Source organism: Secundilactobacillus similis DSM 23365 = JCM 2765, assembly GCF_001311075.1.
GTDB classification, from domain to species: domain Bacteria; phylum Bacillota; class Bacilli; order Lactobacillales; family Lactobacillaceae; genus Secundilactobacillus; species Secundilactobacillus similis.
The window spans coordinates 1-42,030 of record NZ_BBAD01000021.1 but is presented as its reverse complement, the minus strand read 5'-3'; the positions used below and the strand labels follow the sequence as shown (position 1 = coordinate 42,030).

General features: G+C 48.6%; 33 protein-coding genes and 9 pseudogenes. 17 read left to right on the top strand and 25 right to left on the bottom strand.

All coding sequences use genetic code 11. From position 1 onward, the window contains the following. Positions 1-296: 296 nt before the first annotated feature. From JCM2765_RS06755 to JCM2765_RS06720, 8 genes and pseudogenes are all read right to left on the bottom strand, one after another. On the bottom strand, positions 297-1,145 hold the full coding sequence (locus JCM2765_RS06755) for a methyltransferase domain-containing protein (RefSeq protein WP_054735283.1): 849 nt from the start codon (positions 1,143-1,145) through the stop codon (positions 297-299). Between the two features lie 40 nt (positions 1,146-1,185). After that, positions 1,186-1,500: a transporter permease gene (locus tag JCM2765_RS18065; protein WP_225352021.1), complete on the bottom strand. Its 315-nt coding sequence runs from the start codon at positions 1,498-1,500 to the stop codon at positions 1,186-1,188. Next, a complete protein-coding gene (locus JCM2765_RS06750; RefSeq protein ID WP_225352020.1) occupies positions 1,488-2,321 on the bottom strand; it encodes an SLC13 family permease in 834 nt (277 codons plus the stop codon). Before JCM2765_RS06750 ends, JCM2765_RS18065 begins: the two co-directional genes overlap by 13 nt. Then, positions 2,308-3,497 (bottom strand): annotated as a pseudogene (locus tag JCM2765_RS06745) (MFS transporter). The gene JCM2765_RS06750 and the pseudogene JCM2765_RS06745 overlap by 14 nt, the downstream one beginning before the upstream one ends. Positions 3,498-4,272: 775 nt before the next feature. Further along, positions 4,273-5,004, bottom strand: a complete 732-nt coding sequence (gene budA, locus JCM2765_RS06735) for an acetolactate decarboxylase (protein ID WP_054735277.1) — start codon at positions 5,002-5,004, stop codon at positions 4,273-4,275. A gap of 175 nt (positions 5,005-5,179) precedes the next feature. Further along, positions 5,180-6,109, bottom strand: coding sequence for an L-lactate dehydrogenase (locus JCM2765_RS06730; protein ID WP_054735274.1), 930 nt, complete (start codon positions 6,107-6,109; stop codon positions 5,180-5,182). A 103-nt stretch (positions 6,110-6,212) separates the two neighbouring features. After that, positions 6,213-6,596 (bottom strand): hypothetical protein, encoded by a 384-nt coding sequence (locus tag JCM2765_RS06725; protein ID WP_054735270.1) that lies wholly within the window; start codon positions 6,594-6,596, stop codon positions 6,213-6,215. A 54-nt stretch (positions 6,597-6,650) separates the two neighbouring features. Continuing rightward, positions 6,651-7,589: a quinone oxidoreductase family protein gene (locus JCM2765_RS06720; protein WP_054735267.1), complete on the bottom strand. Its 939-nt coding sequence runs from the start codon at positions 7,587-7,589 to the stop codon at positions 6,651-6,653. A gap of 174 nt (positions 7,590-7,763) precedes the next feature. Between JCM2765_RS06720 and JCM2765_RS06715 the strand changes: the two genes are divergently transcribed. Further along, complete coding sequence (locus JCM2765_RS06715) at positions 7,764-8,249, top strand: MarR family transcriptional regulator (RefSeq protein WP_054735264.1); 486 nt, start codon at positions 7,764-7,766, stop codon at positions 8,247-8,249. A 111-nt stretch (positions 8,250-8,360) separates the two neighbouring features. On the opposite strand, the gene htpX is transcribed toward JCM2765_RS06715, so the two are convergent. The 3 genes and pseudogenes from htpX to JCM2765_RS06700 form a co-directional block, all read right to left on the bottom strand. Then, on the bottom strand, positions 8,361-9,260 hold the full coding sequence (gene htpX / locus JCM2765_RS06710; RefSeq protein ID WP_054735261.1) for a zinc metalloprotease HtpX: 900 nt from the start codon (positions 9,258-9,260) through the stop codon (positions 8,361-8,363). 16 nt (positions 9,261-9,276) lie between these two features. Further along, a pseudogene (locus JCM2765_RS06705) lies at positions 9,277-9,839 on the bottom strand (LemA family protein). Between the two features lie 405 nt (positions 9,840-10,244). After that, positions 10,245-11,368, bottom strand: a pseudogene (locus tag JCM2765_RS06700) (aminotransferase class I/II-fold pyridoxal phosphate-dependent enzyme). A 533-nt stretch (positions 11,369-11,901) separates the two neighbouring features. Here JCM2765_RS06700 and JCM2765_RS06695 point away from each other — a divergent pair. The 3 genes and pseudogenes from JCM2765_RS06695 to JCM2765_RS06685 all read left to right on the top strand — a co-directional run bounded on the left by JCM2765_RS06695 (position 11,902) and on the right by JCM2765_RS06685 (position 13,516). After that, a complete protein-coding gene (locus JCM2765_RS06695; protein WP_054735257.1) occupies positions 11,902-12,126 on the top strand; it encodes a DUF2829 domain-containing protein in 225 nt (74 codons plus the stop codon). Then, positions 12,126-12,881, top strand: coding sequence for a 3-oxoacyl-ACP reductase (locus tag JCM2765_RS06690; protein ID WP_054735253.1), 756 nt, complete (start codon positions 12,126-12,128; stop codon positions 12,879-12,881). Before JCM2765_RS06695 ends, JCM2765_RS06690 begins: the two co-directional genes overlap by 1 nt. A gap of 138 nt (positions 12,882-13,019) precedes the next feature. Further along, a pseudogene (locus JCM2765_RS06685) lies at positions 13,020-13,516 on the top strand (QueT transporter family protein). Between the two features lie 274 nt (positions 13,517-13,790). On the opposite strand, the gene JCM2765_RS17105 reads toward JCM2765_RS06685, so the two are convergent. From JCM2765_RS17105 to JCM2765_RS17095, 3 genes are read right to left on the bottom strand one after another with little or no spacing between them, the layout of a single operon-like run. Further along, positions 13,791-14,258, bottom strand: coding sequence for a YdcF family protein (locus tag JCM2765_RS17105; protein WP_156301706.1), 468 nt, complete (start codon positions 14,256-14,258; stop codon positions 13,791-13,793). Continuing rightward, positions 14,255-14,689: a YdcF family protein gene (locus JCM2765_RS17100; protein WP_156301705.1), complete on the bottom strand. Its 435-nt coding sequence runs from the start codon at positions 14,687-14,689 to the stop codon at positions 14,255-14,257. Before JCM2765_RS17100 ends, JCM2765_RS17105 begins: the two co-directional genes overlap by 4 nt. 23 nt (positions 14,690-14,712) lie before the next feature. Further along, positions 14,713-14,901: a hypothetical protein gene (locus JCM2765_RS17095; RefSeq protein ID WP_156301704.1), complete on the bottom strand. Its 189-nt coding sequence runs from the start codon at positions 14,899-14,901 to the stop codon at positions 14,713-14,715. A gap of 192 nt (positions 14,902-15,093) precedes the next feature. Here JCM2765_RS17095 and JCM2765_RS06675 point away from each other — a divergent pair, with 192 nt between their 5' ends. Both JCM2765_RS06675 and JCM2765_RS06670 read left to right on the top strand, forming a co-directional pair. Beyond that, positions 15,094-15,354, top strand: coding sequence for a hypothetical protein (locus tag JCM2765_RS06675; RefSeq protein WP_054735250.1), 261 nt, complete (start codon positions 15,094-15,096; stop codon positions 15,352-15,354). Continuing rightward, positions 15,347-15,766 (top strand): GTP pyrophosphokinase, encoded by a 420-nt coding sequence (locus JCM2765_RS06670; RefSeq protein ID WP_082405025.1) that lies wholly within the window; start codon positions 15,347-15,349, stop codon positions 15,764-15,766. Before JCM2765_RS06675 ends, JCM2765_RS06670 begins: the two co-directional genes overlap by 8 nt. Positions 15,767-16,314: 548 nt before the next feature. On the opposite strand, the pseudogene JCM2765_RS06665 reads toward JCM2765_RS06670, so the two are convergent. Beyond that, a pseudogene (locus JCM2765_RS06665) lies at positions 16,315-17,942 on the bottom strand (FAD-dependent oxidoreductase). A 385-nt stretch (positions 17,943-18,327) separates the two neighbouring features. Between JCM2765_RS06665 and JCM2765_RS06660 the strand changes: the two are divergent. Further along, the gene (locus JCM2765_RS06660; protein ID WP_054735243.1) at positions 18,328-19,443 is read left to right on the top strand and encodes an MFS transporter; all 1,116 of its coding nucleotides are present in this window, start codon (positions 18,328-18,330) and stop codon (positions 19,441-19,443) included. Between the two features lie 963 nt (positions 19,444-20,406). On the opposite strand, the pseudogene JCM2765_RS06655 reads toward JCM2765_RS06660, so the two are convergent. Then, positions 20,407-22,520, bottom strand: a pseudogene (locus JCM2765_RS06655) (AAA family ATPase). A gap of 354 nt (positions 22,521-22,874) precedes the next feature. On the opposite strand from JCM2765_RS06655, the gene JCM2765_RS06650 reads away from it, so the two are divergent. The 7 genes from JCM2765_RS06650 (at position 22,875) to JCM2765_RS19020 (ending at position 30,145) form a co-directional block, all read left to right on the top strand. Beyond that, positions 22,875-23,855: an aldo/keto reductase gene (locus JCM2765_RS06650; RefSeq protein ID WP_054735240.1), complete on the top strand. Its 981-nt coding sequence runs from the start codon at positions 22,875-22,877 to the stop codon at positions 23,853-23,855. A gap of 545 nt (positions 23,856-24,400) precedes the next feature. Further along, positions 24,401-24,940 carry a hypothetical protein gene (locus JCM2765_RS06645; RefSeq protein ID WP_054735237.1) on the top strand — a complete coding sequence of 180 codons (540 nt, stop codon included), beginning with the start codon at positions 24,401-24,403 and terminating at the stop codon, positions 24,938-24,940. Between the two features lie 602 nt (positions 24,941-25,542). Beyond that, positions 25,543-26,469, top strand: a complete 927-nt coding sequence (locus JCM2765_RS06640; protein ID WP_054735234.1) for a KxYKxGKxW signal peptide domain-containing protein — start codon at positions 25,543-25,545, stop codon at positions 26,467-26,469. 2 nt (positions 26,470-26,471) lie between these two features. Next, positions 26,472-27,818 (top strand): mucin-binding protein, encoded by a 1,347-nt coding sequence (locus JCM2765_RS18060; RefSeq protein WP_156301703.1) that lies wholly within the window; start codon positions 26,472-26,474, stop codon positions 27,816-27,818. Beyond that, positions 27,779-29,395 carry a mucin-binding protein gene (locus JCM2765_RS19025; protein ID WP_369404047.1) on the top strand — a complete coding sequence of 539 codons (1,617 nt, stop codon included), beginning with the start codon at positions 27,779-27,781 and terminating at the stop codon, positions 29,393-29,395. The genes JCM2765_RS18060 and JCM2765_RS19025 overlap by 40 nt, the downstream gene beginning before the upstream one ends. Then, positions 29,361-29,984, top strand: coding sequence for a hypothetical protein (locus tag JCM2765_RS06630; RefSeq protein WP_054735228.1), 624 nt, complete (start codon positions 29,361-29,363; stop codon positions 29,982-29,984). Before JCM2765_RS19025 ends, JCM2765_RS06630 begins: the two co-directional genes overlap by 35 nt. Further along, positions 29,981-30,145, top strand: a complete 165-nt coding sequence (locus JCM2765_RS19020; RefSeq protein WP_162231399.1) for an LPXTG cell wall anchor domain-containing protein — start codon at positions 29,981-29,983, stop codon at positions 30,143-30,145. Before JCM2765_RS06630 ends, JCM2765_RS19020 begins: the two co-directional genes overlap by 4 nt. Positions 30,146-30,250: 105 nt before the next feature. On the opposite strand, the gene mmuM is transcribed toward JCM2765_RS19020, so the two are convergent. Then, positions 30,251-31,174, bottom strand: coding sequence for a homocysteine S-methyltransferase (mmuM, locus tag JCM2765_RS06625; RefSeq protein ID WP_054735225.1), 924 nt, complete (start codon positions 31,172-31,174; stop codon positions 30,251-30,253). Between the two features lie 155 nt (positions 31,175-31,329). Here mmuM and JCM2765_RS06620 point away from each other — a divergent pair, with 155 nt between their 5' ends. Next, a complete protein-coding gene (locus JCM2765_RS06620; RefSeq protein ID WP_054735222.1) occupies positions 31,330-32,709 on the top strand; it encodes an amino acid permease in 1,380 nt (459 codons plus the stop codon). Positions 32,710-32,780: 71 nt separating this feature from the next. Here JCM2765_RS06620 and JCM2765_RS19255 read toward each other — a convergent pair whose 3' ends face one another. The 4 genes and pseudogenes from JCM2765_RS19255 to JCM2765_RS06610 form a co-directional block, all read right to left on the bottom strand. Beyond that, entirely contained in the window at positions 32,781-33,173 is a 393-nt protein-coding gene (locus JCM2765_RS19255) for a hypothetical protein (RefSeq protein ID WP_191982963.1), read from the bottom strand. Further along, positions 33,167-33,463, bottom strand: a complete 297-nt coding sequence (locus JCM2765_RS19250; protein WP_439646162.1) for a PAS domain-containing protein — start codon at positions 33,461-33,463, stop codon at positions 33,167-33,169. The genes JCM2765_RS19255 and JCM2765_RS19250 overlap by 7 nt, the downstream gene beginning before the upstream one ends. Positions 33,464-33,835: 372 nt before the next feature. Beyond that, positions 33,836-34,161 (bottom strand): annotated as a pseudogene (locus JCM2765_RS19245) (NADPH-dependent FMN reductase); the annotation flags it as partial. A gap of 53 nt (positions 34,162-34,214) precedes the next feature. Then, a pseudogene (locus JCM2765_RS06610) lies at positions 34,215-34,843 on the bottom strand (NADPH-dependent FMN reductase). 521 nt (positions 34,844-35,364) lie between these two features. On the opposite strand from JCM2765_RS06610, the gene JCM2765_RS06600 reads away from it, so the two are divergent. Then, the gene (locus JCM2765_RS06600; protein ID WP_054735216.1) at positions 35,365-36,894 is read left to right on the top strand and encodes a hypothetical protein; all 1,530 of its coding nucleotides are present in this window, start codon (positions 35,365-35,367) and stop codon (positions 36,892-36,894) included. A gap of 408 nt (positions 36,895-37,302) precedes the next feature. Here the strand turns inward: JCM2765_RS06600 and epsC are convergent, their stop codons facing one another. The 4 genes and pseudogenes from epsC to JCM2765_RS06580 all read right to left on the bottom strand — a co-directional run bounded on the left by epsC (position 37,303) and on the right by JCM2765_RS06580 (position 41,106). After that, positions 37,303-37,854, bottom strand: a complete 552-nt coding sequence (gene epsC / locus JCM2765_RS06595) for a serine O-acetyltransferase EpsC (protein WP_054735213.1) — start codon at positions 37,852-37,854, stop codon at positions 37,303-37,305. Further along, positions 37,826-39,003: pseudogene (locus tag JCM2765_RS06590) on the bottom strand (trans-sulfuration enzyme family protein). Before JCM2765_RS06590 ends, epsC begins: the two are co-directional and overlap by 29 nt. A gap of 192 nt (positions 39,004-39,195) precedes the next feature. After that, a complete protein-coding gene (locus tag JCM2765_RS06585; RefSeq protein WP_054735210.1) occupies positions 39,196-40,107 on the bottom strand; it encodes a PLP-dependent cysteine synthase family protein in 912 nt (303 codons plus the stop codon). Positions 40,108-40,737: 630 nt separating this feature from the next. After that, a complete protein-coding gene (locus tag JCM2765_RS06580) occupies positions 40,738-41,106 on the bottom strand; it encodes a hypothetical protein (RefSeq protein ID WP_054735209.1) in 369 nt (122 codons plus the stop codon). A gap of 289 nt (positions 41,107-41,395) precedes the next feature. On the opposite strand from JCM2765_RS06580, the gene JCM2765_RS06575 reads away from it, so the two are divergent. Then, on the top strand, positions 41,396-42,030 hold a 635-nt coding region (locus JCM2765_RS06575; protein WP_156301700.1), incomplete at its 3' end, for a hypothetical protein.

Sequence of the window (42,030 nt, the reverse complement as noted above, 5' to 3'; positions counted from 1 at the left end):
GGGCCTGGCGGGTTTACCGGACTCGCCTTACATGCAGCTCTCAGTCTCGCGCAACACCATTCGGCGTGGTGGCCAGAAAACGCGTGGTTGACAAGTTCCTATAACTTCAGGAACCCTGGAAATAACAGCCAAAGTGGCGCCGAATTTTGTAGCCTGAAAGCGCCGGTTTTCATGCGGCTTTGGCGAGCGAAGCGACGACAAACAGCCTTCACCCCAAATCCACCCAACGCTTACGCTAGACACAAACGACAACAAAAAAAGCCTACCCAACAAGGTAGACTCACTAAAATTCTAAATTAAGAAGCCGTCACAACGCCAACCTCAAAGTCAGCCGTAATCGACGCCAACCCCTGTTCTAAAATCGCATCTTTTCGGTCAGCTGCCTGCCAAGTCAACGGCGTCATTTCAAACAACGCTTTAAACAGTGCTGGCGTTAAACTAAATTCGTAATGGACCGGGGTGAAGTCAATGTCGCCGTATTGGTCGATAAAATGCTGTTTAACGGGCGTATTATCGTAGGTTGCGTGTTCACCTTCCGGATAAACCAGCGCCCGTAATTCCTTCAAATATTGGCTATTCGGGATGACTTTAATCAACCGGCCACCCTTAGCCAGTACCCGGTCAAATTCATGGTAGTTAGCCGGCGATAAGATGTTAACGATCGTCTGAACCTGATGGTCCGCAAACGGTAACCGCGCCAAGTCGCCCACGGCAAACAGGGGTTGGTGTTCAGTGATTGCGCCAGAACCAGCCAAGTTGATGGCTGGCTTCGAGATATCAATGCCGACATAATCACCCGCAACGTGCTGGTTAGCCAGCCATTTAGTCGTCGTTCCTTCGCCGCAACCAGCATCCAGAATCAAACCGCCACCGTCAATGTGCCGCAACACTTCCTGCAGCATTGGCTCAAAGAACCCGGCCGTCAAAACTTGTTGCCGGTACCGCAGCATTTCATCCGAATATTCGGTCTTCACAGGGGCGTTAAGTAAGAACAACGTGCCCTTTTTGGAGACATCAAAGTTATGGTCGTTTTCGCACCGCAACGTGCCATCATCCGCCGTCAGTAAACGTCCCTGACACACCGGACACTGAAACTGAGTTAAGTGCCGGGTCAAAAACCGGCTCGCAAGTTCTGCTTTTTTCACAACGTTCCTCCATCATTTTGCTAATAGGGTCAGTGTACGCTTAACCCGCTAATTGAAGCAACCCCCAACCAACGAGGCCGAGGACCAACAACGCGCCAAAGTTCAAGACCGTGGCCACACGTAAATACCGTCCGGAAGGCTTCACCACCCGGTTTTGGTAGGCTTTATACGCCAGCAAGTTCGCCAATGAGGCCACTAAAGTCCCTAATCCACCAACGTTGACACCTAAAAACAGTGCGTGAACTTGACCGGTGAATTTCGCCAGTAAAATCGTGGCCGGCACGTTACTAATGAACTGGCTCAACCCGAGTGCACTAAGATACGTGGTCAAAGGCGTGTGCACTAACTGTTGCACCCCGCCAGCGATCCACGGCGCCCGACTGAGATTGCAACCGCAATAAAGAAGCCGATGAAGGTCAGCAACAGCCCGTAATCGATTTTAACGATCAGTCGCCAGTCAATCAGTACCAACAACCCAAGCGCTACTAGCCCCATCACCCAAAGCGGAATCAGTGAAAAGATCCCCAATAGGATGACAACGGTCGCAACCCCGGCAATGCTTACTAACCGACCATTGAGTTGCACTGGTACGGATTGCGGGCGCTCAATTTGGTGCTTCGGAATCAGCCAAGAAAGGCCCCACAAAAGAATCGCACTCGCCACACTGATTGGCCAGGACAACTGCAAGAAGTGTCCTAAACTCAAGTGGTAATGCGTGAGCAAAAATAGGTTCTGCGGATTGCCCATCGGTGTCAACAGGCTCCCAAGGTTGGCTGCCATCGCAATCAAAACGGTGGGCATCACCGCCGAGAAGCCCACCATCTCAGAAATCATCACCAATAATGGCACCAATGTGATAATCGCCACGTCATTTGTCAACAACATCGCGCTGAAAAACGCCAGTACCAACAATACCTGCACCAATTGTCGCTGATGCTTCACCGGCGCAATTAACCGCGCCGCTAACGCATCTAAAACGTGTAGCCGTTCAAATACCTGAACCACCGCCATTAACGCTGCTAAGGACGCAATCGTCTGCCAATTCACGTCACTGAGTCGCGGTCGGCTAATCAGCATCGTCACTAACGCAACCGCCAAGGCGACCCACATCATCACATCGTGCTGCAGTTGCCGTAAAAGTTCCTTGATCATCGGTAACCCCTTAGCTGATTGCATGTGCTTTGATCCGCACCGCAAACGTCATCAAATAGGATACGCCCAAGAACCCGGCCACGACAATGTAAGGATAGTGGGTATTCATATCCAGCAACGCGCCAGACATCAATGGGCCAATGACGTTCCCGACACTGGTCAACGACATGTTAAGCCCATTGATCAGCCTTGATTCTTGGCGCTTAATTTGGTCAACAACGTGGTAATCGCCGGCCGAAGTAAATCAAACGCCGTGAACGCAAACAGCGTAGCGATGATGACTTCAATCTTGCTGTGGGCAAAGATAATCCAAATCGTGCCCGCAAATGCTAACAGGAAACAGTAGCGAATCAGCCGCGTTTCCTTCAACCAGACCACGAGGCGATCGAACAGCATGACCTGGAAGAACAGCGAAATCAACCCGTTCAGCGTCAAGACTAACGCAATGTTGTCGATGCTGAAGTGGAACACTTCGTTGACGTACAGGCTGTAGATACTTTCAAACCCTTGTAACCCAAACGAAGACACAAGAATCAGCACAAACAGTAAGATGACGGGCTTGATCAACAGGTCACGCCAATCGCCCTTCATGCTGTTGATATCCCGCTGCATTTGCTCCACGTCGGTGTTGACCATGTCGATATCCGAATCTTTTGGTAACATCGCCAACAAGGCAATCGTGCTCAACAACCCGAGAACCCCAGCGACCCAGAACGGTGCCTTGTAGTCGATGCCGGCAAGAATTCCACCAACGCCGGGGCCAAGGATCAAGCCACCACTAAATGCCGCCGAGAGCCAGCCAATCACCTTCGCCCGTTGCCGCTTGGTCGTAATATCAGCCGCCAACGCCATCCCAGTGGGCGTCACCATAGCAGCCGAAATTCCGCCAATAATCCGTGAGATGTTGAACACCCACAGATAGTTCGTCACGGCAAAGACAAATTCCGACACCATGTAGAGCGCCAAGCCAATCGCTAAAATCGGTTTCCGCCCTACCTTATCCGAGATTCGCCCCACAATGGGAGAAGCCACGAACTGCGCCAACGCAAACAGCGACGTCATGATTCCCATATCCAGTGCGGATAAATGTAGTTCGGTCTTCAAGAACGGCATCACCGGAATGACGAGACCGATTCCCAGACAAACCAGGAACTCACTGAGAATTAAAATAAAAATGGCGCGTTTGACTTTGGCTGACATGAACGATTCCTCCCCTTGTTTGGTTGATTAATTTTTTGTTCGTAAATTGCGCATAAAGAATAGTATAACAGTTGTTTTTGGGGGAAGTCCAGTATAGAGAGTGGAGAAGGGCGGTTAGAGAGCAGTGTGTAAGGTGACTTCAGTAAAAGCGCCCCGGGCCTGGGCGTTTTTACTGAAGTCACCTTACATGCAGCTCTCTGCCCTTCGCAACTCGTTTCGGCGCGGAGGCCTGAAACCAGTAACGTAAGCAGGCTTCTTAATGTGCCCGATTATTGCCAATTAGAAGTTAACGTGGCATCGAAAATACGTAGCAGTGACGCACGTCGCCAATCCTGCCCGGCTAAGACACCATTTGAGTTTGATTCAAGAATAGTACCCCCCAACTATTCCCTACCAATTCCTATTTAAACGCGAAAATCGACCACTCGCAAGGTAGGTTGCGGGGGCCGATTTTCGGTTAGGTGTTTATTCAGTTGTTTGAGAAACCATTTTATTATTAATCTGATTTTCTTACGACGTTCATTACTATTTCAGTGACTTACCCGGCGACGCTCACTACTATTACCTTATTTTCGGCTCAGTTCAAACTTTTGCTTTCTCAAAGTCAGCTCAATTAAGCAGCTTGTCACCGTTATTTCGTTCTGGCCACCGCGCCGAAACGTGCGAAGCAAAGCAAAGAGTTGCATACAACGCACCCAAGCAATATTGCTAAAAACCAGCCAATATTGCTTGGGTGCCGTTGTACTCCACTCTTTAACCGCTTTGCTTCGCACTCTTATTTCTCCGCCGCCCTAATCGTCTCCGTAATCTGATCATCCGAAAAATCATGATCCATATACGGCTTATTCTTAGTCGGTAAGTGTTGTTCCAGCGTATCAAACACCTGTAACCCCACTGTCGCTTGATCGACGTGGAAGCTTAACACGTGGCCACCGAAATCGTGGTCGTCTGAGATGAAGTGGTGGTGGAAGCCGCCTACCGCTGCACCATCAAAAATTTCTGGTGAGTAGTAACTGACTAAGGTGCCGCGGACATCGTCCTTTTCGAACAACCCTTGATTCCGCGCCGTTTGGGCCAGCGTGTGGTAGGGTTCGACCGATTTTTCAACCGCCCGCGTCTTCACGTGGGTAAACGTCCCGGTGACTTCAATCGAGAAGAAGGTATTTTGCGCAGCCGCCTCCTGTAAAACCTGTTGTTCTAGCATAAATTGGTTGGTATCACTAACGTTCACTAGTTTTTTAAAGGCCGCTTGGTGGACCGTCACAAAGGGCATCGTAAAGTCGTCATCGACAACGGTCACTTTGCCGTCACTTGTCACTTGATAGGGTACGCCGTCCAAAATGATCAATTCACCATCAAGGCCTTCCCCGGTTCCAATGCCGGTATCACCGTGCTTCAACAGTTCGCCCATGGTAATGGTGCCGGCAAGTAACCCCGGTACGAGTAAGGCGAGCGTGCCATGTTGATAAAGCGTTGTTGGTGATAAGAGCGTTTTTGATGCTGTCATGAAATCATTTCCTTTCAGATAGAGTATGGTCAATTTGAGACTATGTACGGCGGAGTCAGCCCCCGTCACGGCGTCGCTATCGTTCAATAGTGAACATTCCCCATAGCGTACAAAAACCCTTCGTCAAACGTTGGCAAAATTCCCGCGTTCGGCAAAAGGCCTTTTCAAGTTTAATTTAGCTGTTTTGTTGGCTTTCAGCAAACTTTTGTTGAATAAAGTCCGCTGAAACCTGTAACTTCTTCAATTCTTCTTCGGTCAGATCGAGTTGGATCTGTTCTTGAATCCCATCTTGGCCAACGATTGCTGGGTAAGACAAGTAAGCATCGTATTCTTTGCGGTAGTTTGATACCGGCAATTCAGTTGCGGCACCGCTTAGGATCACGTTGATCAACCGAACCGCCGCTGAAGCAATCGCGTAGTTGGTATAATGTTTGCCATTAAAGACCGTGTAACCACCAGCCCGCGCCTCTTGATCAAGTGCTTCTAGGTCCAAACCTTTGTCAGTCGCAATCTCGGTGATTGGCCGACCCAACACGCGAACCGTGGACCAAGCCGTAAATTGAGAATTACCGTGCTCTCCCAAGTTATACCCGTTTACGGAGCGCGCGTCAATCTTTAATTCATTGGCAACCGCTCGTTTCATCCGGGCAGAGTCCAACAACGTCCCGGTTCCGATGACGTGATTCTTAGGTAAACCAGTGATTTTCTGGTAGATTGACGTGATGACATCCACTGGGTTCGTGATGACCACTAAGATGCCGTGGAACCCAGACGCTTTGATCTTACCCGCCACGTCCTGAGCTGCCTTGCTGGTAAATGGAAATTCCACGAAGCGGTCATTAGTCGTCGTTAATTGTAACGCAATGTTGCCGACTGATGACACCACTAAGTCTGCATCCTTCAACGCATCGTAGTCGTTCACCGTGATTGTCGTGTGGTGCGGGAGGTTTGGCATGGCATCTTGAAAATCAAGTGCATCCGCGTTCACCTTTTCTTCCCGCGTATCAATGAGAACTAACTCGTCCGCATAGCCGTCAACTACAACGTGGTGGGCAATCGCTGCCCCAACGTTTCCGATTCCGATAATGCCAATTTTTCGTGTCATGCCGCAACACTCCTTAAATTTTAATGTTCTCATCTTAATTTAGCATGTTCTCGCCGGGGTTTAAAGCCCTAGTTCACCAAAACCGCGTTGATTGCTGGATTTTTCATCTTTTGGGTAGGTTTGATTGTTGAAAATACACCACTAACCCCCAGATTCCCGGAACTGCGTAGAGCGGACTCCCTAAGAAGGCCAACACCAAGAACACGATTGGCATCGTGGCCGTGCGAACCGGCGTTAACCGCCAAGTCGCAACAAATGCTACAACTAACAACACCAGTTTCCAAACGTTCCAAAAACTTGCTAACACCATACTGAAGCCAACTGGCCAGTACGAATGACTGCCCATCATGCCCATGCCATAGTGCCGCATCCCCATCATCATGCCAGTATGCCACCAACTAGCACCTAAGAATCCCCAGAGAACGCCAAGTAACGCGATTCCCCAGATCACCCAAGCCACCGTTTGAAGCGTTGATTGCTGTTTCACGCGACCCCCTCCTATTCGGTTCTATTTTATCGCAGTTCGGGGGTGAAAACGAGATTATGGACGAAATACTAACCGGTTAGTCGTCGCCGTTGGCCAGTTTTCATGAACCGTCTTCAATGGCGCTGTCGTAACGGGCACCGCCAACGTGTCAGCTTCAATTAATTTCAATAATCCGGGAAATTGGCCTAACATTTCTGGCAACGCGAGTGAGCCTTGGCCACTCCCCAATACCGTCAACGCTGTACTTCTAAGCGCGGCACTCGGAAACGCCATCTCTGATCCAGCTAATGAACCAATTTCAACCCAGTCAAGTGGTTGTGCGTGGTTGTGACGTTGCGTCAAAATGCCCATCATCACTTGGCGAGTGACATCACCCCAGAGGTAGTCGAGTACCACATCCACGTCACTCACGGCTGCCAACTGCGACTTTAAATCAGCATCCGTCAAGTTGATTGTTTGGTCAGCAGCGCTTGCCTGTAATTCGGCAGCGTTGCGGCCAACCCCAATGACCGTTTTGGCACCAAAGTACTGACTAATCGTGACTGCCAACCGGCCAGCATTACCCGTGGCGCCCAACACCATCACTTTTTTATTCTTAATCTTCGCTTCACCCAACCGAACTTTGATGGCCATATACGATGACAACGCTGGGTTTGCGGTTGCGGCAACCACCGCAGGATCAACCGTATCCGCTAGCGGTAAAATTACTCGTTGATCAACCACGGTTTGGTCCGCTAATGCGCCATAAACTGGCCCAGTGGCACCAAAATAGACTAATTGACCCGCCTGAGTTCGACCAACGCCATCGATGCCGGGAATCAATGGCAGTTGGTGATTACTTGTGTAGTGGCTCCCATTCGCTTGAGATAACACCCGCTGATTAACACTAGCGGCAAGAACATCGATCAACACTTGGCCCTCTTTTGCGATTGGTGCGTCAAATTCTTGGTAAGTTGGCGCTTGGTTAAAATTCGTTACTACGGCTGCTTTCATAGTTAAAACTTCCTTTTTTAAATTATTTATTACTAGTAATGTATTTTAGAGTATACGATTAATTACTTGTAATGTAAATAGATTACTAGTAATATTTATGAATGAAGTTAACCCTTAGCAATTGCGCTACTATTTAGTTCTGTTAAAACATCATTCAAAAAAGGAGTCCTTTCCATGACCAACCTTCAAACCCTACGTCAGGTCATCCAATCCCTCGAAGCCCATCGTGGCGACTTTCACGACGTCCTCATGCAACGAATGCGACACGATTCTCGCCTGACACCAACCCAATTAGAACATCTTGGCCATCAACGCCTTAACCACTCTGAAATCGAGATTCTCAGCTTAGTTAACCAAACGCACGAACTCCCCTATAAAACGTTGACCAGCCAAGTCAACTTTTCACAGGGCATGCTGTCGCGATACGTTAAAAAGTTACTCACCGCTGAACTACTTGTCAAAGTACCTTTACCTAACAACAAAAAAGCCTACGACCTCGCCATCACCCCAACCGGAACGATTCTGGCCGAACTTCACGATGCGTTACACCGTGAAGAAGCAGCGGCTTACAATACCGTTTTAGCTCAATTTAGTGAGTCTGAACTAGAAACAACTGAGGCGGTATTACGGGCGATGGGACAGGTATCACTGAAAGCGTAGCTGCTTACCGGAATCGGTAGTTCAAGCAAAGCGTACCTCATAACCGAAACAACAGCATCACAGGCGCAACAAAAAAAGACGACCGCAAAAACTGGCAATCGCCTTTTCTCATTACATATGCTCAAGTCGATCAATCCGATCCGCCATTGGTGGATGGGTATCAAACAGGTGAGCAAAGCTGCGTTTCTTCTTAAACGGATCGGCAATGTAAAGCGCTGCGCTACTAGCATCGGGTGCCTTCATGGGGTCCGCAACCGAAATCTTCTCCAGCGCAGAGATCAACCCATGGGGATTCCGTGTCAGTTCAACCGCACCGGCATCCGCCAAATACTCACGGTTACGCGACAGTGCCAGTTGGGCAATCGTAGCGGCTAACGGTCCCAGAATCACCGCTAGGATCGAAATCACCAGCATGATGACCTGTAACCAGCCGCCACCCTCGTTATCGTTATCTCGTCGGCGACCGCCACCCCACCAGAAATAGTGGGTCACGAAGTTCACCATCATACTGATTGCGGCCGCTAACGCTAAGGCAATGGTTTGTAGTCGAATATCGTAGTTGCGGACGTGGGTCATTTCATGCGCCATCACACCTTCAAGTTCTTCACGGTTAAGCCGTTCGAGAATCCCACTAGTCGCCGCCACCGCAGCGTGTTCCGGGTTGTTCCCCGTCGCAAAGGCGTTGGGACTAGGATCGTCAATGATGAACACCCGCGGCATCGGGACCTTGGCCACCAACGCCATGTCTTCCACCACATGCCAGAGTTCCGGTGCCTGTTCCGCACTAGTGATCTCGTGACCGTGATTCATCTGCATGACCACGTTGGTGGAGTTACTGATCATAATGCCACAGTAAACCGCCGCAAATACCAGTGCCATAACTGCTCCGGCAACCAGACTATTCCAAAAAACGTAGCCAATGGCACTCCCAATCACCAGCAACAGTAACACGAACCCGACCATGACGTAGACCGTCCGCCGTTTATTTTGTGCAATTTGTTCGTATAGCACGCCGCATCATCCTCGCTTATTTATCAAAGGAAACCTTTGGGGCTGCCTTTTCTTCTTCAGGCACCTCAAGGTAATCGCTCAACTTGAAGTGGTGAATCGACGCCACGATGTTACTTGGGAACGATTGGATCTTCAGGTTAAAGCTGGCCACACTTGAGTTATACAGTTGCCGAGAGTAGGCAATCTTGTTTTCAGTGTTGGTCAGTTCTTCCATTAACTTGGTGTACTCACTATCCGCCTTTAAATCTGGATAAGCTTCGGCCACCGCAAAAATACTCTTCAAAGAAGCACTCAGTTGGTCGGACACTTCCATGGCCGCTTGGTGGTCACCGGCTGGCACATTGGCCATTTGATTCCGTAAGCCAACCACCTTTTCCAACGTACTTTGTTCGTAATGACTGTAGCCTTCACCGTTTCAATCAGGTTTGGGATCAAGTCGTTTCGCCGCTTGAGTTGCACGTCGATTTGGCTCCAAGATTCTTGAACGTAGGTCCGGCCCTTGATCAAGCCGTTGTACGCGCTAATGTAAGCAATCACCAAAATCGCAACGATTACGGCAACAATAATTCCTGCAATCACGTTAATTCCCCCGTTTCAATTGACGTTAAGTCGTCTCAATAAGTTCATTCTAACAGGAAACGTTAGCTAAGCCCACTAATTTAGGCGACTATTTAACCTAATTTAAGCTTGATTTCATATATGTTATCGAACGTTTCACCCTTGAATTTATCAACTTATCGTTGTATGCTAACCAGCGTATACATAATTTAAGGAGATGTTGGCGTGAACTTCGATCGCAAACTTCGACTGACCGCTATGGTAACCGGCGCTTTGATTGGCGCCTTCAGCTTACTATTTCAGTGATTATTATTCCGACCAGCCCATTAAGCAAAAATACCCGAGAATCCGGATTGGATTTTCAGGTATTTTTTATTTTGCATTAAAATTATTTGGTTAAATCCTGCAACAACTTGCCCAACGCGCTCACGGCCGTCCGGATATTCTCATCACTCGAGCGTAGCTGATCCGTAAGTAACGGTCATCGCCAAACGGCTTTCCTGGCATAATACCAACGTGATAGTCCGCCGCTAACCGATCCGCAAACTGTGTGCTGGTCTGGTGACAAGCTTCTGGAATCTTGGCGAAAATGTAGAAGGCCCCACCGGGTTCGACCATTTCAAAGCCGAGTTTAGTCACTCCTGCTTCAAGTAAGCACAGCGTTTTTGATAAATCGCTCGCATCTGGGCAGCATCATCTTGGCCGTGGGTCAGCGCTTCAACCGCCGCGTACTGGACGATTGAGGTCGGCGTGGTGACTTGGAATTGATGGGCTTTCGCAATTTCATCGATCACCCCAGTTGGCCCAAAAGCAAAGCCGATTCGCCAGCCGGTCATGGCGTGGGATTTAGATAACCCATTGATAATGATGGTTTGATCTGGAAGCCACGTTGACAGCGAATAGTGCTTCACACCGTAAGTTAACTCACCATAAATTTCATCGCTAATGATCCACAGCTCACGGTCTTTCAGAGTTGGCACTAGTGCCTTGAGTTGGTCTTCGGTATAAACGACCCCGGTAGGATTACATGGATCTGTAATCACAACCCCACGAACCGTCACATCTGGATGAGCTGCGATCGCCGTCTCAACTTGTTCAGAGGTTAACACAAACCCAGAATCACTGGTATCCACCATAATTGGTGTTAAGCCATTCACATTAGCCAGCGTCTTGTAAATTGGATAAGCGGGTCCGGGAATGATCACCCCGTCACCCGGGTTAAATAGCGTCTTGAAGGTGGCGGCTAATCCTTCCGTGGCACCAACCGTACAGAGAATCTGGTCCGCCGAATAGTTGTAACCGAACTTCTCACGGTAGTAAGTTGACGCCGCATCGCGAAGTTCTTGAATTCCCCAGTAGTAAGTATAGTGGGATTGGTTATCATTGATCGACTGAATCGCAGCCTGCTTAATGTGCTCTGGCACGTTGAAGTCGGGTTCACCTAACGTGAGCTTAACGATACCCGGGTACTGACTGATCTGATGGTCAAATTGGCGTAGGGCTGAAGGTTGAACATCGATAATTTCTGGATTGAGTTGTTTTAGATCCATGGCAGGTCCTCCGTTTGCTTGTTTATTTTTTCACTTTTTTAAAGTTGTATTTTCTTTCACTTAATTTTAATGATAGGCGCGTTGTTGGGAAAATACAACTGGGGTTAGGGAATTATTGGGGATTCTTTATGATTTGGTAGTGGGAGGTGGTTGAGCGTTCCGGAATTAAAATGGGATTGCCTTTGCCTCGTTTCTTTTGATTTCCTGCTGTTCACTGTCCTCGAGACTAAACGTGTTCCTAGAAACTGAAGTCTGCACCTAAGGGCAACTGACCAAAAAGCCCAAAGTTCAGGTTTTCTGGTCAGTTGCCCTTAGGCTCCGACTTTAACCCGTTTTTCTTCACACTCTCTGCTGTTCACTGTCCTCAAGCCGAAACGAGTTCCATGGGGCAAAGAGCTGCATGTAAGCTAACCTTGGTAAAATCCCAAGCCCGGGGATTTCACCAAGGTTAGCTTACACACCGCTCTTTAACCGCCCCATTCCACTCTCTCTTATGTTACACTAAACCAAACAACTCAAGGAGGTCATTCCACATGACATTTGAAGCAATTTTACCCCATATTAAAAACGGCGAACGCGCGGTTCGGACTGGTTGGGAAGGGACTGAGCTCTTTATCGAACTTCAGCCTGCTGGCACTTTTAACGGTGATGCCTTGAATCCTTACTTCCTGATTAAGACAGCTGACGAAGCTTACAGCGCTTGGTCACCTACTGACTGCGACATTTTGGCAACCGACTGGGAACTGGTGACCGATTAATGGCTGGTCAATTTGACGGTCAAACGGTTATCGTGACTGGGGCGGCCTCCGGCATCGGTGCAGCGCAAGCGCTTGGTTTTATTAAGGCTGGCGCTAACGTTATCGCAGTCGACCAAGACATGGTCGGACTTCAACAAACCGTCACAACGGCCGATAGCGAACGGCTCCATCCGTTGATTGGTGACGTTAGCCGACCACAAACGGCTGAACAAGCCGTTGCGTTGGCACTATCTGCCACTGACCGTCTCGACATCGTCTGCAATACCGCGGGCATTCTTGACGGGTACAGTCCCGCGATGGATACCAGCTTTGACCAGTGGCAACACATCTTAAACGTTGACCTCAACAGTCAGTTTCTGTTCGTCAAAGCCGCCCTCCCCACTTTTCTCGCCCAAAAGCACGGTGTCTTCGTCAACATGGCGTCGATTGCTGGTCTCGTTGCCGGTGGTGGTGGGATCGCCTACACGGCTGCTAAGCACGCTATCATTGGTTTGACGAAACAACTCGATATCGACTACGCTGCTGAAGGCATCCGGGCTAACTGCATTGCGCCCGGTGCCATCGACACGCCAATGAACGCCGCTGACTTCGCTGGTGACGGTCACATGGCTAAGTGGGTGGCTGATCAGACACCAGCTAAGCGGTGGGCTTCTGCTGAAGAAGTCGCCAACCTCACGTTATTTGTCGCTAGTGAGCAGGCCAGTTACATTCACGGCACCACGTTGCCAATTGATGGTGGCTGGTTAGCCCGATAGCTTAAACTGCATTTGGCATCAGTTTCCAAACGTGCTAAACTAGTGGCTGATGTTTTTCCAATTCGTTTCATCCCCGACACTTCAATCCTTTGGCCGGGGTATATCACTAACCACTATATTGGTTATAAAGGAGAAATTATGAAGAATTCTGCAAACACATCAAGTCTCTCAACTCAGAGTATCGCTAAAACCGCCGTGGTCGCTGCACTTTACATCGCGATCACCATCATTCTGGCCCCCATCAGTTTTGGGGTGGTCCAGATTCGGATTGCCGAGATGTTTAACTATCTGGCGCTCTATAACAAGCGGTATATCTGGGGCGTGACCTTGGTGTGTTTTTAGCTAATTTCACGTCACCAACCTGGACGCTGGACGTACCGATTGGCACCCTCTCAACGTTACTGGTCCTCATCCTAGTTCGCTGGGTCACGAAACGCATCCCGGATATGCGGGTCAAATTCCTAGTGACCGATATCATCGTCTCACTATCAATGTTCACCATCGCAGCCGAACTCCACTGGATCTCAAACCTGCCATTCTTCTGGAGCTGGCTGACGATTGGTTTGGGCGAGTTGTTGTCGATGTCGATTGGTGGGGTTTTGATTTATGCGTTGGGGAAGAGGATTAAGTTTTAGAGCGTGAGGAGAAGCGGTTAGAGCGCGGCGAAGGGAAAAAGTTCCGGAATGACTATTTCATAGTAACTAAATTCTGGAATAAATAAGCCCCATTAACGCCGAAACAAACGCCGCCTCAAAGCACGTCGCCATTAACCACTCTAAGATAGGAAAACCCTATCTTTAGCGTAGTTCCCCACCATCACTACCCAATTCAACCAAAACAAACAACCATCAAAAACGCCATGCGCTCTGACAACCTCTCAGAACCCATGACGTTTTTAAAATCTCAAAACTAAATCGAATCAATAAAATGCTGCAAACTCCGCACCACGCCAGCAATCCACTCCGGATGCGCCGACAAAACGCTCCAAAACAGCGAGAGCACAAAAATCAATCCCAGCATAATCGTATGAAGCCGCTTCTGCCGAATGACGATGGCGATGTACTCACGCACCACGGCATTTGGTAAGAAGAACCGCGCCGTCCGCGACCCAATTCCGGCCGCCTTTAAGCCCACCGTCTTAGCGAAAATTGCCGCTCTAAACGTGTGGTAGTTGTTGCTGACGAAGATCACTTTTGGCTTACTCAACTTGAAGCCGTCGATAATCTTCTTAGAAAATGACATATTCTCCAACGTCGTGCGGGATTCAGTCTCCGCAATCGCATCGTTGACGTCAACATCGTGAGCAATGGCGTAACGGCGCATCGCTTCGCCTTCAGGAATGGTTTCATCGCCACCCTGACCGCCAGAAAGAATCATTTGGGTGCTTTACCGGTCCGCTTTTTCTGGATTTGGTAAAAATGAATGCCCCGGTCAATTCGCTGGGCAAGCAGTGGCGTAACCTTATCGCCGTCCATTAAACCGGCACCCAAAACGATGATGAAATCTTTGTTGTGACGTGGCCAGTACAGTTGATAGAGCACTAAGACCGTCAAATAGTTATAGAACCAAAAGACCGCGTACGCGATGCACATCGCGGGAAACGAGATGAACAGCGTTGACCAGAATAGCGGTAAGTGGTTCTGAATCGCCTGCGCGATAAACGGCATGATGATAATGGCAACGCCTAAATACAGCGTCAGCATGTTTGCCAGCGAATGACTCTCTCGGCGCCAAACAATCGCCGCATTCCACAGTAGCAAAACCGATTGAAAGGCAAACAACATGCCGATACAAAATAGCAGAAACAAAAATAGAAAGCCAACTGGAAAAATCAGCCGTTGATGCCCGATACCAGAATCGTTGCGCCAACGTCAGCCCAAAAAGTATAGAAAAATAGGTTAAACCAGATCCCGTTACGCAACTTGGTGCGGTCCCGGAGATAACTCGCCAGAAAAATCAGCAAGAAAACGGCGGCCGCGACCCAGGTGAATTTTAGGATCGTTACGTATTGTGGTGCCAAATTAAAATTCCTCCCCTAAAAATTAGTCCGAAATCGGGTATTACCGCCCGCTCGGTAACTAACGCTGGCTTTATTATAGCGTATTGCGGGTTATCCGGGAACAAGCCTCACAGATAATTATCATGCGTGGCAAATGCTGGATGTCGTATAATAGGTGTAAGCTGTTAACCTGAAAAAAGAGGAATTTAAACCATGAATAATCAAGCCTTCTACGAGGACTTAGTCGACCAACGAACGATTTCTGATTCAATGAAATTAGCGGAAGCTTTCATGATTCGGTACCGAACCGCCATGGATTTCGTCATGGACAAGCTCAACTTTTTGAACCGGGAATTTAAACTGAAAAACGACTACGATTTAGTGGATAGTATGCAACACCGGATCAAACGCCAGATAGTATTTTGGAAAAAGTGGACCGGAAACACTTTCCAAAACGCGCGATACCATCTTTAATAAGCTTCACGATATCGCAGGCGTCCGCGTCATCACTCGATTTATCAGCGACGTTTATACGATTGAAGATATGTTGATGGCGCAACCCGATGTCACTGTGGTGCAACGTAAGGACTACATTGAGTACCCCAAGGAAAACGGGTATCGGAGCCTACATCTGATTGTGTCGGTGCCGATTTACCTGTCTAGCGGGACGGAAAACATTGACGTTGAGATTCAGATTCGAACCATCGCGATGAACTTTTGGGCATCCGTTGAACACGAACTGAACTATAAAAAAGACGTTGCCAATAAGACGCTACTACGCGAAAATCTGTCGCAAACGGCGGACGATGTATCGTTGCTGGACCGGAAGATGGATCGGCTGCGTGGGCGGATTTGGAAGAGTCAGAGTGAGAATTTGCGGGAGTAGGTTTGACCGTAATTTAAAAGGACACTGCGCTACACCGAGGTCGGTGATCGCGTAGTGTCCTTTTTGGTGATTTGGTTTTGTTGGCTGGTCAAGCACACTCTGGTAGTGTTCTTTCGTACTACCGAGTGCTTATGGCGACGTGCATTCCTACTACTTTGGTTTCGGCGCCGCTTGAACTTCAAGGTTCCGCAAGTCAACTCTATTAGGAAGTTTGTCAGCATTCGCACGTTCTGGCTACCACGCCGAAATGCGCTCCGCAAGGCAGAGAGTTGCATGTAAGGGCGGGCCAAGCAAACCTACCAAAACCGGTAGCGTTCTTTCGCACTACCGAGTGCTTGTGGCGACGTGCATTCCTACTACTTTGGTTTCGGCGCCACTTGAACTTCAAGGTTCCGCAAGTCAACTCTATTAGGAAGTTTGTCAGCATTCGCACGTTCTGGCTACCGCGCCGAAATGCGCTCCGCAAGGCAGAGAGTTGCACGTAAGCAACTTCCGCCCCAAGCCCCAAAAACCAGGGCTTATGGCGGAAGTCGCTTACGCTCCACTCTCTAACCGCCTTGCTCCGCGCTCTTAACCACCACAACCTGATACCCATTCCCCATCAAAATCGTCGTCGCATTATACGGCGCCAATCCTGGACGGTACAGGATGTAGACTGGGCGGTCCTTTGGGATGTCTGCTAAGCGGTCCCGTAATTCGCTTAATGGCACGTGCAAGTTGGCTCGCAACGTGCCGTAAGCTGGTTTGCCTGCTTCGCGGACGTCCAAGAAGATACCCGTTTCGCGTTCTTCTTGCGTTAAGTCGCTGTAATTAACCACTGTTTCGGTTTGGTTCAGCTTATTTAACGCCACGTAGCCAACGATATTCAACGCATCCCGACTGGCGGCGTATGGTGGCGAGTATGGGAATTCCATGCTTGGTAAATCGTGCACCGTTAAGCCACCCGTAATGGCCACTGACAGCTCGGCAGCCCGTTTATCCACGCCACTGTGGCCAACGAACTGACCGCCGTAAATCTTGCCGGTCGCCTTATCAAAAATCAGTTTGATGTTCAATCGTTGCGCATTTGGATAGAAGAAGGCGTGGTCAAACGGCGTGACGAATAACGTTTCGTAATCGGTGATCCCCGCTGCCTTCAGCGTCTGTTCCGTGTACCCCACGCAACTCGCCGTCAGATCAAAAATCTTCACGACACTGACGCCGATAAAGCCGTTATAGGTCAACGGTGCACCGGTCAAAATATCAGCTAATAAATGCCCTTGCCGGTTAGCCGGACTGGACAGCACGCTTGGTGTTGGTAAGCCGGTGATCAAACTGGTGGTTTCAATCACGTCACCAATCGCATAAATGTTCTCAACGCTAGTGGCCAAATGATCATCCACCACAACGTGCCCGTTAGCTGCCAGTTTAATGCCCGCACTTGCTGCCAGTTCGTTATTCGGCCGCACGCCGGTGACCACGATCAACATGTCGGTTGGCAAATGCTGACCATCAGCCAACACCACCGTGCGCCCTGATCCTGCACCATAGCAACTGATTGACCTAAAATCACCCGAATGTCATGTTGGGTCAACTCCGCTTGAATAAACGGTGTCAGCTCCGAATCATACGGCTGCATCACCTGCTGTGCTTGGTCGACCAACGTCACCGCTAAGCCAGCGTGCCGGAAGTTTTCAGCCAGTTCAACCCCGGCTGCTCCGGCGCCCAAGACCGTCACGTTTTGCGGCTGGTGAGCGTCCATGAAGGATTTGATATGATCCGCATCCGTCATACTGCGAATCATAAAGGCGTTATCGACCTCGTTAATACCCGTGATTGGCGGCAACACTGGCCGTGCACCGGTTGCTAAAACGAGCTTATCGTAGCCCTCTTCATACTGTTCGCCAGTTTTAAGTTCAGTTACCGTCAACACCTGCCGAACCGGATCAATTGCCGTGACTTCATTATTGACGCGCACATCGATATTATTTTTCTGCTTCAAAATCGCTGGTGTCCGTTCGATCAACGAGTCCCGGTCAGTGATCACGCCACCTAAATAGTACGGTAACGCACAACTGGCGTACGAAATGTGGTCGCCCCGTTCCAGCAACACGATCTCCGCCTTCTCGGTAATTCGCCGTAACCGCGTCGCAAGCGATGGTCCCCCGGCAACGCCGCCGATAATCACAACTTTCATGAAAAGTCCTCCTTTAAATGCAACCGTTTACTTAATGACTTAAGCATACCGATTTCGGCGAATCACCGCAAGAATAATCCTTCAAATGAGACGTGAAAATTATCGGCTTCAAAGGTAATTGGCGGCCTTGAAACCAATCAGCGCCACCAGCGCGACTTTCAATCAAACTACCCGCGTCATATCAATTAAACTCAGCAGTTTTTCAATTCCGTCATTCTTCCAATCAAAACTTGACGCTCTCCAAGAATTTCGCTAAAGTAAACTTATTAATCGGAGCGTCACTATGACGAGATAAGATGAAAATCGGACGGCGAACACGGCCAGACAAGATTAGCGATAATTTTGTCTGGCCGTTTTTAGGCCGCCTACTGAAAGGATCCTCACCATGTCTACTCAACGTTCATTTTGGACTAAAAACTTCACCCTCCTGTTTGGCAGTAACGCCCTGCTGTTTATGGTGTACAACATGCAAGTCCCCGTTCTCCCACTGTTTGGAAAATTCTTGGGATTGAGCGCCTCCCAAATTGGCCTGTTTGTCGGAACCATTATGTTTGCCGCAATGGTCGTTCGGTTGTTTTCAGGGAAATTATTGACAATTTTCAGTAAGAAAACGTTGCTTCTGGTTGGTGTGCTGCTCTACCTGTTCACGTCCATCGGCTACCCATTGCTCACGCCATTTGCCTTCTTGATTGCATTACGAATCCTCAACGGCGTCGGTCACGGCCTCGGCACCACCTACTTCGCCACCGCGGCAGCCGATGAACTGCCGATGAACCGACTTGGCGAAGGAATGGGCTACTTCGGTGTTAGCAGTATGCTAACGGCGTCTTTAGCACCTTTAATCGCCCTGCCCATCGCACAACACCTCGGCTACAACGCCTTCTTCATCACCTGCATCATTATTCTGGCCTTTCCCGTGTTAATGCTCTTTTTCATGACCCCAAAACCGGTAGCAACGACAAATACCGCTACTTCGCTACGGTCTAGCTTTGACATCGCCTTTCTGCCACAGTGCCTGCTGGTCTTCTGCCTCGGCGTTATCATGAACGGGGTTGCCGCGTATACCACGTTGTTTGCACAACAACGCCACGTCACAACGATTGCGTGGTTCTTCTTTGCCGCGGCCGTAGTCGGCGTTTTGATGCGCCCATTTGTCGGCAACCTGTTTGACCAACGCGGGCCGTTCATCATCATGATTCCTAGCGTTGTTTGCCTCATTGTTGGGCTGCTACTGATCATCAACGTTCACACCGGCTGGCAACTCATTTTAGCCGGCGTTTTCTACGGCGCAGCGGACGGCGCCATCTTCCCAACTGCCCAGTCTTGGTCCTTAAACGCGCCGGCATGGCTAAACGCGAATCTGCAACCGGCATGTTTCTCAACAGCTACGACTTCGGTATGGGCGCCGGCGCCTTCGTCCTTGGTAAGGTCATCGATTTGTCCAGTTACACGGCAATGTTTTGGGGATTGCTTGGGTTTACTGGACTTTATCTGCTATTGACGTTGTATTTTGCTTATCGAAAAGTTTAACTTACGTTTGTGTCCAGCGTAAGCATTCTGCTGTTTAGTTTGTGAAGTGCGGTGATTTGCGTAAGCTGTCGATTCCGGTAGCCGGTCAGGTTCCTGCTGTGGGGCCGGCCTGAGCCAAAGGGCGGTCTCAGTCCTCGAATTTCAGCCTCGCCAAAACCCATGCGAGTCTGAAATCGTCCCCGATAATTAGCGGTTGTTGAAAAATCGCCAACAACCACCAATTATCGCGACACAGCATACACCTGGCCGGCTACCTCCATCTCACATTGCGCAGTTCGGTACTATCGCAGAACATCAAGTGCTTGACTGTACGGTTGGCTACAGGATTGCAACGATCACCGTTGATTTGACGAACGCCTAAGTTGACGCAGTCTGAGTATCAACGTAACTACGTTAAATCCACGCAAATGTGACGCATACTTGGCGAATCTTCTACAGCACAATCGTCGATTCATTCCGACAACTGAGCATCGACCATAATCGTTTCTGCAGCTATTGAGTTACTGTCCAACGTTGCCGCCACGCGGTTTCGTCAACTTCAGAATATGACAATCAACTGTTCTGGTTGCCAACAGCGCACCATGTAGCGGGAGGCGGAGGCGCGCGGAGCTCAGCAGTGTCGGTATGACTTAGGCAGTCGTGCCCCGTGGGTTTCGGGGTGCGAGTGCCTTATGTCATACGCGAGACGGAGGAGATCCGGCATGGAAGTGGGCTTCTTCCATTCCTAGCTCCGGAGCGAGCCACTGCGTTCCAGCTCGCATAGCGCCGGAGCCTCCCGCGGCATCCTCCCACTATCCAAAACCAGCATCACTGAACTTCACAAACTAAAGATGCTTACGCTAGACACAAACATAAGACAAAAAAGCCACCGCACCCGAAGCAATCAGCTTCAGATACGATGGCTTTTCAAATTGAATTTAACACAACATCAAACTTAGGCTTCCGTGATGACAATCTTGTCGTCAACTAAATCAGCCTTTAACGCCTTAACGTCCAAGTGATCCAGATAGAAGTCGGTGACTTGGTCCCGGATTTCTTGTTCGATGACCCGACGAAGTGGACGAGCGCCCATGGCCTCATCGTAGCCGTCGGTCATGAGGTGGTCCTTAGCCGCATCGGTAACGGTCAAAGTAATGCCCTTCTTAGCCAGCGTCCTGTTCACGTCGTCTAACAGCAAGTCCACGATTTGACCAAGGTCTTCCTTGCTGAGGTGACTGAATTCAACGATGCCGTTGAACCGGTTCAAGAATTCAGGTCTGAAGTATGGACGGAGCCGATCGGATAAGGTTTGGTCCTTAGCATCGTCGCCAGTGAGGGCTTCGTTGCCGAAACCGGCGTTAGAAGTGGCGATAATGATGGTGTTCTTGAAGTTCACCACGTTGCCTTGCCCATCCGTCAGCCGACCATCATCCATAACCTGCAACAACAGGGTCAAGACTTGTGGATCGGCCTTTTCGATTTCATCCAGTAAGACGATCGAATATGGGTTCCGGCGAACTTGTTCAGTCAACGTGTTGCCGTTATCTTCGTAGCCCACGTAACCAGCGGTGGTCCCAATCAACTTGGAAACCGCGGTCCGGTCGCTGTATTCACTCATGTCTAACCGGATGATGGCGTCCTTGTTACCAAAGAGGTCAACGGCTAACTGCTTCGCCAATTCCGTCTTACCGACCCCGGTTGGGCCAACGAACAGGAAGCTGCCGATTGGCCGGTTGCCTTCATCAAAGCCAGCCCGGTTACGACGGATTGCCCGCGCAACCATGTCCACGGCTTCATCTTGGCCGATCACCTTAGCCTTCAAACGATCCGCGATGCCCTTCAACCGTTCGATATCGTTGGTGCCCATCTTAGAAACTGGGATGCCAGTCAACCGTTCAACGGCGGCTGCCACGTCATCTGGTGTGGCAACGATGGTGGTCGTCTTGGTGTCATCAGTCGCCTTCAACGCCTTGTTCAAGCGGTCAACTTCGGCCTTTGCTTTAGCGGCCTTCTCGTAGTCTTCCGCCTTCGCAGCACTTTCCTTTTCCGCTTCAGCCGTCTTCAATTGGGCCTTCAAACTAGCGGTATCGTTACTTGGCTGACCAGCAGCTAAGTGCGCCGCCGTCATGTCCAACAAGTCAATCGCCTTATCAGGTAAGGTCCGTTGTGGCAAATACTGAACGGAATAGTCCACGGCAGCGTGTAACACGTCATCTGGCAGTGAAACGTGGTGGTGATCCTCATACAACTTCTTGATACCTTGCAGAATCTTGAAGGTGTCTTCCGCAGTTGGTTCGTTGATCACAACATCGTTAAACCGACGTGCCAACGCAGTATCCTTCAAAATGGTGTTCCGGTATTCATCCTGCGTCGTTGCACCAATGACGGTAATGTCACCACGAGACAATGCTGGCTTGATGATATCGGCTAAGCCTTTGCCACCATCTTCGCCACCGGTTGAGCCGATGCCGAGAATTTGGTGGATTTCGTCAAAGAACAAGATGACGTTGCCTGCCGCCTTAACTTCCTTGACCAAGTTCTTAATGTTGTCTTCGAATGAACCCGTAACTGGGTGCCCGCTTCCAACGAAGACAAGTCGATTGAGTAAATTTCTTGGTTTTTAACACTGTCTGGGACCTTACCGGCAACGATTGCTTGAGCTAAACCTTCAACAACCGCGGTCTTCCCAACGCCGGCGTCCCCAACTAGAATCGGGTTATTCTTGATGCGACGACTTAAAATTTCAGCCGTTTCTTGAATCTCAGAGTCACGCCCGATTACTGGGTCCAACAGACCATCCCGAGCTTCTTGGGTCAAATTACGGCCCAATTTCTCCAGAATGCCGCCCTTCTTTACAGCGCGGTCACCCGCATCATTCACTTCAATTTCGTGTTCACGATCCGGTAACTTACCGGTAGCACGGTATTGTGCAAATTCATCGGGGGTCAATTCGTGACCATTGACCTCGTAACGGGCTGTACTGCCGTCACCGAGTTGTCGAGAGATCTGGTTGAACAGATCATCCATGTTGTTATTGAAAAATGGGTCGTTATTAAATAAGTTAGCCATTTCGATTCCTCCTCCATTGATTGGTGTCGCGCAAAGACACCGCCAAAACTGATTTGACGGTGCCTCGCTGATTGCTATTAAGTTGGATTAGTTTTCAGTCGAAGCGGCTAGTCTTATATATTGAACTTTCGTCCGATATAGTTTAACTATCCCCGTCAACAGTATCTATAATAGCACCTTTTTAGCACTCGTGCAAGCAGAGTGCTAATTTATTTTAAATTAATTTTCGAAGTCGGAACAAAGCCTGATTTGACGGCTTTTTGACTGGATTTAACGACCGTTGGCTTACTTCTCTACGCGTGTGAAAACTAGTATAATGAAATTATCAAAACGCTTTCAAGGAGGAATTGGTTTATGTCAGAACAAGTTACGATCGGTAAAACAGACGTCACCGCAACGGCTTTAGGGTTAGGCACGAACGCCGTTGGGGGCAACAACCTCTTTCCAAATTTAAAGGATCAAGACGGCATCGACCTCGTTAAGGCCGGCATCGATAACGGTATTACGTTATTAGACACCGCCTACGTTTACGGGTTGGGCCACTCCGAAGAACTAGTCGGTCAAGCCATCAAGGACTACGACCGCTCTAAGTTGATCATTGCCACGAAGGGCGCTCACGACTTCTCAAGTGGCGAACAGGTCATCAATAACGACCCGAAGTTTTTGACTAAGCAAGTCGATGAAAGTCTCAAGCGTCTCAACACAGACTACATCGACATCTACTACATTCACTTCCCAGATCACGATACACCAAAAGCCGAAGCCGTTGGCGCTTTACAACGCCTGCGTGAACAGGGTAAGATTCGCGCTATCGGAGTTTCCAACTTTAGCTTGAAACAAATTAAGGATGCCAACGCTGATGGTTACCTTGACGTTGTTGAAGACGAATTTAGTCTCCTTCACCAAGACCACGGCTCACGGATGTTACCTTACTTGAAGCAAAACAACATCAGCTTCGTGCCATACTTCCCACTGGCTTCTGGCCTGTTGACTGGTAAGTACACGAAGGACGTCACCTTCCCAGCCGACGATATTCGCAGCCAAATCGCCGACTTCAAGGAACCACGTTATGGTCAGATCCTATCCGCCGTTGATGCCATTCGCCCAATTGCGGAAGCTCACGATGCCACGGTCACCCAAACGGTTTTGGCATGGTACATCAAGAACCCACTGATCAGTGTGGTCATTCCAGGTGCCAAAAAGCCAGAGCAAGTCATTGCGAACGCAAAGGCCATGAACGTCACCTTGAGCGATTCCGAATTCAACGACATTGATAAAATTTTTGATGGGTTCAAATACGGGACAACTGGTAAATCACTGGCTGATCCAGACTAACCCTTAACGTTTAAGAACTGTCATTGTTTACGATCATGTGAACGGTGACGGTTCTTTTTTCTGGTCATCAGATTGGCTTTTCACAAGCGAACAAAATAATACTATTCCGGTGAAACGTGGAATATCACAATTGAAATGAATTTGTGCAGGTTTAGACAACTTAGCGAGACATTATTTCAATACTGTTATCCCTCAGATTCCGGTTTTAAAGTTATTCGTTAAATCCACCAGCAAAATAGTGAAAAGTTTATACAAATGTGGTATAAATTTATTATTAATCGGTTTTTTCAACGTTTTCTAGCCCTTTTATGTCATTTATTTAGCGAATGTAACCGCTACCCTTAAATTGACATGAGAACTGTTATAAACTGTTAGTAATCCCTGATTGTATCAGGATTAAACTTTAGTAAACGGATTTACCATTTTGATATGATACAGTATCATTGACTGCTTGAGTGAACGAAATTAACGTCACAACTAGCACTGCGCTAATGGGTGACATGACCCCCATTTAATTCCGCGCCAGTTAGGAGACTAGTCACAATATGACCAATAATCCAATATTTGATGATTGCTATAATATCATTCCTGAAACGCAACGCGCTGCCAAGGAGGATCGTGAGATGACCCCTGCAGAACGTGGCCGTTTTGACTTGGTTCGCAACCTCTGTTCGGTTGTGATCTCATTCACCGACCAGTCAACCTCGGCGCCGCAACCCGCAGCGTTAACCCCACAGGAACACTTGGATGATGACCCAAACGATCCTGCTATCCAAACAACGATCGATTACTTGAATTACTTGAACGACATCAGCCGATTGATTACGAAGATCAAGTACTTGTACGCGTTGTCCAAATCCAGCGAGTTATACCGGATGTTATCCCTCTTCGAACAAAAGACGGGCTTCCACTGGCAAACTGGTAAATGGCTAATGGATAACCAAAGCGAGGTCCTCTTCCTATGTAACAACAACGACCCCGCCACTGAGATTTTCAACGATAACGCAAAACTCCAAAAGAAGTTCTTAAAGTTCGTCACGGAGGAACAAGCAAGCGAAATGGTGAATAAGGGAACCGATGCTTGAGGGTGTTGGTTCCCTTTTTGAGAGAGTGCGAAAACACGCGGTTAGACCCCAGAGTATAAGTGAAGGCAGGCATGAATCCCCGATTTTTGGGGATTTATGCCTGCCTTTACTTATACGGCCGGGGTCTGCGTGTTTTCGCACGTTTAGGCTATATAACAGCACAGCACTTCAATATCCGCATCAGCAACCATCAATCCAAGACCACCACTTCAATCCTTACCAATCCAATCCCACTACGTCATGATCCCCATAGTTGTTCCACGTGAAACACCCAAACCTATACCTTTTCCCACTAAACCCCCTCTTCACAATCTGCTCATTCTGACTGTTCTCAGCACCTCCAGATTCCCCAAACTATACCCATTCAACCTGTAACCCCCACCATCTTCGGCCTAGCCATAATTGTGAATAAGTCCAATTATTTCACTTATGCTATAGATTAGTTTTTTAATTATTTTTTCACGAAATTACCATCATTTTTTACTTGATAGCGACAATTATTTCCGGTATGTTTGACCTATACCAATCCTGATTTAATTCCCAGTTTCAGACAGGAACCCGCTAATCGAATGACTTTAACTATCTAGGAGGCCATCCACACCATGGAAAAAGCAACGCATTTAAGACGACGCCTGGACACCGATACGCAAACCAAACTTGTTCGTTATAAACTATACAAATCTGGTAAATTGTGGCTAATTAGCAGTAGTGCGACGATTTTAGCTGCATTGGCCCTAACTAGTCACCCATTGGTTGGTCACGCCGATACAGGTTCGCCAGCAGAGACCGCCACTGAATCAGTCATGGTCGGTGTTGATAATGAGGTTACTGAAACTGATACCACTGACACCACCGATACAACGACAACCGAACCGACATTAACCTCTTCAACGCCTACGCTTAACAATATCGATGAACCAACAACTGCACCAATGACTGACTCAACCGAGCCACAATCGGTTCCCGTCGTTGAGTCAACCCTAGATAGCAGCCCTGCCACACCATCCGAAACTGCTGATACAGCTTCGGCAATCGCGGCAACGACCTATGTCCCCGCTTCAACACCGGTTACTGAATCCCAGCCAACACCAACGGCACCTCAACCAAACCCAACAGTGCGTTCAGCACGCGCAACAACCCCCGTAACGCCAACACCTAAAGCTGCACAGTTAACCGCCCCCAACGCCGAACTGGTCAACGTTACCCAATATATCAAGGATCTCGCACCCGAAAATTTAGCCAAATACGGCTGGTACCTCAGCCCCAGCGGTTACTATACCCGAATCACAGCTGGTGACTACGAATATATCGGTCCGGATGCCGCTGGCACCAGCGCGGCTGAACAAGCCCTTGCGCAGACACTATTTAAACAGCCCATATTCCCTAAAAACTATCAGATTTGGGCAACCAATACCCGAATGAACAACGGCAAACTGGAACTCACTCGAAAGTCCGTGATCACCGTTCAGATTCTGCCACTACCCTCACCCCACCAAAGGACATTCGCTTTATCGGTCCGGCCACGGTGACGATGACAACTTCAAACTCAACGAGTACCGCGGCTAAAACGGCAAACATCGCGGGCGCTCCCGGTGCTTTTGATTTGTACGGGCCCGTTTCAACTATTCCTCAGGCGATTTCCTTACCGTTATCTTCAGCTGGTGATAAGTATCAAACCACGATTTACGTTTCAACCCACCTTGGTTTACCCGCATTCGTGATTCAAAACGGAGCGTTCATCGCGGACCACACCGTTTATTTAGGTCGCGCACAAGCCTCAACCCATCAGCTTACGCCAACGATTGCGGACCGCCCAACCGCCAATGGAACGTTATCCGGTACCGGTACCGGAGTCGGAAATAAGATTTTTATCAAATCCCTAGATGGCCGTAAAACGCAACTGACCGTTGTTAAAGCGGATGGTTCTTGGCAAGCTGACTTAACTGCAAGTGGCTTCCTAGCAACCGATGACCTTTACGTTATTGAAACCAACGACCTCGGTGATTTGCCCGGCGCCGCTGTCCAACCGCGTTACGCAACCGTCACTCGTGTCGTTAACGGGGTCAACGCCGTTACTAAGGAAGATTTGGGCACTTTAACCACCCAGACCCAATCCCTAGTGCAACGTGCTAAGGTCACCGCGATTGATGCCAATCAACTTCAAAATCCGGATGGTATCAAAGACGGCTCCGCAATCACCGTTGACTGGCAGCCCTTCACCAACCTTGATGGATCACCGGCTAGTTTCTCAGCAATCAGCATGGCCACCATTGCTAATCCAGATGCAGCGCATTTAATTGCCCAAACTGCAGACCTCCCCAGCATCGCCGCAGCGGCTGGCAAAACGGTGACTCAAACGGCAGTCTACTACCCAAAAATCATCACCGTTTCGGGTCAGCATACTAGTAATCCAAGCGATCCACTGACGCAGGGGTTTGCACCCATTGAAGCCGGGAACCACTTACTGGCAACGGATAACCTATCACCAGTTCTCGCAGGTGGTTTGGGTGCCGCCGACCTCTACCAAGTCATTCACCAAACGATCCACTACGTTGACGCTAAGACTCAAACCACCGTTGCACCTGACCACCACACAAACCTACCACTGTATCGGGAGGTGACGGTCAACCTCGAACAGTATTTGGCCAATCCCGCCACAGGCTTAACCTATAGCGACTGGAAACGCGTTGATATTCCATCAAGCACTACCTTTGACGCTGTCACAAGCCCAGTCGTTCCCGGATGGTGCCCGCTATGTCGAGTTACCCAGCTATCAGCTTTCAGGCTAATCAAGGTGAACAAGTCGCCACAATTGGTTACTACGCCGCTCAAGTCACTGTGTCCGCCGAACAGCCACAAGTTGCCGGTACCGCGGTGAGCACTGACTTATTGGACCCTCGCCGCTATCCGGATGGGCTAACGACTAACGACCTCAAAAAAATCGTTACCGAAACCATTCACCACCAGGACTACCAAACCAGTACCCCATTGGCACCTGATGCAACCCAAACCATCACCTTTACGCGAACCGCTTCGGTGACCTTTGAACCAGATGGATCCGCAACCGTCAAATACAGCAATTGGCTCGCTACCGATAGCGATACTTTCCCAGAACCAACTGTCTTAACGTTGCCTGGTAAAGTTGCCTTTGTAGAAAAAGTGGCCACTGAAACTGTCACGCCAACAACGCCTAATCGTGAGCGGACTATTATGTACGTTGATGCTGCTAAACTTAGTCAACAAGTTACCGTGACGACCCACTACAATCTCCCAACGCCAGAAACGGCTAAGCAGTCGGTTCAATTCTACCGAACCCTCACCCAGTCGACCGCCAATGAAACGGGTAACACCCAGTGGACGCTAACGCCGTGGACGACCGAGCCAAGTGGTATCAGTCAATCAGAATCGGATCGTCAAGCCATCGTGCCCGCGTTAACGGATCTTAAAACACCCGCTGAACACGTTGCCAACGTGGTAACCACGATTGATGGCGTAACAACTACTGGTAACGCCGATATCACTGTAACTGGCGAAATGGCAACGGTTGACCGCCAAGTGAACTACACGCGGAATGTATTTACCCCCGATTTTCCCGGTGATTACGACGTTAAGCGAACCGTTACGCAAACGATCAATTACGTTGATGGTCTGACCAAAACCCCAATCGCACAGCCTAAAACGACCACGTTGACGTTCACTAGAACGGCAACTGTCGATGACCAGCACCAAGTGACCTATACTGATTGGCAACCAGAGACAACGGCGACCTTTGCTGCCGTGCAGAGTCCCACGATTGAAGCCTTCACCACAACGACGCCAACGGTTGAGGCAACACCCGCCAATGTCGATGAACCCGCTCAAACGGTGACGGTTTACTACTATCCAACGACGGTGACCATTACTGACAATCCCATTTATCAACCCGGTAGTGTCATGAATCCTGATGACCCCAACAGTCCCAAATACCCCGCAGGCCTCGAACCGGACGCCTTAACGCGGACGGTCACACGAACGATTCACTACGTTAACGAACAAAACGAGTCGGTGGCACCTGACGTCCAGCAATCCGTAACGTTTACTAGAACTGCTTCGTATAACGTTGCCTCTAGCAACATGACGTATACCGACTGGCAACCAACCGGCGAACCTGTTTGGCAGGCTGTTAGCAGCCCCGAACTCACGGGATTACTAGCAAGTCAGGCAACCGTTGACGCAGAAACGGTCTCGATTGATACTGCCGATAGCGACATTACCGTGCAGTACCGGCCTGCAACTCCGCCAATTGATCCAACACCGGATGGTGAAGTTGATGGCGGTTCGGGAGTTGATAATGGTTCCGGAACTGGTGATGGTTCGGGCACCGACAACGGCTCCGGCACTGACAACGGCTCTGGGACCGGCGATGGCTCCGGAACTGACAATGGCTCTGAGACTGGCCGATGGCTCCGGCACTGACAACGGAACTGGGACTGACAATGGCTCCGGCACTGGTGACGATTCTGGAACTGATACTGGCTCTGGAACTGGTGATGGCTCCGGCACTGACAATGGTTCTGGTACCGACAACAGTTCTGGCACTGGCAACGGTTCCGGAACTGACAATGGCTCGGGGACCGGCAACGGTTCGGGCACCGACAACGGCTCGGGTACTGATCATGGTTCCGGTAACGGCAATGGTTCCGGTAACGGCAATGGTTCCGGTAACAGCAATGGTTCTGAGACCGGCAATGGCTCTGGAATCGGCAATGGCTCCGGGACTGATAACGGAACAGGAACTGGAACTGGAACTGATAATGGTTCTGGTATCGACAACGGTTCTGAAAATAACTCTGGCTCTGGTACTGACAGCGGTTCAGGTTCGGGCAACGGTTCCGGCACCGATAACAACGCCGGCAACAAACCCGAGACCGGTAACGGCAATAACAGCCGCCTAATCCAACGCCAACACCCCGCCCAAGCATTATCATCCCAGCGACCCCGAGTGCGACTAAAGTTAAACCGCAGTCAAAGTCCACTCGCCCAACAACTAGCCCCGTTGCTGTGAGCGCACCACATACTACTAATCAAGCAAACAGCGCCGATTCAACCGCAACCACTCTCCCACAAACCAACGACCAGTCTCAATCATCAACAACTTTCTGGGGACTACTCGGCCTCACGATTCTCGGGTGGTTCGGTTGGAAGAAACGACGTTCAACTAAGTAACATCATCTTCGACTTTCGCTAATCTAAACAGAAATCACCCAAACTAAAAAACACCATGGAAGCCCGCAACATTGAGCTTTCATGGTGTTTTTCTAATCATTCACATTAATCAGCATCCAGCACCGTCGCAACTTCAGTAATATCCGCTGGCGTCGTCCGACAACAACCGCCAATCAACGTTGCGCCTTTAGCCTGCCAAGTTGGCACTAAATCGCGAAAGGCTGGCGCATCCGCATGTGTTTCCCACGTCTTAGTCGTTGGATCATAGGTGTCACCGTTATTCGGATAAACCACGATTGGCTTTTCCGTTGCCGCGCGTACCCCTTCAACCAACGCCGTAACGTTGGTCATCGCCGTGCAGTTAACGCCGATGGCTTGAACTTGCGGATGCGCGTTAAAGTACGCCACCGCCGTTGCCAATGGCGTGCCATCACACAACTTATCCTGCCCATCAACACTGAACGACACCCAGACCGGCGTCGTTGGGAACTCAGCTTCAACCAGCGCCACTAAGGCCTTAGTTTCTTCAAAGTTCGGCTGCGTCTCCAGCGCCAATAAATCAACGCCCGCTGCAACCAACAACGACATGCGTTCCCGGTGAAAATCCTGATACTGCGCAGTCGTTAACTGGTAATCACCCGTGTATTCACTCCCGTCAGCCAAGTAAGCCCCGTAAGGCCCCACACTTCCCGCAATCAACAGCGGTGCGGTGCGTTCTGGATGAGCCGCTTGATATTCCGAACGGGCTTGTTGCGCCAATTTAACCGAAGCCGTAATTAACGTCCGGCCCTGTTCGGCACTTAACCCCGCCGCTTCAAAAGCTGGCACATTCGCCTGATAACTGTCCGTAATGGCAACATTCGCCCCAGCCTCAAAGTAACTCCGGTGCACGTCAACAACCGCCTGTGGGTTATGAATCAAGGCCATGGCGGACCATAACGCGTTATCGGTATCGACACCCCGCTTCTCCAATTCCGTCGCCATGGCGCCATCAATCACTAGTGGTTGTTGCCGGTTTAATTTGATCATTTAAAGACCACCTCTCATTAATTTAACTATTTCTCATTTCAAAATACGTGTCACACCGGGAAACCATTTTATCCCCGTTAAAATTAAAGTTGCTTAATCACGTTTTTTAATGTTATTCTAATTCTCGTGCATTTGCAATTATGGAGGAACTTTTTATGGCAGAAAAAACACATACTGAACTCGAACGGAAGATGACGTCGCGGCACCTATTTATGATTTCCCTAGGTGGCGTGATTGGCACCGGGCTGTTCTTGAGTTCTGGTTACACGATTCACGAAGCTGGTCCGATTGGCACGATTTTAGCTTACGGCATTGGCGCCGTCGTGGTTTACCTCGTCATGCTGTGTCTAGGCGAGTTGGCCGTTGCGATGCCGGAGACCGGGTCGTTCCACGTTTACGCTGACCGCTTCATCGGCCACGGTACCGGCTTTACGGTCGCCATTCTATACTGGCTAACCTGGACAGTGGCCCTCGGCTCAGAATTTACCGCCGCTGGACTCATTATGCATAAATGGTTCCCGAACTCGCCCACTTGGATCTGGAGCGCGTTGTTCATGATCGTTATTTTCACCTCTAACGCGCTGTCCGTCAAGTTCTTCGCGAACACTGAATTTTGGTTTTCGAGTATCAAAGTGGTGGCGATCATCGCCTTCATCGTGCTCGGCGCCTTAGCAATTTTCGGCGCCATCCACATTAAAGGCTACCAACACGCGCCGATGTTCACGAACTTAGTCAAAGACGGCCTGTTCCCTAACGGCTTCAAAGCGGTGTTCACCACCATGTTGACCGTTAACTTCGCCTTCTCGGGTACCGAGTTGATTGGTGTGACCGCGGGGGAAACGAAGGATCCGGAAAAGACGTTGCCCAAAGCAATTCACACCACATTATTCCGCTTGATCATCTTCTTCATCGGTAGCATTACCGTGATGTCGGCCCTGATTCCTTGGCAAAAAGCTGGCGTTGATCAAAGCCCCTTCGTCTTGGTCTTTAACAGTATCGGCTTACCGTTCGCCGGTGATCTGATGAACTTCGTGGTGCTGACGGCGATTCTGTCGGCCGCTAACTCTGGGTTGTATGCGTCAACGCGGATGCTGTGGTCGCTGGCCAATGAAGGCACCATTCCACTGAAGGTTGCCAAGACCAATAACCGTGGCGTCCCAATGTTGGCACTCTGCCTTAGTATGATTGGTGGCGTGCTGGCACTGATTTCTAGTGTCGTGGCAGCTTCCACCGTTTACCTCGTGCTCGTGTCAATTTCTGGCTTAGCGGTTGTGATCGTCTGGATGGCGATTGCCTTCTCCGAAATTCGTTTCCGGCAAGCTTGGTTGAAAGCTGGTCACACCACTGCCGAATTGAAGTTCAAGACACCTTGGTACCCGGTTGTGCCCTGGTTAGCATTTATCATGAGCTTACTGTCCTGCGTGTTGATCGTCTTTGATCCAACGCAACGGCCAGCGTTGCTGTACATGATTCCGTTCTTAGCGTTGTGCTACGCAGTTTACTATGGCAAGACGGCTTGGGAAAAACGGCATTAACTTAAGCACACTTCTATTGAGATAATAAAAATCGTGATCCTCCAATTCGGAGAACCACGATTTTTTGTTAGCTAAAATTCAAACAGTTTATGCTTCCGAAGCACCACTAGTTGCATCCGCTTCCGGTGCTTCTGGTTCTGGTGCTGGGGTTGGTGCAGCTGCTGGTGCGGCTTCAGTTGTTTCTTCTGAAGCACCACTGGTTGCATCAACTTCTGGTGCCTTCGCAGCTTCAACGGCTTCTTCAACTGAAGCGCTGGTCGTAGCATCAGTTTCGGCTGGCTTGTCGTCACCCTTGCTGAAGCGCCACTGGTTGCGTCAGTACCTGGCGTTGAGTGCTTTGAAGCACCCGTGATACCGTCTAAGCCGGTGATTGGTGAGAATGGCTTAGCGTCTGGATCCTTCACTAACTTTTGGCCGGTAGCCTTCAAGTAGTAGTCGATCACTGGCATTACGTCGATCACCAATTCGTTAACCCCACGGTAACGGCGGTTTCATCGCGCATTGCCCGGTAGTAGTGCATGACGTGTTGGTTAGGCCCTTGTTGTGCTGGCATTGAGACAACGTCGGTTTGGCCAGTCCGTAAAGCGTAGATAACTTGCTTAACGTGTTCAACAACGCGACCTGGGTGAACGCCGGCAAGTGAGGAACCCGCTTGATCTGGGGTCCGAGCAGCCAGCATTTGAGGCGCATCGGCGTTGTGGTTGTAGTAGATGAATTGGTTGTTGTCATCGGCAAAGGTCAGTTCCCCGGCCATTGAGTTCAAGAACCAGTTCAATTGGTCAACCGTCAACAACCCGCGGTCCAACTTCACGTAATCGCCACCGGAAGCAGCATGGGTCTTTTCAGCGGCCTTTTCAACCCATTCAGGATCGTTAGGGTCAACGCCTTCAACCGTGGTGTTCACTGGGTGTTTGGCTTCCATGTCTTCTTCGTGTGCGTTCTTTGGATCTGGCGCGTCCATCATATCAATCACCTTCATAAACGTCAGGAACTTCTTCAAAACGGATTCGAGGAAGCCAACGGTGCGGGCGTCCTTCAAGTCGCCGTTTTCGTCGAAGGCGCTCTTGGCGTTGCTCAATAGGAATTCGTTACCTGGCATCACAATCGCGTTAACACCGGGTGATTCCAAGATTTGTTTTAAATGCAGTTGGGCCCGTGATGACCCTTGGGTGTAGTATGACGCCCCAACGATCCAAACGGGTTTGCCGGTGAATGGGTGCAAGTTGTTGGACATCCATTCAATGACGTTCTTCATGCAGCTGGCACGGTGTGGTTGTGTTCTGGCGTTGCCAAAACCACCCCATCAGCGCCGGAGATGTGACGAGCCAAGTCTAAAACAGCTTCGTTCGTGCCGTCATCTTCGTCTTCGTTAAATTGTGGAATATCGTTGATATCTAATAGTTCAATATCAACGTCCTTTTTAAAATGCTTACTGATAAATTGCAACAACATCCGGTTATAGGATTCATCACCAATTGAACCCGCGATTCCAACTAATTTGACCATTATTTATCATCTCCTGTTAAACCATTATCCCACGAAAAGTTAGCCGCTGCGTCTTCTTTATGCAGTTGCTTTGAGTGATCCAACTGAGCGGTTAAATCAGTAAAGAGCAGGAAGTCTTGGAACAACCCGTCTAACTGCTTCACTTCAGTTTCGGCGGTTAAGTTGCCATCGGCGTCAAATGCTTGCAGGGAGTGACCCAGTAAGAATTCAGAACTTGGCATCACCGTGGCCTTGATTTCTGGGGAATCCAGAATCTGGCGCAGTTGGGATTGAGCCGTGATGCCCCCAAAGTCCCGTATGACGTCCCAACGATCATCACTGGCTTATCCATCAATGGGTGGATGCCGTATGATAACCAGGCTAAGGCACTAGCGAGCAAGGCTGGCACTGAGTGATCATATTCAGGCGTACCGATGATCACACCATCGGCTGCTTCAATCTTCTCGGCAATTTCTTGAGCCTGTTCTGGTACCGCTAATTCAGCCGTTTTCTTGAAAATTGGTAAGCCCTTCAGCTCAACAACTTCAATGGCAGCTTCTTCGGTGTACCGGTTCTTCATGTACGTTAATAACTTTCGGTTGGTCGATTTGGCGGTATTGGTCCCCACCAGCGCAACATAGTTTTTCATCGGTAGATCCACCCTTCTTAAATCGGTGCCACATCTCTCCACAATTTGACCTATCAAGGTCGCGATAGTTATCTAGAAATTGTGAAAACATCAACATGACACCCTACATTTTTATACCCCTTTATCATACCATGAATTTCGGAAACGCTTTATTAATTATTAATAAAAATTCCATTTTTTTGTTTTTTAGTTGCATTATTGGAATATTGACGGGGTTTGGGGCGAATTTGCGGTTCGGTTTTGTAACCGATTTCAACAAAAATAGATTATCCGTTATCAAAGTTTGTGCAGTAATTAAAATTGCCATCGCTTTTACCACTTTTTGGCTGACAATTGCTAAGGCATTGTTTAACCAACCCCATCGACTAAACTAACTTTTTTTATCCTCACTAGTTCATTTTCACCTTTTTACCAAACCTATTCAGCTTGTATGAAAATAATTGTTGTTTCATTGTAAATGTCAAGCTATACTGCTGATAATATCAGCCCCTAAGACACCTACTTTAAGGAGGGTAATCACGATGAAGTTAACGCTGAACATGATTGAAACTGCCACTGCCGACTTTGATTCTAACAGCGTATTTTCAAAATTAACGCCGGTTGAATTTCAACAATTATTGATTGATTACTACACTGAAAAACAAAGTGTTACCCAACTGATGACTACATATCACCTTAATCTGAACCCGACGCTACTTGTTAAAAATTTTCCGCCGATCTCACTTCAAATAACTTGTCCATTTGACAAAACACCTATGCAGGCAACGCTACCTGCAAAGTATAAGCTTGACCTAGATACCACTATTTCGTGTCCAAAATGCACGCACATCATTACAGATTTGGCATTTCCTGATTATTCAGTTGATTGTCAATGTGTCCATTGCGAACGAAAACGGCAACAAGCCCTTCAAGGTATTCAGTCCCTGCTCACTCAATCTCGCGGTAAAAAAAGAGCCGAAACCGACTTGACCACGCAAGAAGCACTCGATCTCGCCTGCGTCTTGATTGCGTTTAATAGTCATCGTTTAACCAACATCGGAACGTATCATGATCATTCAGATTCCGAAGAATTACTTGCTGCTCTCGTTAGATTACAAGACAGCCACCTCTTAGTTGCATCAGAGGATAGCCAGCCTAAAACTTTCGAATATAAGCATCATCGGTTATACGTCCATCCTCAATTTGCTAATTGGCACGTCTGGGTAGATTCACCCAATGACGACGATTTTTTACTGAATAGCCTAAAAAATCCCCAGTTAACTTATAATTCAGAAGCTGATGATTTAAGTATCATCTATCTTAAACAAGTAGAAATTGAGTTACTTCACATCTTCCAAACTGAGTTAACCGAACATCATTTTTCACTAACAGAAGAACATAACACACAATTGAAGGATACGATCGACCGTCTTTTGGCGAACTACACACCATCCCAAGTTTACACTTTCATCTGGCGTGCAGTTCGAATGGCACAAGAGGCGCGAACTAAAAACACCTGGGGAAATTACCGCTATCATCCCATCGACTATGTCGTTCGACAGGTCACGTATCTCATTCAATTTTTCTCGGAAAAACCAGACCCCGTTCCTAGTTATCGTTTTCCCAAAAGTGTTGTGCCAGAGTTAGCCACTCAACTATTTTTCGAAGATTTTCTAGGAAAGCCTAATTGGTTTTATGAACCCGTTTCACCTATGCAGGGAATTGATACTCACGATATGCCTAAACGAATGCTCAGTAGTCGTTTGGAACCAATGCTACAGCAACGAGAAACTCAGCTAACTGTTATCCCTGATTTAGTTAAAAATGCTCAATCTTACAAAATGATTGATTACGGCATTGTTGTTATTTCTGATATCTTTCCTTACCTACAACTATTTACAGATCAACTAACTGCCTATGAATACAGTCAAACGCTACCTGAACTCGATCATAATACCCTTAGTTGGTCACTCTATAACGCTGACTACTATATTACTAATTTCTATTCGCTCAAATTTTGCTATGCGCTACTTGCTGAATTGGAAAAGCAAAAGGTTCCTAAAGTCGAATAAATCGACGTTATTAAAAAGGCCACCCAGTAAATGGACTAGGTGGTCTTTTAGAGGTTATTTAGTTTGCTGCTGACCTCACTCTGTGGGGCAGAGAGCTACATTGTAAACCAGTCCTCAAATCGAGGGTTCTGGGCATTTTGCGCTTATAGAGTGCTGTCTGCTGTCGGCAATGTTCATTGCTACTACTTTGTTTTCGGCACCAGTTGGACTTTAGTTGGCAATAATCGTTGATATTGTGAAGTCTGTTGACGTTACCTCGTTCATTAGCCTGCGCCGAAACGAACTGCGCAGGGCAGAGAGTTGCACGTAAGCGACTGCCACCACAAGCCCCAAAAACCGGGACTTCTGGTGACAGTCACTTACGCTCCACTCTCTAACCGCCCTGCTCCGTTCTCTACGCTCCGTTCTCTAAAACTCCACATACTTCTTCGGCGGATAAAGCTCAATCCTAATCCGCTCCTTCTTAATCAACCGCGCCGGGTTCCCCACTGCAGTCGTATAATCAGGCACATCTTCCAGCACCACCGCCCCAGCGCCAACTTTACTGTTCTTACCAATCGTAATTGCGCCCAACAACTGAGCGTTCGCGCCAATGAATGCGCCTGATTTGACGATTGGGTGGCGGCGGCCGTGCCATACGGTGCCTCTTGCGCCAAGCGTTGCGCCGTGCAGGATGGTGACGTCATCGCCGATAATGGCGGTTGCGCCGATCACCACACCCACGCCATGGTCAATAAACACCCGCTTACCAATCACGGCGGCCGGGGCAATCGAGATGCCAGTGTGGGCCGCACTGAATCGGCTAATGAGACCGGCCAGCACGTAACGGTGATGATAGGATAACCAGTGGGCGATGCGGTGCCAAAATAACGCGTGGACGCCCGGATACGTTAACACAATTTCCAGCAAGCTATGGGCCGCTGGGTCACGCTTAAGAATGGCGCGCGCTGTTTGCCACATTGTCATTGCTCCTTTGAACGCTCATGAAGCCGCGGTCTAAGTCCGCCAATAAATCCTTAGTTTCTTCGATGCCGACTGACAAACGAATGAGCTCGTCCTTGATACCGTTCTTCAAGCGAATCTCACGTGGAATGGCACCGTGGTCATCAACGCTGGAATTTCAATCAAGCTTTCAAGCGCGCCCAAGCTTTCAGCCAAGGTCACCAACTGCAAGTTTTCCACGAACTTCTTGGGATCCAAACCGGGTTGCAGTTCGAAGGAGATCATTGCGCCAAAGCCGTTCATCTGCTTCTTGGCCACTTCGTAATCGGGGTTGTTCGGATCACCTGGGTAGTAGATCTTCGAAACGGCGGGTTGGTCGCTGAGGTAGTTGAAGACCTTCTCGGCATTGTTCAAGTGCGCCTTCATCCGCACAGCCAACGTCTTCATCCCCCGTTGCAACAACCAGCTTTCCTGTGGTGCCAAGATGCCGCCGATAGCATTTTGCAAATACCCAATCTTATCGCCCAACTCGCGGTCCTTGGTGACGACGACCCCGGCAATCACGTCGGAGTGGCCCCCCAGGTATTTGGATGCACTATGCAACACGATGTCCACGCCCTGTTCCAGTGGGCGTTGCACGTATGGCGAGGCGAAGGTGTTGTCGATGATGCTCAGCACGTTGTGGGCCTTGGCGATGTTGGCCACCGCTTCAATGTCGGTCACGCGGAGCAATGGGTTGGTTGGCGTTTCCAAGTAGATTGCTTTTGTAGCAGGCGTAATCGCAGCTTCTACAGCATCCAAATCCCGGGTATCCACCACGGTGAAGGTCATGCCAAAGCGCTTCAGCACGGCATCAATCAAGCGGAAGGTGCCACCGTAAACGTCGTTGCCGATCACAAAATGGTCACCGGCAGAAAACAGGGAGAACACCGTGTCGATGGCGGCGGAACCGGACGCGAAGGCGAACCCTTGCGTGCCACCCTCCAAGTCCGCAATCAACGCTTCAACGGCTTCCCGAGTGGGGTTGCCGGAGCGAGAGTACTCGTACTTGCTTTCGCCAATCTTCTTCTGATGGAACGTCGATGCCATGTAAATCGGCACTGAAACGGCCCCCGTTGCTGCGTCTTCGCTGATACCGCCGTGGATTAACTTCGTTTCAAATTTCATAGTTGATAGCCTCTTTTTTAGTTTTTTAATTGCGTTAAATTTAACGCTAGCTCATTACTGTTACCGAGCTGAAACGTGCGCCACAAGGCAAAAGGTTGCATGTAAGGGGCAGTAAGTAAAACTCCCCAAAGCCCAGGCAGTTTCACTTACTGCCCCTTACACACCACCTTCTGACCGCCTTGCTCTGCACTCTTATACTTCATAGACATGTTCACTCATGTAACGCTCACTACTATCGGGAAATACCGTCACGATCCGGCTATTCTCCGGCAAGCTTTCTGCCAGCTTCAAGCTAGCCGCCAACGCTGCCCCGCTAGAACTCCCAATGAACAAGCCCTGTTCAGCCGCCATCTTACGCACCTGCGCAAAAGCATCGGCATCCGGAATCGTCATCGTCTCATCAATGGTCACCTTGTCGAAGAATGGCGGAATGAATTCCACGCCGATACCTTCAGTACGGTGCGCATGCGCCGGCCCACCGTTGAGAATCGAGCCTTCAGGTTCAACAACGATTGCCTTCGTATCAGGATTCTGTTCTTTCAAATACTGCGCAATCCCAGCAAAGGTGCCGCCGCTACCAGCCCCGGCCACAAACGCGGTGATTGGCTGACCTAAATCCTCAATCAACTCCGGTGCCAACGTGTGGTAGTAGGCCGCCGGATTAGCGGGATTTTCAAACTGCATCGGCACGTAACTGTTTGGTGTTTGAGCTTCCAGCTCCCGAGCCTTTTTGATGGCGCCCTTGATGCCGTCCTCGGATGGCGTGTTGATCAACTTAGCGCCCAGCGCCTTCATCAACGTTTGCTTTTCGTAGCTGAACTTTTCCGGTACCACCAAAATCGATGGTAAATGATGTTGCTGTGCGGCTAACGCAACGCCGATGCCAGTGTTACCAGCGGTTGGTTCGATGATGGTGGTCGTGGCGTTGATCTTTCCCTTGTCGATGCCATCTTGAATCAGGTACTGTCCCAGCCGATCCTTGATGCTGCCGCCGGGATTGAACATCTCCAGCTTGGCGTAAATGTGACTGTGGTTTGGCACATCGATTTGTAGGTCGATCAACGGCGTGTGGCCGATAAGTTGTTCAACAGATTGAATTAACATGGTAGTCTCCTCTTCTTAACTAAAACTGGTAAAACTTCGATTTAATTTGGAGGTAACTAGAAATCTAGCTATTTTAACCGTAGACGACACCCGTTCACATGGTGTTCCATTTCTAAAATTAAAGTAACAAAAAAGGGCCCGGAATTCATCTAGAATTCGCGTGCCCTTGGTCCAAGTTCCACCAGGAAACATGGACTTTTTAGGTTCCTAACCCTCATAAAAGTCAATGCTAACAGGCCGAACATCGCCAAACACGCGACATCCGACAACAGATATTTTTAACATTGAGCATTGATTGAGTAGTCATTATGGAACCTCCCTTTTAGTTGATGAGGCTAATATACCTTTTGTGAGATTAATTGTCAAATGGTTTTCTCATTTTTGTGGTGGGTGATAGGTGGGGGCTATCGGGTGGGGATGGTGGTAGTTCTGGGTTTTAATGTAACTTGCTACCGTGAGAAATTCAAAGTGAATTGCATTTTATAATCACTTCATGGCATCGCTATGAACCCGATGAAGGCACCTGTGGTTACCTAATTGAACTAAATATTCTGTCGCTTATTAGTACTTACATGTAGACGATAAAATTAAACTCTGGTCAACTGATGCCCACACCAGTAATCAATGGTTTCACAGATATTCATACGTTAGCATCAGCAAAAAGTATTGCTGGGTTTCTTCGCAGAAATAGAGCATGAAGCGTTCTCCCCCATATTCTTCAATTTCTTCTCGTAGAAAGTCATCGTCACCTAGTTCGTAAAATAAGTCTTGCTTTGAGTTGAATACGCCAGCATAGAGAACGTGATGTGTTTTTTTCGTTAGCCATTGTTGCAGGGCTTCTAGGGTACTAATTTCACTCCAACCGTTAGCTGGTAATAGGTCTCCGCCAACTATGCGTACTTTTTTAACAATATCAAGACTGCTTGGATAAATTTCACAATCTAAGCCATACGCTTCGCTTATGTCACTCTCATTTGGATGATAACTCAATATCGGCATAGTCTAATTTTCTCCGTTAATTTATAGGATATTATCAACTATTATTGTAACAGGATCATCTCAGCTATTCTCTTCACATCTGCTTAAAAAACAATCTTTCCTTAGTGTTTGAACGGATAATTTATATCACTTAATTACTTTTACGAATTGACAGCTTAATTACCAAATAGCATCTTTAAACACTATATGTTGATATCGAACGTATTTTCGGCCATAATAGTAGTGCTAGTTTCATGTATAGCACTTTCTCGTTATTCGTTCTTGTCACTTTATATAAGGAGGGTTTTATTTGTTTCGATTAAAAAGTACCCGGTCTCTTTTAGTCAGAAGTAATTATCTTCGTACTCCATCCAGTAATAATGAAATTCGCGAAGCTTTGAAATACGATGATTACGCTACACGATTGTCCGCATCTCAAAACAAACTATTGAAAAATAATGTTGTTTCCTGGATTTCACAATGTAGAAATGAATGGGAATTATATGACCACAACAGTATTATTAGGCTTTCAAAATCTGAAAAAATCACCTGCGATCTTTGTAATACTAAACTTAGAACTACAAAAGTTCACATAAAAAACACTCTAACCGGGGAGAGTTTATGGATAGGAACTGACTGTGCTCAAGCAATGCTCAATAATGAGGAACACGCACAATTAGCCTATACACCTGAAGAACAACGTTATTTAGAAAAATTTTTCAGTGACAACCCTACTATCGAACATTTTTATAAAAAACGCCCTTCGCTAACTTCGGAGTTCATACTCCCAAGTGACTTTTTGGCAGAAGAAAAGAAATTAATAACTATAATCAGAACTCAAATTTCGCGTAAAATAGTGAAGGGATTACCATCTACAAAGATTAATGAAATTAATTCTAAAATCGCTGATATTTCTTCAAAAATTAATAGTTTCAATGCTCAAGT

Excerpts from the sequence above, each read along its gene's own strand:
- JCM2765_RS06720 (WP_054735267.1), bottom strand. The coding sequence starts at position 7,589 with ATGAAAGCAGCCGTAGTAACGAATTTTAACCAAGCGCCAACTTACCAA.
- JCM2765_RS06690 (WP_054735253.1), top strand. The coding sequence starts at position 12,126 with ATGGCTGGTCAATTTGACGGTCAAACGGTTATCGTGACTGGGGCGGCC.
- JCM2765_RS06600 (WP_054735216.1), top strand. The coding sequence starts at position 35,365 with ATGAAGTTAACGCTGAACATGATTGAAACTGCCACTGCCGACTTTGAT.
- JCM2765_RS06695 (WP_054735257.1), top strand. The coding sequence starts at position 11,902 with ATGACATTTGAAGCAATTTTACCCCATATTAAAAACGGCGAACGCGCG.
- mmuM (WP_054735225.1), bottom strand. The coding sequence starts at position 31,174 with ATGATCAAATTAAACCGGCAACAACCACTAGTGATTGATGGCGCCATG.
- JCM2765_RS06715 (WP_054735264.1), top strand. The coding sequence starts at position 7,764 with ATGACCAACCTTCAAACCCTACGTCAGGTCATCCAATCCCTCGAAGCC.
- JCM2765_RS06730 (WP_054735274.1), bottom strand. The coding sequence starts at position 6,109 with ATGACACGAAAAATTGGCATTATCGGAATCGGAAACGTTGGGGCAGCG.
- JCM2765_RS06675 (WP_054735250.1), top strand. The coding sequence starts at position 15,094 with ATGAATAATCAAGCCTTCTACGAGGACTTAGTCGACCAACGAACGATT.
- JCM2765_RS18060 (WP_156301703.1), top strand. The coding sequence starts at position 26,472 with ATGACAACTTCAAACTCAACGAGTACCGCGGCTAAAACGGCAAACATC.
- JCM2765_RS06630 (WP_054735228.1), top strand. The coding sequence starts at position 29,361 with ATGGCTCTGAGACTGGCCGATGGCTCCGGCACTGACAACGGAACTGGG.
- JCM2765_RS06585 (WP_054735210.1), bottom strand. The coding sequence starts at position 40,107 with ATGTTAATTCAATCTGTTGAACAACTTATCGGCCACACGCCGTTGATC.
- JCM2765_RS06640 (WP_054735234.1), top strand. The coding sequence starts at position 25,543 with ATGGAAAAAGCAACGCATTTAAGACGACGCCTGGACACCGATACGCAA.
- JCM2765_RS17105 (WP_156301706.1), bottom strand. The coding sequence starts at position 14,258 with ATGATTCTTTCTGGCGGTCAGGGTGGCGATGAAACCATTCCTGAAGGC.
- JCM2765_RS06645 (WP_054735237.1), top strand. The coding sequence starts at position 24,401 with ATGACCAATAATCCAATATTTGATGATTGCTATAATATCATTCCTGAA.
- JCM2765_RS06660 (WP_054735243.1), top strand. The coding sequence starts at position 18,328 with ATGTCTACTCAACGTTCATTTTGGACTAAAAACTTCACCCTCCTGTTT.
- JCM2765_RS19250 (WP_439646162.1), bottom strand. The coding sequence starts at position 33,463 with ATGGCCGGGGAACTGACCTTTGCCGATGACAACAACCAATTCATCTAC.
- JCM2765_RS06580 (WP_054735209.1), bottom strand. The coding sequence starts at position 41,106 with ATGCCGATATTGAGTTATCATCCAAATGAGAGTGACATAAGCGAAGCG.
- JCM2765_RS06750 (WP_225352020.1), bottom strand. The coding sequence starts at position 2,321 with ATGCAATCAGCTAAGGGGTTACCGATGATCAAGGAACTTTTACGGCAA.
- epsC (WP_054735213.1), bottom strand. The coding sequence starts at position 37,854 with ATGTGGCAAACAGCGCGCGCCATTCTTAAGCGTGACCCAGCGGCCCAT.
- JCM2765_RS06620 (WP_054735222.1), top strand. The coding sequence starts at position 31,330 with ATGGCAGAAAAAACACATACTGAACTCGAACGGAAGATGACGTCGCGG.
- budA (WP_054735277.1), bottom strand. The coding sequence starts at position 5,004 with ATGACAGCATCAAAAACGCTCTTATCACCAACAACGCTTTATCAACAT.
- JCM2765_RS06650 (WP_054735240.1), top strand. The coding sequence starts at position 22,875 with ATGTCAGAACAAGTTACGATCGGTAAAACAGACGTCACCGCAACGGCT.